The organism is Candidatus Colwellia aromaticivorans, assembly GCF_003333305.1.
In the GTDB taxonomy this organism is placed as follows: domain Bacteria; phylum Pseudomonadota; class Gammaproteobacteria; order Enterobacterales; family Alteromonadaceae; genus Colwellia; species Colwellia aromaticivorans.
On sequence record NZ_QOLD01000101.1, the window covers coordinates 1 to 55249 of the forward strand.

At 38.7% G+C, this 55249-nt stretch carries 40 protein-coding genes; 14 read left to right on the forward strand and 26 right to left on the reverse strand.

Features of this window, described 5'->3' with window-relative positions; genetic code table 11:
- Positions 1–342: 342 nt before the first annotated feature.
- The 5 genes from DWA31_RS16805 to prlC all read right to left on the reverse strand — a co-directional run bounded on the left by DWA31_RS16805 (position 343) and on the right by prlC (position 6395).
- The gene (locus DWA31_RS16805; RefSeq protein WP_114327724.1) at positions 343–1542 is read right to left on the reverse strand and encodes a BaiN/RdsA family NAD(P)/FAD-dependent oxidoreductase; all 1200 of its coding nucleotides are present in this window, start codon (positions 1540–1542) and stop codon (positions 343–345) included.
- A gap of 177 nt (positions 1543–1719) precedes the next feature.
- Entirely contained in the window at positions 1720–2247 is a 528-nt protein-coding gene (gene ftnA, locus DWA31_RS16810; protein WP_114327725.1) for a non-heme ferritin, read from the reverse strand.
- Between the two features lie 554 nt (positions 2248–2801).
- The gene (locus DWA31_RS16820; protein ID WP_245942662.1) at positions 2802–3494 is read right to left on the reverse strand and encodes a class I SAM-dependent methyltransferase; all 693 of its coding nucleotides are present in this window, start codon (positions 3492–3494) and stop codon (positions 2802–2804) included.
- Between the two features lie 107 nt (positions 3495–3601).
- Positions 3602–4345 carry a DNA-3-methyladenine glycosylase I gene (locus DWA31_RS16825; RefSeq protein WP_114327728.1) on the reverse strand — a complete coding sequence of 248 codons (744 nt, stop codon included), beginning with the start codon at positions 4343–4345 and terminating at the stop codon, positions 3602–3604.
- A 4-nt stretch (positions 4346–4349) separates the two neighbouring features.
- Positions 4350–6395 (reverse strand): oligopeptidase A, encoded by a 2046-nt coding sequence (gene prlC, locus DWA31_RS16830; protein WP_114327729.1) that lies wholly within the window; start codon positions 6393–6395, stop codon positions 4350–4352.
- Between the two features lie 526 nt (positions 6396–6921).
- Between prlC and gorA the strand changes: the two genes are divergently transcribed.
- On the forward strand, positions 6922–8277 hold the full coding sequence (gene gorA, locus DWA31_RS16835) for a glutathione-disulfide reductase (protein ID WP_114327730.1): 1356 nt from the start codon (positions 6922–6924) through the stop codon (positions 8275–8277).
- 742 nt (positions 8278–9019) lie between these two features.
- Positions 9020–11824: a DNA polymerase I gene (gene polA / locus DWA31_RS16840; RefSeq protein ID WP_114327762.1), complete on the forward strand. Its 2805-nt coding sequence runs from the start codon at positions 9020–9022 to the stop codon at positions 11822–11824.
- 170 nt (positions 11825–11994) lie between these two features.
- Here the strand turns inward: polA and recG are convergent, their stop codons facing one another.
- The 4 genes from recG to spoT form a co-directional block, all read right to left on the reverse strand.
- Positions 11995–14136 carry an ATP-dependent DNA helicase RecG gene (gene recG, locus DWA31_RS16845; RefSeq protein ID WP_114327731.1) on the reverse strand — a complete coding sequence of 714 codons (2142 nt, stop codon included), beginning with the start codon at positions 14134–14136 and terminating at the stop codon, positions 11995–11997.
- Positions 14137–14168: 32 nt separating this feature from the next.
- The gene (trmH, locus tag DWA31_RS16850) at positions 14169–14876 is read right to left on the reverse strand and encodes a tRNA (guanosine(18)-2'-O)-methyltransferase TrmH (protein ID WP_114327732.1); all 708 of its coding nucleotides are present in this window, start codon (positions 14874–14876) and stop codon (positions 14169–14171) included.
- A 220-nt stretch (positions 14877–15096) separates the two neighbouring features.
- On the reverse strand, positions 15097–15486 hold the full coding sequence (locus tag DWA31_RS16855; RefSeq protein WP_114327733.1) for a RidA family protein: 390 nt from the start codon (positions 15484–15486) through the stop codon (positions 15097–15099).
- A gap of 61 nt (positions 15487–15547) precedes the next feature.
- The gene (spoT, locus tag DWA31_RS16860) at positions 15548–17656 is read right to left on the reverse strand and encodes a bifunctional GTP diphosphokinase/guanosine-3',5'-bis pyrophosphate 3'-pyrophosphohydrolase (protein ID WP_114327734.1); all 2109 of its coding nucleotides are present in this window, start codon (positions 17654–17656) and stop codon (positions 15548–15550) included.
- Between the two features lie 193 nt (positions 17657–17849).
- On the opposite strand from spoT, the gene DWA31_RS16865 reads away from it, so the two are divergent.
- On the forward strand, positions 17850–18020 hold the full coding sequence (locus DWA31_RS16865) for a hypothetical protein (RefSeq protein WP_245942660.1): 171 nt from the start codon (positions 17850–17852) through the stop codon (positions 18018–18020).
- A gap of 122 nt (positions 18021–18142) precedes the next feature.
- Here DWA31_RS16865 and rpoZ read toward each other — a convergent pair whose 3' ends face one another.
- The 4 genes from rpoZ to DWA31_RS16885 all read right to left on the reverse strand — a co-directional run bounded on the left by rpoZ (position 18143) and on the right by DWA31_RS16885 (position 21984).
- Positions 18143–18430: a DNA-directed RNA polymerase subunit omega gene (gene rpoZ, locus DWA31_RS16870; RefSeq protein WP_114327736.1), complete on the reverse strand. Its 288-nt coding sequence runs from the start codon at positions 18428–18430 to the stop codon at positions 18143–18145.
- Positions 18431–18687: 257 nt separating this feature from the next.
- The gene (gmk, locus tag DWA31_RS16875; protein WP_114327737.1) at positions 18688–19311 is read right to left on the reverse strand and encodes a guanylate kinase; all 624 of its coding nucleotides are present in this window, start codon (positions 19309–19311) and stop codon (positions 18688–18690) included.
- Between the two features lie 303 nt (positions 19312–19614).
- A complete protein-coding gene (locus DWA31_RS16880; RefSeq protein WP_114327738.1) occupies positions 19615–20805 on the reverse strand; it encodes an amino acid aminotransferase in 1191 nt (396 codons plus the stop codon).
- Between the two features lie 468 nt (positions 20806–21273).
- A complete protein-coding gene (locus DWA31_RS16885) occupies positions 21274–21984 on the reverse strand; it encodes a DUF445 domain-containing protein (RefSeq protein WP_114327739.1) in 711 nt (236 codons plus the stop codon).
- Between the two features lie 106 nt (positions 21985–22090).
- Here DWA31_RS16885 and DWA31_RS16890 point away from each other — a divergent pair, with 106 nt between their 5' ends.
- Positions 22091–22951 carry a peptidylprolyl isomerase gene (locus DWA31_RS16890; RefSeq protein WP_114327740.1) on the forward strand — a complete coding sequence of 287 codons (861 nt, stop codon included), beginning with the start codon at positions 22091–22093 and terminating at the stop codon, positions 22949–22951.
- A 182-nt stretch (positions 22952–23133) separates the two neighbouring features.
- Complete coding sequence (traF, locus tag DWA31_RS16895) at positions 23134–24534, forward strand: conjugal transfer protein TraF (protein ID WP_114327763.1); 1401 nt, start codon at positions 23134–23136, stop codon at positions 24532–24534.
- 96 nt (positions 24535–24630) lie between these two features.
- On the opposite strand, the gene greB is transcribed toward traF, so the two are convergent.
- Positions 24631–25110 carry a transcription elongation factor GreB gene (gene greB, locus DWA31_RS16900; RefSeq protein ID WP_114327741.1) on the reverse strand — a complete coding sequence of 160 codons (480 nt, stop codon included), beginning with the start codon at positions 25108–25110 and terminating at the stop codon, positions 24631–24633.
- A gap of 186 nt (positions 25111–25296) precedes the next feature.
- Between greB and DWA31_RS16905 the strand changes: the two genes are divergently transcribed.
- The 3 genes from DWA31_RS16905 to DWA31_RS16915 all read left to right on the forward strand — a co-directional run bounded on the left by DWA31_RS16905 (position 25297) and on the right by DWA31_RS16915 (position 29403).
- Complete coding sequence (locus DWA31_RS16905; RefSeq protein WP_114327742.1) at positions 25297–26238, forward strand: extracellular catalytic domain type 1 short-chain-length polyhydroxyalkanoate depolymerase; 942 nt, start codon at positions 25297–25299, stop codon at positions 26236–26238.
- A 162-nt stretch (positions 26239–26400) separates the two neighbouring features.
- Positions 26401–28644 (forward strand): TonB-dependent receptor, encoded by a 2244-nt coding sequence (locus DWA31_RS16910; RefSeq protein ID WP_114327743.1) that lies wholly within the window; start codon positions 26401–26403, stop codon positions 28642–28644.
- A gap of 90 nt (positions 28645–28734) precedes the next feature.
- On the forward strand, positions 28735–29403 hold the full coding sequence (locus tag DWA31_RS16915; protein ID WP_114327744.1) for a response regulator transcription factor: 669 nt from the start codon (positions 28735–28737) through the stop codon (positions 29401–29403).
- Here the strand turns inward: DWA31_RS16915 and DWA31_RS16920 are convergent.
- Entirely contained in the window at positions 29400–32855 is a 3456-nt protein-coding gene (locus DWA31_RS16920; protein WP_114327745.1) for a PAS domain-containing hybrid sensor histidine kinase/response regulator, read from the reverse strand. The genes DWA31_RS16915 and DWA31_RS16920 overlap by 4 nt on opposite strands.
- A 217-nt stretch (positions 32856–33072) precedes the next feature.
- Here DWA31_RS16920 and DWA31_RS16925 point away from each other — a divergent pair, with 217 nt between their 5' ends.
- Positions 33073–34296, forward strand: a complete 1224-nt coding sequence (locus DWA31_RS16925) for an MFS transporter (RefSeq protein ID WP_114327746.1) — start codon at positions 33073–33075, stop codon at positions 34294–34296.
- Entirely contained in the window at positions 34284–35213 is a 930-nt protein-coding gene (locus DWA31_RS16930; RefSeq protein ID WP_114327747.1) for an alpha/beta hydrolase, read from the forward strand. Before DWA31_RS16925 ends, DWA31_RS16930 begins: the two co-directional genes overlap by 13 nt.
- A 122-nt stretch (positions 35214–35335) precedes the next feature.
- Here the strand turns inward: DWA31_RS16930 and DWA31_RS16935 are convergent, their stop codons facing one another.
- Together DWA31_RS16935 and DWA31_RS16940 are read right to left on the reverse strand one after the other, a co-directional pair.
- Positions 35336–35689: a carboxymuconolactone decarboxylase family protein gene (locus DWA31_RS16935; protein ID WP_114327748.1), complete on the reverse strand. Its 354-nt coding sequence runs from the start codon at positions 35687–35689 to the stop codon at positions 35336–35338.
- A gap of 143 nt (positions 35690–35832) precedes the next feature.
- Entirely contained in the window at positions 35833–37203 is a 1371-nt protein-coding gene (locus DWA31_RS16940) for a leucyl aminopeptidase family protein (protein ID WP_114327749.1), read from the reverse strand.
- Positions 37204–37655: 452 nt separating this feature from the next.
- Here DWA31_RS16940 and DWA31_RS16945 point away from each other — a divergent pair, with 452 nt between their 5' ends.
- On the forward strand, positions 37656–40061 hold the full coding sequence (locus DWA31_RS16945) for a Tex family protein (RefSeq protein WP_114327750.1): 2406 nt from the start codon (positions 37656–37658) through the stop codon (positions 40059–40061).
- Positions 40062–40478: 417 nt separating this feature from the next.
- On the opposite strand, the gene DWA31_RS16950 is transcribed toward DWA31_RS16945, so the two are convergent.
- The 5 genes from DWA31_RS16950 to DWA31_RS16970 all read right to left on the reverse strand — a co-directional run bounded on the left by DWA31_RS16950 (position 40479) and on the right by DWA31_RS16970 (position 48239).
- The gene (locus tag DWA31_RS16950; RefSeq protein WP_114327751.1) at positions 40479–42113 is read right to left on the reverse strand and encodes a methyl-accepting chemotaxis protein; all 1635 of its coding nucleotides are present in this window, start codon (positions 42111–42113) and stop codon (positions 40479–40481) included.
- 266 nt (positions 42114–42379) lie between these two features.
- Positions 42380–43438, reverse strand: coding sequence for a DcaP family trimeric outer membrane transporter (locus DWA31_RS16955; protein ID WP_114327752.1), 1059 nt, complete (start codon positions 43436–43438; stop codon positions 42380–42382).
- A gap of 245 nt (positions 43439–43683) precedes the next feature.
- On the reverse strand, positions 43684–45255 hold the full coding sequence (locus DWA31_RS16960) for a methyl-accepting chemotaxis protein (protein ID WP_114327753.1): 1572 nt from the start codon (positions 45253–45255) through the stop codon (positions 43684–43686).
- Between the two features lie 414 nt (positions 45256–45669).
- Positions 45670–46371 (reverse strand): exonuclease domain-containing protein, encoded by a 702-nt coding sequence (locus tag DWA31_RS16965; protein WP_114327754.1) that lies wholly within the window; start codon positions 46369–46371, stop codon positions 45670–45672.
- A complete protein-coding gene (locus tag DWA31_RS16970; protein ID WP_114327755.1) occupies positions 46371–48239 on the reverse strand; it encodes a putative nucleotidyltransferase substrate binding domain-containing protein in 1869 nt (622 codons plus the stop codon). Before DWA31_RS16970 ends, DWA31_RS16965 begins: the two co-directional genes overlap by 1 nt.
- Before the next feature lie 479 nt (positions 48240–48718).
- Between DWA31_RS16970 and DWA31_RS16975 the strand changes: the two genes are divergently transcribed.
- From DWA31_RS16975 to DWA31_RS16985, 3 genes are all read left to right on the forward strand, one after another.
- A complete protein-coding gene (locus DWA31_RS16975; RefSeq protein WP_114327756.1) occupies positions 48719–48970 on the forward strand; it encodes a DUF4212 domain-containing protein in 252 nt (83 codons plus the stop codon).
- Positions 48970–50760: a sodium:solute symporter family protein gene (locus tag DWA31_RS16980; RefSeq protein ID WP_114327757.1), complete on the forward strand. Its 1791-nt coding sequence runs from the start codon at positions 48970–48972 to the stop codon at positions 50758–50760. Before DWA31_RS16975 ends, DWA31_RS16980 begins: the two co-directional genes overlap by 1 nt.
- Before the next feature lie 144 nt (positions 50761–50904).
- On the forward strand, positions 50905–51345 hold the full coding sequence (locus tag DWA31_RS16985; RefSeq protein ID WP_114327758.1) for a hypothetical protein: 441 nt from the start codon (positions 50905–50907) through the stop codon (positions 51343–51345).
- On the opposite strand, the gene DWA31_RS16990 is transcribed toward DWA31_RS16985, so the two are convergent.
- The 4 genes from DWA31_RS16990 to DWA31_RS17005 form a co-directional block, all read right to left on the reverse strand.
- Complete coding sequence (locus DWA31_RS16990; protein WP_114327759.1) at positions 51277–52203, reverse strand: phosphotransferase; 927 nt, start codon at positions 52201–52203, stop codon at positions 51277–51279. The two genes, DWA31_RS16985 and DWA31_RS16990, sit on opposite strands and share 69 nt — an antisense overlap.
- A gap of 5 nt (positions 52204–52208) precedes the next feature.
- Entirely contained in the window at positions 52209–52877 is a 669-nt protein-coding gene (pnuC, locus tag DWA31_RS16995) for a nicotinamide riboside transporter PnuC (RefSeq protein WP_245942661.1), read from the reverse strand.
- Positions 52877–53143 (reverse strand): hypothetical protein, encoded by a 267-nt coding sequence (locus tag DWA31_RS17000; protein WP_114327760.1) that lies wholly within the window; start codon positions 53141–53143, stop codon positions 52877–52879. The genes pnuC and DWA31_RS17000 overlap by 1 nt, the downstream gene beginning before the upstream one ends.
- A gap of 106 nt (positions 53144–53249) precedes the next feature.
- On the reverse strand, positions 53250–55249 hold a 2000-nt coding region (locus DWA31_RS17005), incomplete at its 5' end, for a TonB-dependent receptor (protein WP_114327761.1).

Genomic DNA, 55249 nt, shown 5'->3' on the forward strand with positions numbered 1-55249 from the left:
TGGGATATTCTCCAATCTAAGATGAGGCGACATGCCTCAAAACTTAGTGTAGGAAAAAGTGAATGTGTTATAGGGGGAGACGGTGCTTGCCAAGGTCACCATTACCGCGGAGCGGTTTAGTTCAAAGTGGCAAGAGACGACATTTTAAATATGAACCACTACACTTAAGTTTGTTAAATAGTAAAGAACAACTCTGCCTGAAGCACTGTTATGTCATAATTTAAAGCAGGCTGTGGCCTACAGAGTCCTTGCTCGCTACAATTTCAACTTTTGTAAAAAATAGTTGCTTGTTGTTAAGGGCTGGGAGTCAACATAGTGTTCGCTAAAATTACGTATTGTCAATCAAACCGCTTGTCCGCAAGCCCAACCACTAGACCAACACCATTGAAAATTATAACCGCCAAGCCAGCCGGTAACATCGACTGCTTCACCAATAAAATATAAGCTTTTCGATTTTTTGGCTTCAAAGGTTTTAGAGGAAAGCTCATCGGTATTGATACCTCCCAAAGTTACTTCTGCGGTGCGGTAGCCTTCAGTGCCATTGGGCTTTATTTGCCAAGCGTGGATTTCACCAGCGATATTATCTATCTCGTCATGGTTTAACTGATTGATGGCTTTATCTGCGACTGTTGTCGCAATCGTTTCATCGTTAATTAATGCTTCAACAAAGCGTTTGGGAAATAAGGTGGCTAAGAGGTTTTTTAATGACTTTTGAGGTTGTTGTTCACGCCAGTTATTGATAATTTCGTTGAGATTGCTTTCAGGTAATAAATTGATAGTAACCGCTTCACCTGCTTGCCAAAAAGATGAAATTTGCAATATAGCAGGCCCGGATAGGCCGCGGTGTGTAAAAAGGATGTTTTCACGAAAACTTATACCCTTTTCACTGGTTACCTGACAGTCAATACTAATACCAGACAAACCCTCGAAGCGTTTTTTGTCATGATCATGTAAAGTGAAAGGTACTAAGGCCGCTATAGTGGGTAAAACATTGAGCCCGAATTGTTCTGCAATTTTATAACCAATAGGAGATGCGCCCAGTTTTGGCATGGTAAGCCCACCAGAGGCAATAACCAAAGATTGGCATTGATAATCTTTATCAGAGGTTTTTACAAGATAACCACGTTCTGAATCTTTACGCACTGAAAGTACTTCAGTACGAAGGTTAATAGACACGCCTGCCCAATCACACTCGGTAAGTAAAACATCAACTATGTCTTGAGCACTATCATCGCAAAACAATTGCCCTAAGGTTTTATGATGATAATTAACGCTATGTCTTTCTACGAGTTCAATAAAATCATCGGCAGAGAATCGACTTAAGGCTGATTTAACAAAATGCGGGTTTTGACAAATAAAGTGATTAGGTGTTGTGCCTTGGTTGGTAAAGTTACAACGGCCACCACCACTGATTAATACTTTTCTAGCGGGTTTTTTACCCATATCAACCACAACAACGCTTTTACCGCGATAGCCTGCTTGTGCTGCACACATTAATCCTGCCGCACCGGCACCAATTATTAATACGTCTGTTGTGATCACTGTTACACCTTAAGAATAAAACCCAAACTATAAAACTTATAAGTAAAGCTTCACGAAGAGGGTTGAAAATTTCGAGACTAGTATAATCTTTCTGTAATCATGCTTATACAAAAAAAGGGCTATAAAAGCCCTTTCTTTAGTTTACTAAGTTTAACCGTGTACTGCGCTGTTAAACGTTTATGCTGTTGTTTCTGTCATGATACTGCTTGAACCATTTTTTGCCATTTCTGCTAAATCTTTGTCAACAAAGAATAAAGCATGGCCGTCATGACCCACTAGATTAATTTTATCTAGAACGCTTTTAAATAGTGTTTCTTCTTCATGCTGCTCAGCGACATACCATTGTAGAAAATTAAAGGTTGAGTAGTCTTGGCTACTAAAAGCTTGATGAGCTAATCCGTTAATGTGTTCAGTAATCTCGCATTCATGCTTGTAGGTTTGTTCAAATACATCAGCTAAAGATTTAAATTCATGAGGAGCCGCCTCAATAGCTCCTAGTATAGGTAAAGCACCTGTTTCGCTAACATAGGTAAATAAACGCGTCATGTGATCCATTTCTTCTGCGGCATGTTTACGCATAAATTCAGCGGCGCCAGAAAATCCCTTTTCTTCACACCAAGCACTCATTTGCAAATAAAGATTAGATGAATAAAATTCTCGGTTAATTTGTTGATTTAATTGTTCTACCATTTCGTTTTTTAACATTGAGGTCTCTTTATTTTTGATTATCTATTTAGGATCTTGCCTTGGGTGATGACAATGTTCAAGTGTGCTTTGTTAGCGAGTATAAACGGTATAATTACTAGGGTGTTAGTTAAGTTTAACTGGTTTGCATAAATAACTTTTATCGTGTGTTGCCCGCGCGCAACTTTACATATATACCCAAGTGAATTCAAAGTGCAGGTTTTAGTTGGAATTAGAAACGTCTTTAGGCAAGGCATTGATTGAAGAGAATGGTTGTTCCATTGTTGAAATCAATAACGAAGCATAAAACGTTTCTAAACCAACCCTACGGGGACAACTGAGCAAACCATCTACTTCGTTGCATCCTTTTTTAAGGGAGTAACCATTAATAAAAAGATGCGCCTTGTATATGGCTCGCTCAGTTGTCCTAAAATCCGCTTTTTGAGTTCACTTGGGTATAAACCTAGGCTTACTGACGATATGTACCAACTCATGGATATTATGTTCAATATCTTTTTTTTCCATTTACATAATGCTTTTGCCATAAGTTAGTACCGCTAAAATTAAGTGTAGAGCTAAATTTTAGGAATTGCTTTATTTACATAAACATCAAAACGATTTTTTTTCATCTTGATACTTGTTGTCGGTGTTTGGTTATTTAGCGGAGGAGCATAGCTAGGACGTTTTACTACCACGCGATATTTAGCCAAAGCAAGTGCGGGTGCTAATAACGCATCAGCATCTAAGTCTTCACCCACTAATGATTGAAATACTCGCATTTCTTTTTTTACAGCGGCTGATTTATCACGATGTGGGTACATGGGATCAAGATAGACCACATCTACCTGATCGGTTAAAGCCATATTCTCAATAGATGAACCGTGAACTAACCGCATACGTTGCGCTATTTCACTTACCTCCGCATTGAGTTTAGCGCGTTCTAAGCCATCATCGAGTAGGGCAGCAACTACCGGCATACGTTCCATTAAGGTGACTTGGCAGCCAAGACTCGCTAATACAAAAGCATCACGGCCTAACCCTGCGGTAGCATCTAGTACATGCGGGGCGAAACCATGTTTTAGACCGATGGCTTTGGCAATGTCTTGGCCTCTACCACCACCAAATTTACGACGATGCGCCACTGCGCCGTCAACAAAGTCAACGTTAATACCGCTAAGCTTTGGTTCATCAAGTTTTATTAACTCAAGTACTTGATGGTTTAGTTGCAATAAAAAATCTAATGAGGCATTTTTGCGTGCTGATGCCATATCACCAATATAATTAAGGTGCCATTTTTTCGCGATAAGTTTACAGCGATCAGTGTCAATTGAATCACTATAGGCAACGGCAACATTTTGATGAAGAAGCTTAGTCATTAAACTTCCTCAAGTTGTACATAATTATCACCACTGGCAAAGGCAATTAAACGGCTTAGTTGAGTTAGGCTGTAACCCGACTCTTGCTGGTGTTGATTAAAAAAGGCCTGAATTGCAGTTAAGCTTTTTTTACTTTGTAAACCGCCATCAATTACCTTTTGTGCCCTAATGTAGGCTTCTACATCTGAGCTCAATATAAAGGTATCTTTGCCTAATAGCCTTAACGCGTAAGGCCCAGTATTACCACCAAGACGTTGCCCGTGCTTTTTCAAAAACGCCCATAAACCAATAATGTCACTGCTTGGCCATTCGGCAATAAATTGCGCAAAGCTGGTTTTATGTTCTATTTGATGATCGAACATCATTTGCGCATTTGCTTTAATGGTTTTTACCTTATTATAATTGCGAATAATATCAGGATTAGCTGCTTTTCTTTCAAGCATCTCTTCAGGCATCATTAGCACCTTTTCAATGTTAAAATTGAAAAAGCTTTCTTCAAAGTTAGGCCATTTATTTTCTACAACACGCCAGACAAACCCCGATTTAAAAATTTGTTTGGTAAATGCGGATAATAGGCGATCATCACTTAACGTTGCCACACCTTGTTGTGCAGCTTCATCGTTAAGTAATTTTTTACCGATAATTTTTTTACCAAGCAATAATTCTAATGCCTTTACGCCACCTTTTCGTTTCGCGGCGCGCTGATATAAATCACTAAATTTTTCCGTGGTATTTACAGTCATAAAATTAAGCTTCAATACCACAATGACGAAGTAAGGCTTCTATTTCAGGTGCTCTGCCACGGAAGTTTTTAAATAATTCACTTGGTTCTTCGCTACCGCCTTTCTCTAAAACATTGGTTAAAAAAGACTGACCCGTAGCTTGGTTGAAAATACCTTCTTGTTCAAATAAACCAAAGGCATCGGCTGATAATACTTCGGCCCATTTATAACTATAATAGCCCGCGGCATAACCACCACCAAAAATATGACTAAAACCATGTTGAAAGCGATTAAATTCTGGCGCTTTTACCACGGAATACTGTTCTCTCACTTGGTTTAGTACTTGTTGTATATGGTCTTCTTTGGCTTCTTTGGTATAGCTGGCGTGCATAGTAAAATCAAAAATGCTGAACTCTAATTGACGTAACATTTGCATGGCCGATTGAAAGTTTTTTGCTGCAAGCATTTTATCTAAAAGCGCCTGAGGTAATGATTCACCGGTTTCAAAATGGTTAGAAATAAATGCCAGCGCTTCTGGTTGCCAACACCAGTTTTCTAAAAATTGGCTCGGTAGTTCCACCGCATCCCAAGGAACGCCATTAATCCCAGAAACGGCACTCGCATCTATTTGCGTTAACATGTGGTGTAAGCCGTGACCAAACTCGTGAAATAAGGTGACTACTTCATCATGGGTAAATAGTGCCGGCGTATCGCCAACAGGGCCATTGAAATTACAGGTTAGGTAGGCAACAGGGTGTTGAATTTCACCTGTGCTAAGTTTAGCTCTACCAACACAATCATCCATCCAAGCACCGCCGCGTTTTTTCTCACGGGCGTATAAATCTAAATAGAAGCTGCCACGTAGTTGGCCATCAGCGCCAAAAACGTCATAAAATTTCACGTCATCATGCCAAACATCAACACCATCGCGACAGGTAATAGTTAAGCCAAATAAACGGTTCACAACAGAAAACAACCCTTCAACAACTTTATCTTTGGGGAAGTAAGGACGTAGTTCTTCATCTGAAATGGTATAACGGCTTTGTTTCAGTTTTTCGCTGTAGTAGGCTAAATCCCATGCCTGTAAAGTATCTTGTGAATACTCACTTTTGGCAAAATCGTTTAATTCTTGAAAGTCTTGTTCACCCTGATGTTTGGATTTAATCGCAAGGTTTTCTAAAAATTCCATTACTTCGCTGGTGGAGTTGGCCATTTTAGTGGCGAGAGAATGTTCAGCGTAGTTAGTAAAATCGAGCAATTGGGCTAATTCGTGACGAAGCGCTAAAAGTTCATTCATAATACCGCTATTGTCGAATTCCCCAGCATTTGGTCCTTGATCAGAAGCGCGAGTAACAAAAGCACGATGTAGTTTTTCACGTAATGCTTGATTGTCACAATACATCATTACCGGTAGGTAACTAGGTATGTCTAACGTGAAATTATAACCTTGTTGTTCTTTGCTTTTGGCTAGTGCTTGTGCTGCGGCTAAGGCACTGTCAGGTAAACCTGTTAAATCATTTTTATCGTTAATATTAATGCTAAACGCTTGTGTGGCATCAAGCACATTATTACTAAAGCTTGAGCTTAATTCTGATAAACGACTGACTATTTCTCCGTATCGTTTCTTGCTGTCATCATTTAGAGCGACGCCTGATAATTTGAAATCACGTAAAGCATTGGTAATAACTTTTTGTTGGTCAGTAGCTAAGCTAGAAAATTCACTGCTGTTTTTTAACTGTAGGTAAGCTTGATATAGTCCTTGGTGTTGGCCAACAAACGTGCTGTATTCTGACAGTATAGGTAAGCATGACTCATAAGCATCTCGTAATTCATCACTACTGATTACCGAGTTCATATGGGAAATTGGTGACCAAAGTTTGGATAATATGTCATCAACTTCATCAATAGGCATCACTAGATTTTGCCAAGTAAAAGTACTTTGTTCAGTTAATACTTGTTCAATTGTTTTTTTACAATCTGCGATCATTTGCTCTACTGCTGGTTTTACATGTTCGGGCTTTATTTTTGTGAATTCGGGTAAAGGTGAGTTTAGCAATAAAGGGTTAGTCATAATGGTTCAAATTTAATAAATGATAGTGTAGATGTGATGACAACAAAGGAAATATTCAAGGGTAATTACTTAACAGAGGCATTTTTTTTGCTATTTAATATTTTGTTTGATTTTGTAGCAACGTTATTAAAAACGTAATTATTCACCATACCCAGCGTGCACGTCATTCCGGTTGTGTCTTTGCCTACAGGACGTAGGGTCTAGCTTTGGTCTGGACACCAAAGCTGAAGCCGGAATCTGCCTGTTTTAAACAGTAGACTCCCGATTAAAACATCTCGGGAGTGACGATAGGTGAGTAGTTACTTAAAAATTTACTTAATATAGAAGTAACACAAAACGCATTATTTTCAGGAGTATTTATACAGTAAATCCATTGATGCTAAAACAATCTCGAAAGATCAACAGACCCTAATATTATTGAGTTAAAGGTAAATTAGTTAACGCTTCGCTTGATTGTATGGTTTTTTGTACCCACATAGTAAAGATAAAACTAAAGATAAAAATAGTTAACCCTAAGGATTCTCTAATGACACAACATTTTGATTATTTAGCCATTGGCGCTGGTAGTGGCGGTATTGCTTCGGCAAACAGAGCAGCAAAGCTTGGTAAAAAAGCAGCAGTAATTGAAGCCAAATACCTTGGTGGTACTTGTGTGAATGTTGGCTGTGTTCCCAAAAAAGCCATGTGGTACGCGGGGCAAATTAGCGACGCGCTTAAATATGCACATGACTATGGCTTTAAATTAGAGCAAAAAGGTTTTGACTGGAACCATTTAGTTAACAATCGTGAAGCGTATATAGAAAGAATTCATGGTGCCTATCAACGCGGTTTTGATGCGAACAATGTCACTGTTATTCAAGGGTTTGCTAAATTTATAGATAAAAATACGGTTGAGGTAGGTGGCACCTTATATACCGCAGATCATATTACTATTGCGACTGGTGGGCGTCCTTCTATCCCTGATATTGAAGGTGCTGAATTTGGCATTGACTCAGATGGTTTTTTTGCGCTGACCGAGCAACCTAAGTCAGTTGCTGTTATTGGTGCAGGTTATATTGCGGTAGAGCTAGCAGGTGTATTTTATGGGCTAGGCACACAAACGCATTTGTTGGTTAGAAATGAGAAACCACTCCGCACCTTTGATGATATGTTAAGTACCACATTAGTTGAACAAATGGCAAAGCATGGTCCAACCTTGCATAACCACAGTACGCCTGAACGCATTGAAAAATTAGCAGATGGAAACCTCGTAGTACATTTAACTAATGGTCAGTCGGTTGGCCCAGTTGAAAAATTAGTCTGGGCAATAGGTCGAGAGCCAGCTACTGATAATATTAATCTAGAACTGGCGGGTGTTGAGCTCAATGAACGAGGCTTTATTGTTACAGATAAATATCAAAATACCAATGTAGAGGGTATTTATGCAGTTGGTGACAATACTGGGCGTGCACAGTTAACACCAGTAGCTGTTGCTGCAGGTCGTCGTTTATGTGAACGCTTATTTAACAATAAACCAGATGAACATTTAGATTACTCAGGTATCGCGACAGTTGTCTTTAGCCACCCTGTAATTGGCACGGTAGGATTAACAGAGGGAGAAGCTGTTACGCAATATGGTGAAGACAATATTAGTGTTTATAATTCACAGTTCACGGCCCTTTATCAAGCCATTACTGAAGATTACCGAGATCCAACACGAATGAAGTTAATTTGTGCTGGCGTAGATGAAAAAGTTGTTGGGTTACATAGTATTGGTTTTGGTAGTGACGAACTACTACAAGGTTTTGCCGTTGCGATGAAAATGGGCGCGACGAAAGCTGATTTCGATAATACTATTGCTATTCATCCAACCTCTGCGGAAGAGTTTGTTACTATGACTTGATGGTGTAACAAGGAAATATTAATTCCTCCAGTTACGCCTGAATAAAAATTTTTGGCTAGCAACAAGGCAACTTGTTTCAATATTTATCGAAACAAGTTGCCTTCATTTTTATAACCAGCCTAAAACATCTTTTATACCAATTGAATCAATGCTTTGCCTCTAAGCCTTTTAATTCTCGCTAAATGGTGCGTTCATTAATTCAATTAATGGTATTATTACTACCAACGAGGTTATTTAGCTTTCGAATTTATACCTTAATCAATAACAATTAATTAATTGTAACGTTACTTTAAAATATGTTGAAAGTTATTGTAACTGGTTGACCGTCCGTTAAGGCGCGCCAGTGTTAGCTTATATTTTTTTGTTATTGTGAGCAGAAAAAAAGAGTTAAAAAGTTTTCATAATGTACTAGTAATAACGTGAAATTCTGATAGTCTCTTACCTCGTTATTTTTTGGGCTTTTTTTTTATACAATTAAAAAGTAACGATGATAAAATTTATTTATCCACAAAAATAAAAATAAAAAACATTATGCGACAAAAGTACTGGTTTCTTATTTTTTTCAATTAAATCATTTGTATAGCTTTAATTTTCAGAGTGGCAATGCTTTATATTCTGATTTTTCATTGTGTTTATCAACAAAGTTATCCACATTGTGCTAGTACCAATTGTCATAGTGCAGTAGAGCTAAAGCGTGCTTTGTGGCATGCTTACCCCATCTTATTGTTTAGACTCAATTCTTATGACAACTTTGCCAGAAAAATCTTTGCAAATTTCTTCAAAAATAAACCAACCACTTATTTTAGTTGATGGCTCATCTTATTTATTTCGCGCTTATCATGTGCCTTATCTGCAAGCATTATCTACTGCAAGTGGCCAATCTACTGGCGCAATTACTGGTGTATTGAATATGCTGGGTAGTTTGAAAAAAGACTACCCAAATGGCAATATCATCGCTATTTTCGATGCTAAAGGTAAAACCTTTCGCAATGATATGTATCCAGAATACAAAGCAAATCGTCCACCAATGCCGGATGATTTACGTACTCAAATTGCACCTTTACACGATATTATTAGTGCGATGGGTTTACCGCTTTTAGTTATTCCTGGGGTTGAGGCCGATGATGTTATTGGCACATTGGCAAAACAAGCAGATGAGCTTGGGATTGAAACGGTCATTTCTACCGGCGATAAAGACATGGCGCAGCTAGTAACGCCTCATGTTCGTTTGATTAATACCATGACAGATGTAGAGATGGACGTTGCGGGTGTTAGTGAAAAATTTGGTGTTCGACCTGATCAAATCATCGATTACCTTGCCTTGATGGGCGACAAAGTGGATAACATTCCAGGCGTAGTGAAGTGTGGCCCCAAAACAGCGGTTAAATGGTTAGCAGAACATGGCACATTAGATGAAGTGATTGCCAACGCGGACAAAGTGAAAGGAAAAATTGGTGAAAACCTACGTGATGCATTAGCACAATTACCGCTGTCTTATCAATTGGCGACCATTAAATGTGATGTTGAATTAGCGCAAACTGCGGCAGAATTAGCGCCCAATGAACCAGACACTGATGCATTAAGATTGCTTTATCAAGAGTTTGAACTGAAACGTTTGTTAGCTGGTTTAGATAAAGGTAGCAGCGGTGAACAAACAACGAGTACGTCTAAGGTAAAAGCGAAGGTTAGTGTAGCTGAATCGATGGGTATTGAGGTTGCTACAGTAGAAGTCGCTGAAAGTGAATACGATATAATATTCGACAAAGAAGTGTTTACTAACTGGTTAGATAAATTAAAAACCAGTGATGCTTTTGCCTTTGATACTGAAACTACGAGTATCAATTATATGAAAGCCGAACTTGTCGGTTTATCATTTGCCGTAGAAGTGGGCAAGGCTGCTTATGTACCGCTGACTCATGATTACGTCGGCGCACCCGAGCAACTCGACCGAGACTGGGTATTGGCACAATTAAAGCCATTATTAGAAAGTACTAGTATTAAAAAAGTTGGCCAAAATTTAAAGTACGATGCCAATGTATTAAGTCATTATGATATTAAATTGCAAGGTGTTGCTTTTGATACCATGATTGAATCTTATTGTTATAACAGTGTTGCTACGCGCCATAATATGGATGCGTTAGCGCTTAAATATCTTGATTATAAAACGGTTCATTTTGAGGATATTGCCGGTAAAGGGGCAAAGCAATTAACCTTTAATCAAATAGAGATTGAAAAGGCAGGTCAATACGCCGCAGAAGATGCAGATATAACCCTACGTTTACACCAAGCTATTTTTCCTGCACTTGAGCAGTTACCTGAGCAGCTTAGTGTTTATAACGATATTGAAATACCGTTAATGCCAGTATTGGCACAAATGGAGCAAACAGGGGTGTTGATTGATTGCGATATACTCGATCAGCAAAGCCAAAGTATCGGCCAGCGATTAGACGAATTAGAAATTGAAGCCCATAATATTGCCGGAAAAAGTTTTAACCTTAGCTCTCCTAAACAATTACAACAAATATTGTTTGAAGAGTTAAAAATTCCTGTTATTAAAAAAACCCCCAAAGGTGCCCCTTCTACTGCCGAAGAAGTGTTACAAGAGCTGGCGCTTGATTATCCATTGCCAAAAGTGATTCTAGAAAACCGCGGTTTGAGTAAGTTAAAATCAACCTATACAGATAAATTACCTTTAATGGTTAGCCCTAAAACAGGACGAGTACATACTTCTTATCATCAGGCAGTAACCGCGACCGGGCGTTTATCATCAACCGATCCAAACTTACAAAATATTCCAATTCGTTCTGAGCAAGGCCGTAAAATACGCCGCGCTTTTATCGCCCCTAAAGATCATAAAATTGTAGCCATTGATTACTCACAAATAGAATTGCGGATCATGGCGCACTTATCTAATGATAAAGGTTTAGTGACAGCGTTTAGTGAGGGTAAAGATGTTCATCGTGCTACAGCCGCTGAAATTTTTGCCGTTGAACTGGATGAAGTAACTACAGATCAACGACGTAGCGCTAAAGCGATTAACTTTGGGTTGATCTACGGCATGTCAGCATTCGGTCTAGCTAAGCAATTGAATATTGGTCGTCATCAAGCACAAGAGTATCAAGATAAATACTTTGAACGCTACCCTGGCGTATTAACGTATATGGAAGAGACTCGCCAACAAGCGAGTGAACAAGGTTTTGTAGAAACGTTATATGGTCGTCGATTATATTTACCAGACATTAATGCTAAAAATGGACTGCGTAAAAAAGCAGCAGAACGTGCCGCTATTAATGCTCCTATGCAAGGTACAGCGGCAGATATCATTAAAAAAGCTATGTTAGCCGTTGCGGCTTGGTTATCTGAACAAAATGATGATCGCATTAAAATGACCATGCAAGTACACGATGAATTAATTTTTGAAATCCATCAAGATATTGTGGAAGAAACTACGGCTAAATTAGTTGAGCTGATGAATAATGCGGTTGAATTAAGTGTGCCGTTAATTGCTGAAGCAGGGATAGGGGATAACTGGGAAGAAGCGCATTAGGTTTTAAGTTAGGCTTTAATTTGAAAGTTTATAGTGCAAAGTAAGTTCTTATCTATTACACAGTAACTATTCCTATTGTGTTGTGTGTTCCATGTTTTTACTGCCAACCTGTTTCAGGTTGGCAGATTTTTTGTTTTTATAACTTTGAAAATAAAACTATAAGCATGAAGCTATGCGTTTGAGTAGCGCTCTTTATTACCAAGCCAACGTTGAATAAGTGCTTGAGCGCATTCAGGGTTTTGGCGTGATAATAAATAAGCTTTTTGTTTAATGTCAGGAATAAGGTAACCATCGCGGACTAAATCGGCAATTTTCAATTCTGCTAAACCCGTTTGACGGGTACCGAGTAATTCGCCGGGGCCTCTGATTTCTAAATCTTTTTCAGCAATAACAAAACCGTCATTACTTTCTCTCAATACCGCTAAACGCTTAGTGGCAGTTTTTGACAGTGGCGCTTTGTATAATAATACACAATGTGACGCGACTGAGCCTCTACCCACACGGCCGCGTAATTGATGTAGTTGCGCTAAGCCTAAACGTTCAGGATTTTCTATTACCATTAAGCTGGCATTGGGTACATCAACGCCCACTTCAATCACGGTGGTTGCAATAAGCAGGTGGATTTCACCCGCTTTAAAGCGAGTCATAATCTCTTGTTTTTCTGCCGCTTTCATTCGTCCATGAACAAGGCCTATTTTTAGCTCAGGTAGTTGTGCTTGCAAATGTAATGCAGTGTCTTCTGCTGCTTGGCATTGTAATACTTCCGACTCTTCAATTAACGTGCAAACCCAATACGCTTGACGGTTGTCATTGGTACAACCTTCTCTAATACGCTCAATAACATTTTCGCGACGAGCATCGGGTAGGGCAACCGTATTGATTGGTGTTCGTCCGGGCGGTAGTTCATCAATAACCGAAGTGTCTAAATCAGCATATGCGGTCATGGCTAAAGTGCGAGGAATAGGCGTGGCAGTCATAATTAATTGATGTGGGTAATTATCATCAAAAACGCCTTTTTCTCGTAGTGATAGCCGTTGATGAACACCAAATTTGTGTTGCTCATCAATAATAACTAAAACTAACTTGTTAAATTCAACATCAGCTTGAAACAATGCATGGGTACCGACAACCATTTGCATTTCGCCACTGGCCATTTTTTCGAGTGCTAAACGACGCGCTTTGGCTTTGGTTTTTCCGGCGAGCCAACCAACGCTTATATTAAGTGGAGTAAACCAATTAGCAAAATTAATGGCGTGTTGTTCGGCTAATATTTCTGTTGGCGCCATTAGCGCCACTTGATAACCTTGACTGATGGCTGTTAATGCAGCTAGGGCTGCTACGAGGGTTTTACCTGAGCCAACATCACCTTGGACTAAGCGCATCATGGGTTGAGATTTAGCTAAGTCAGTTTTTATTTCTTTTACTACGCGCGCTTGTGCTTTAGTAGGCGAAAAAGGTAGCGCGTTTAAAAAGGAGCCTTCAGCGGAATAAGAGCCTTCAGCGGAATAAGAGTCTTTAGTGGAATAAGAGCCCTCAATTGCTTGTTCAAGGGTTAATGAAACAGCATGATGAACATCACTACTTTGTCTGAGTTTAAGCATACTTAAATTATGAGCAATTAACTCTTCTTTGATCAAACGTAATTGCGCAGGGTGTTTACCAAGCTCAAGTTGACTAGTCGAAGCATCGGGCGGAGGCCTATGAATTATTGCTAATGCTTGTGCTAGTGAATAATGCTCGTCGAATAAATGGCTAGGTAATAACTCTTCCACTTGTCCACGTTGAAGTCGAATAAGTGCTTGATCGGTTAGGTTACGCAGTGAAATTTGTTTTAAACCATCAGTAGTGGGGTAAACCGGTGTTAAGGTTTCTTCCATTGGCGTCAAAGCACGATCATCGTCTAAAGAACGGTATTCAGGGTGCACTATTTGAAAGCCGTTTGGACCGCGTTTTATTTCGCCATAACAACGAATAGTTTGTCCGACACTTAAGCTGTTTTTTTGACTAGCCGAGAAGCTGAAAAAACATAATTGTACATTGCCAGTACCATCATTTACGTTGACTACCATCATCCGGCGTTTACCATGGGTAAGCTGATTGCTGGTTATTTCGCCGATGATATTAGTATGTGTACCCACAAGGCAGTCTCGAATAGTGGATACGCGGGTTCTGTCTTCATAGCGAAGTGGTAAATGAAATAATAAATCTTGCACAGACAATAAACTCAATTTTTCTAGTCTTTTTGCCATACTTGGGCCAACACCTTTGAGTGTTGTTAGGGCGACTTGAGAGAGTTTGGTCAATGCTTCCATGATGATTTTTGGTTTAAAACCGTTCTTGGTAATTAATCATCAAGGTGCTGCCAAGCTTTTTTATTCATTTGCATTTTTTGCCACCATATTTCTTCAGCAACAATTTGTCCTTCTTCATCTATAATCGGATAAGGTAAGCCCTTGCGCTGACAAGCTTCGGCAAAAATAGGATGACCACCCTCAAATAAAACACGCTGTCGGCGTTCGTGACTCAGCTTGGGTTTATCATACATACCGGCTAATTGTCGTTGGCGCTGTGCTTCGTATAACACCACTGAACAGGCAACTGAAACATTAAGCGATTGCACCATGCCAACCATAGGAACAACAATATCTTGATCTGCTAATGCTAAGGCAACATCGGAAGTGCCAAATTTCTCTTGTCCCAAGATAATAGCCGTGGGCTTAGTGTAATCAATTTCACGAAAGTCGACAGCAGTATCAGATAAGTTCGTCACCAATATTTGCATGCCTTGCGCTTTCATGGCGGCAATTGCATCAGCCGTTTTATGATAATTATGAACATCAATCCAGTTTTGGCTTCCTGCAGCGCTACCGCCACGGACTTCTGCTTCTTCACTTTTCCATACGGCATGTACATCACTAACGCCAATAGCATCACAAGTGCGCACTACTGCAGCTAAATTATGGCTTTTATGTAAACCTTCCATACACACGGTAAGATCTGGCTGGCGCTTATCAAGCATGGTATTGATGCGTTTTAGTCTTTTTGGAGTCATAGTTTTGTTATTAGTAAAGTTAATATTTTAGTAACTATTCACCTATCGTCACTCCCGAGGTCTTTAAATCGGGAGTCTAGACTTTTAAACACTGAGATTCCAGCTTCAGCTTTGGTGTCCAGACCAAAGCTAGACCCTACGTCCTGTAGACAAAGACACAACTGGAATGACGGAAATACTAGGTATGGTGAATAGTTACATATTTTAAATGAATAATATGCTAGTTGACGTTGGGTAATTCCATAACCCCATCAATTTCAATATCAACATCTTTTGGTAGCTTAGATATTTGAATTGCGGCACGCGCAGGATAAGGTTGTTGAAAATATTTCGCCATAATTTCATTAACCGTGGCAAAGTTACTTAGGTCAGTCATAAAAATGTTCACTTTCACCATGTCATTGATACTACCACCTGCTGCTTCACATACGGCAGAAAGGTTTTTAAATACTTGTTCGGTTTGCTCAGCGAAACCACCATCGACTACTGCCATCGTTTCAGGAATAAGTGGGATTTGTCCAGATAAATAAACCGTATTATTTACTTTGACGGCTTGGCTATAGGTACCGATAGCACTAGGTGCTTGATCTGTAGAGATGATGCTTTTCATTTTATTTCCTGCTAATTTATTTTTGTGTTTTCGTCACGAGTAACTCGCTACTTGTCACTTTTTATTTATTACGGATGACGCGTTGAACATCAACCATTACCTTAATTTTTCTTATAATATCAGCTAAATGAATACGGTCACGACAGGTTATTTCCATATCGATAATATAAAGACCCGCTTCTTTTTCGCCCGAATTTAAACTATGTACATTGGAGCCACACTTGGCTATTACGTTAGTTAGCTGTGCTAATGCACCTTGATGGTTGATTATTTCTATTCTAAGTTTAGCAATAAACTCTTTATCGATATCACTATCCCATTTTACTGGGAATAAAGCGCCAGACTCATAGCCTTTAATGTTTGTACAGCCTTGTTGGTGCACCATCAAGCCCTTTCCTGGACTTAAATAGGCTAAAATTGTATCCCCTGGAATAGGGCGGCAACACTTTCCATAATTAACTAACATTCCCTCGGTACCCTTAATAGGCATTTTGGCTTTGCTGTTTGTTGGGGTTAATTCACTGTCTTCAGTAAATTCATCGGTAAGTCGTCTGGCTATACCAATACTTAACGCATTACCTAAGCCAATATTAGTCAATAAGCCATCTAAATCCTTATTACCATTTTGCTGTATAACCGCGTCAATTTTATCTTCGGGTATATCGTCAAGTGATATGTTGCCTAAAGCATGATTTAATAAGCGTAACCCTAGTGCTTTTGATTCTGTTTTTTCTCGACTGCGTAAATAAGTTCTTATTTGCAAACGAGCCTTTGCCGTTACTACAAAGTTGAGCCAGGTAGCGTTAGGTCTAGCTGCAGCAGACGTGATTACTTCAATAGTTTGTCCGGAATATAATGCTCGGCTCATAGGGTAAGGTTTGCGATCAACTTTTACGCCTACGCATGAATTACCAACGTCTGTGTGCACCGCATAAGCAAAATCAACTGCGGTAGCGCCCATCGGTAATTCAATAATACGCCCTTCTGGGGTAAACACGTAAATTTCTTCTGGAAATAGGTCGGATTTTACATTTTCGATAAATTCAAAAGAACTACCGGCGCTTTGTTGTAATTCTAGTAAGCTTTGCATCCAACGACGAGCTTTCATTTGTGCAGTAGTGTCGGCGTTACCACCACCTTCTTTATATAACCAATGAGCGGCAACGCCCCTATCAGCCATTTGTTCCATGCCTTTGGTTCTGATTTGTATTTCAACAGGGATCCCATGAGGGCCAATGAGCGAAGTATGTAACGAACGATAACCATTAGTTTTAGGAATGGCGATATAATCTTTAAAGCGACCGTCAATGGGTTTAAATAAGTTATGCATAGCGCCTAATGCGCGATAACAATCGTCGATTTTATCGCCAACAATCACGCGAAAGGCGTAAATATCCATGACCTCATTGAACATCAGCTCTTTATTAAGCATTTTACGATAAATAGAGTATAGGTGCTTTTCTCTACCGATAATTTCAGCGTCAATATCGCTCTCAGATAAGCGTGCTGATATTTCTTCTTGGATATTATTAATAATGGCTTTTCGATTACCGCGAGCGCTACTTACTGCTGACTTCAGTGCTCTAGAACGCATAGGGTAAAGCGCCTGAAAGCCGAGTAATTCCAATTCATTTTTAATATCATGAATACCAAGACGGTTAGCGATGGGGGCATAAATTTCAAGCGTTTCACGGGCTATACGACGGCGTTTATCGGGGCGTAAAGCTCCAAGAGTACGCATGTTATGGGTTCTGTCAGCTAATTTAATTAAAATAACACGTATATCTTGCACCATGGCCAAAACCATTTTACGGAAGTTTTCTGCTTGCATTTCTTCTTTATTATCGAACTTTAGCTTATCGAGTTTACTCACCCCCTCAACGAGTTCTGCAACCGTATGACCAAATAATTCTGCGAGCTCATCTTTAGTAACCGGGGTGTCTTCTATAACGTCATGCAGTAGTGCTGCCATTAAGGTTTCATGATCTAGATTCATTTGGGCTAGATTAACTGCTACGGCAACCGGATGAGTAATATAAGGGTCACCGCTTGAACGCATTTGACCATCGTGTGCATCTCTTGCTACAAGATAGGCATCTTTGAGCAGGTCTACTTGCACTTTTGATAGGTAAGTAGAGCTTAATTCTTTTAATGGTTCAAATAGATACACCTATCACTCCCAATTGATGGTAAATGACTAGAATACGTGGCTTTGCGTCAAATGCAAAGTAAATTGTGAAGTCATCTGTATACCCGCTCCACTTGAATATACTCGTTTCAGGAAGTCTTAGCGATTCATAATCAAGGCACATTTTTTTATTAAGGGTCATTCCCTTAAAAAGAAATGTAACGCAGAGTATTATTTGCTCAGCCTTCCCCAAAGGGCTGGTTTAGAAACGCTTTATACTGCGTTATTGATTTTGAGAATGGCGCTACATGGATGTAGCTTACTAGATAATGCAGGAGCACATTATCCTGAACAACCATTCTCTTCAATCAATGCCTTGCCTAAAGGCGTTTCTAATTCCAGCTGAAATCGGCATATTCAAGTGGAACGGGTATGGTACAATAAGCAATAAAAAACGCGTAACTTATTTTCTATTAGTAATAGAGAAAAGTTACGCGTTTACAAGGAAAAGTAAGCGTGGTTGCTTGTTTAACCTAATTCTTGTGTTTGACTACCAACAATTGCCGCAACGGCATCTAATTCAGCACTGTCTTGCTGAATTTGTGCTTGGCGATCTGATGTATCCATTAAAGCATCGGTAATTAAACCTGCTTCAATTTCACGTAAAGCCAATACGGTTGGTTTGTCATTTTCGACTTCAACCAAAGGGTCTTTACCGCCCGTTGCAATTTGACGAGCACGACGTGATGCAACTAACACCAAATCAAAACGATTACCGACTTTTTCTACGGCATCTTCAACAGTTACGCGAGCCATTTGGTCACTCCAACTAAATTTATAAAATAGCGCTGCATTTTACTGATCGATAGGTCATTTAGCAAGTAAAAGACTTTGTTCGGGCATAAATTGTAGTACATTAATTTTTTTGTTATCTGAATTTTCTACTTTAGCGGCTAAATAGCCTTTAACACCGCTTTGCATAAAGTCGTATTTATCAATGTGATGTTGAACTAATAAGTAGGTAACTCTCTTACGTGTTTATCGCCAGCACGATAAATAAAGATCAACAGCCCCTAACAAATTAGTTCATCTAATAAAACTTTATGCTGTGCCACTTGTTGGGTACGCTTGAGTCGTTGATTATTAACTATGGTGGTTAAGTCAGCTAGGGCCTGTTTAAAATCATCATTAATAATAATGTAATCGAATTCTTGAAAATGCGAACATTCATTCTGCGCTTTCGCCATTCTGCTTGTGATAATTTCCTCACTGTCTTGTCCTCTGCCTCGTAAACGACTTTCTAATTCTTTTTTTGAGGGGGGGCTAATAAATACAGTTGTTACGGAAGGCTTTTTCATACGTACTTGTTGAGCACCCTGCCAGTCGATATCAAGAAAAACATCGACGCCTTGAGCAAGCTGAGCATCTATTGCGGCTTCAGAGGTGCCGTAACAATTATCAAAAACTTCAGCATATTCGTAAAAAGCATTGTTTTTAATGAGCTTTTTAAACGTAGCAATGGAAACAAAGTGATAATGTTCGCCGTTATTTTCACCGGGACGAGGATCTCGTGTAGTGTGAGATACCGATACTTGCATGGGTCTACTTGATTTTTGTTCTAGTAATGCATTGATCAGGCTAGATTTTCCAGCACCACTAGGCGCAGAAAGAATAAATAAATTACCGGGGGCTGTCACAATGTTTCCCTTCCTTTGATTATGAGTAAACTAAGACGAAAAAAGCTAAGTTTCACTTTACTCTATTAGAATAAAAAAAGCCTAGCCTTGATGATAAATAAGCATGAATACTTATTATTTTTTGTAATTATTCACCATACCCAGCGTGCACGTCATTCCGGTTGTGTCTTTGCCTACGGGACGTAGGGTCTAGCTTTGGTCTGGACACCAAAGCTGAAGCCGGAATCTGCCTATTTTAAACATTAGACTCCCGATTAAAACATCTCGGGAGTGACGATAGGTGAGTAGTTACTATTTTTTTATCTATAATATTTTGGCAATAGATTGCGCTAAGTAATCTACATTACTGTTAGCAATACCGGCAATACTTACTCGGCTTGAGTCAACCATGTAAATGCTGTACTCATCTTGTAGTTGTTGAACTTGCTCAGGAGTGATACCTAAGAAAGAGAACATACCTGTTTGACGAGTAATAAAGCTAAAGTCACGAGTTACACCATTTTCAACTAGCTTATTGGCGATTAGCTGGCGATTACCATTAATGCGATTTCGCATTTCAGCCAATTCACTATACCATTCGTTGCGTAATTCGTCTGAAGATAAAATGGTTTCAACAAGTGCCGCACCGTGTGCTGGCGGCATCGAGTAAATACCCCTTATTACTGATAATAATACAGAAGTGGCAATATCAGCCTGCAAGCTTGATTTGCCAATAAGAGTACAAGCACCTATACGTTCACGGTATAAGCCGAAATTTTTCGAACATGAACTACAAACAATCATTTCGTTTACTGATTCTGCCATAAGACGTAAGCCATATGCATCTTCGTCTAAACCTTGGCCGAACCCTTGATATGCCATATCTATAACAGGAGTAAAGCCAACCGACTTAGCTACTTCAACAACTTGTTGCCATTGCTCTTGGTTTAAATCCATACCACTTGGGTTATGACAACAAGCGTGTAATAACACAGCATCATCAGACGATATTTGTTTAAGTGCAGCTAACATACCGTCAAAGTCTAAGTCTTTATTATCGTAATCATAATAAGGGTAGGTTTTTACCGTTAAACCTGCAGCTTCAAATAAAGCTGTGTGATTAGCCCATGTTGGATTGCTGACCCAAATGGTGTCACCAGCTTTGCATGATCTAATAAATTCAGCCGCTACACGAAGTGCACCAGTACCACCAGGAGTAGACACAGTGCGAGCACGGTTTTCGTTTAACACCTTGTGGTCTGAGCCAAAAATAAGGTTGGCCATTTCATCATTAAAAAGGCTTGAACCTGTTGGACCAATATAAACCTTACTGGTTTCAGTATCAGTGCGGTAACGCTCGGCTTTTTTTACACAATTAAGCACGGTAGTTTCACCGGCTTCATTTTTGTATACGCCAACACCCAAATCAATTTTTTTGGGGTTAGTATCTTCTCGATACTTAGACAAAAGGCCTAAAATAGGATCGGCAGGCAAAGCTTTTAAACTAGCAAACATGGTTGGAATTTACCTTATATTTTAACGGGTATAATTTAATGAATTAAACCCTTTATACCAATTGATGTAATGAATAGATCATTCAGCGAGAATTAAAAGGTGTAGAGGCAAGGCATTGATTGAAGAGAATGGTTATTCCCTTGTCAAAATCAATAACGCCGCATATATACCTTTTAAACTCGCCCTTGGGAGCTTGTCAGGAAAGTGATAACGTCACAAATTTGTTTGATATAGAATGACTATATATGCACAAATTTTGCTTGTTCTATCTTCCCTGAACCCCTCTGAATTATTTCATTCATTATTTCATTCATTATTTCATTCATTATTTCATTCATTATTTCATTTGGTATTAATTGAAAGAAATAGTTAAAAACAAGAATAGCTCAAAAGTGCGTCAAAATTAAGATATTTAAGATAAAAATTGAGACTAATTTTTCTAGTTTGTGATTGGGTTTTGGATAAGCACTAAAAATTATTAGTTAGCGCGGCAATCAAACCAATCAGGCCACCAAAAATACCGCCCCAAACCACTAACCAACCTAAGTGTTTTTTTATCATCGCTTGAATGATTTCTTTCACTAACTGTGGTGTTAATTCATTAAGGCGCTTTTCAATAATGTCGCTAACTTTATCCTGCATACTCGCAATCATATTGGGCTGTTCTAATTCGTCACGTAATAGCGTACTAAACTGTTCACTTTGGGTGATGTCTTGAATAGAAACCTTCATCTTTTCAATAAAGGGCTCTTTCATTGGTTGTAATGCTTCAGTGCCACCCACCATCGCTAGCATGGGTGCAAATGATGAGGTTTCTATCACTGATACTAAACTGTCAAAAGCGGGTGATAAGTCTACTTTTTCTATTATAGGGCTCAAATCAATAGATGCGGCACTACCAGAGTTACTTGATAAAAAGCGGTCGATATTTTCTTTGGTAAAAAATTGCTCCATCATTAACTGACGAATGGCTAATTTAAAATCCTCAAATCGTGCAGGAATAACACCTGAGCCGTATAACCCTGGTACTTTTTCAAAAAGCATGTGGATCGCTAGCCAATTAGTGATAGCACCTGATAATGCAAATAAACCAACAGTAAAAATGAGATGCTGCTCCGAAATGTAGCCTACAAGTGTTGCAATAAAGGCTATTAAGTTGGTGATGATACTTTTATTCACTAAAGATTCCGTCGTTTGAATTCGCTTGGCTATAAACGCTATGATAGCATTGAATTTACTTCGCTAAAATGATGTTCATATTTATCCGAATTGAGGGATTTATTCAATGTTTAAAAAATTAGTTGTTCTATTTTCCTTTGTTTTCATGAGTGCCTGTGGCGCAGACAACTCTACAAGTGAGCAATGGCGTGTGCTAGATATTAATAATACCGTATTGCTTACATTACCTCATGGTAAAGTGGTGATTGAGTTAGCACCGCAATTTTCGCCTAAGCATGTTGAACAATTTTCAGCGTTAGTAAAAAAATCATTTTACGATGGTACTAAGTTTTACCGTGTGATTGACGGTTTTGTCGCTCAAGCGGGTCCTAAAGAGGGGGGTGATAAAGATAAATCAGTTTCAGTATTGGCAATGGAGGGGCAATTTTTAACAGGGAATGATTACTCTTTTACTCAAGTGCAAAACAACGACTTATTTGCCGCAATAACAGGATTTAAAGACGGCTTTGCTTTGGCAAGTGATAACAATAAAAGTGCCTGGTTAACCCATTGCCCTGGTACATTAGCAATGGCAAGAAGCAATGAGGCAGACTCTGCATCGAGTCATTTTTATTTTGTTATTGGACAAGCCCCACGGTATTTAGATAAAATAATGACTATATTTGGTCGAGTGGTTTATGGCATGGAGCACATTCAAGCAATAAAGCGCACTTCGGTTATTGCAGGAGAATATGCGGTAGACAGCCGAGATCATACTCCTATTGTTAGTATGAAATTAATGGTGGATATTCCCTTAAAAGACCGTATTATTATTGAAATTGAAAATACAGAATCAGCAGTTTTTTCTGAGCGACTAATCAAACGTCGTGCCAGAGAAAGTGACTTTTTCTATAAAAAACCACCATCAGTATTAGATATTTGCCAAGTGCCAATTCAAAGTAGGCTCGTAAAAAAAGGCAAGCTTTAAAATGTTATTGATTGGTAAATGACCATTATTTTGCATTGAAATATTAGTAAAATGTTTTATTGTCCCTATGAACTTTTATATCACGAGAAAATATTTTGTTCTTCTTTTTTATTCGACAACTTGCATCGCAGCACTGCTACCTAAAAAAAGTTATTAGTCTTACATTTGGTGTTGTTTTAGTGATGCCTTTTACTACCGCAATGGCAGACATTCAGCCGCGTAGTGCTAGCTTAAACTACTCACAAAAATCATTGTCTAACGTAGGAAATCCCGCGGCGGCAGCGTTAATTTTTAAGCGTAAAGATCCCCATGTAATAACAGGGGGATTAATTGAATTTGGAGTAGGGATTGAATATGGTGATTTAAACGAGCTATTTGCGAAGTTTGATGAATTGTCAAATGACTTTAAGCCACCTAATGAACCTGTAGATCCTACTCTGCCGCCAACCCCAGAAAACCCAATAAGAGATTCTACTTGGGACGATCTTTTTAACGAATATCCTGAATTAGAAGATCGCCTCGATGCGGTTAAAGATAAAGTGTCGGTAACGGCAGGTTTGTTAGCACTTATTGCTGCTGAAGGTTATGCTAAAGCTGAAGCTACAGGAGAAATGACCTTTGTTTTAAATGATACCCTTTATGGTGGCACGTTAATGATTGGTGCTTCTTATAAAGGAAATGCCAAAGCCATTGGTATTCTTGAGCCCATTACGTTTGATAGTGAATTTGCCAAAACACAGTTAAGTACTATTCCCAATTTTGAAGAAACAGACCCCATTCAAGACATCGATTTAAGTGGTGGTATTACGCTTTTTTATAATCCCGCTAATAACAAAGTAAAGCTAACCGTTGATAATGATAGTTTGCTATTAGTGAAAGCGACTAAAATCAGTCAATTTTCATTGTCTTATAGCCGCCAAATGCAATCGTTTGATTCTGGTGATTTATATTGGGGAATTAAACCCACTTTTTATCGCGTTGGGTTGACGAATGTTAGTTCTAGAATAGGTGATATTACTGATTCAGAAGCCTTGTTTGATGATATAAAAGATGCAAATTATGTCTATGAAAATGGCTTTGATCTTGATTTAGGGCTTGTATGGGCTGCGCCGCATTATCAATTGGGCGCATCAATAACGAGTTTGTTCGAACATACTTATGAGTTTCCTGAAATCGATCGTAGACGCTTTAGTTCGAAGAACATCTTAACGAAGCTAGATTATCATGAAGAATTTACCATGCAGCGTCAGGTGAAGCTTGAGGCGGGCATTTATACAGAGCAACGTCATTGGAGCTTAAACGCGGAATTGGATGCTAATTCGGTAGAAGATCCAATGAGAGACCAATATCAATGGTTAACGGTAACCGCAGGTTATGCTGCTGATAATTGGTGGTTACCTAGTGCAAGAGTTGGTTTTAGTCGAAATTTAGCGGGTACTAAATTAGCGTATTTAAATGCGGGCGTTACGGTAATGAAGTTTATTAATATTGATCTTGCTACCACCTTAGATACTGTAACACTTGATGGCGATGAAATTAGACGTGGGGTAAATATTCGAGTAGGCGTACAGTTTGATTATTAATGAATAAGGTTATCAAATTGAAATGTCTACCTAACTGAGCAGCATACACCGTAATAGGTTGAAAGAGATGAGTATTGTGATGTAGCAGCCCCCGTGTTATTTTTTTTCATATGTGATTGAATTAATGCACCACTCTTTCTCGCCTTCAGGCGTCATTACACCAATGTCATCATCAACTTCTTTTTTGATCAGCGCCCGTGCCATTGGTGAGTCTATTGAAATATAGCCTTTAGCATCACCATAAATTTCTTCTGGGCCTACAATTCTAAATTTTTTAATGTCTCCGGTTTCATTTTCTATTTCTACCCAAGCACCAAAGAAAACTTTACCTTCTTGTTGAGGCGAGTAATCAACAATTTTTAGCTCGGGCAGCAGTTTTCGCAAAAACCTCACTCTGCTGTCTATTTGACGTAACACGCGTTTGTTAAAGTGGTAATCGGCATTTTCTGAGCGGTCGCCCAAGCTTGCAGCCCAAGAGACAATTTTTGTTATTTCTGGGCGCTTAACCTTCCATAGGTAATCATGTTCTTTTTGCAGTTTTTCGTAACCAACGCGGGTAATTAATTTAGTCTTCACAACATTAACTCGTTATTAGAAGGTTGTTATATAAAATGAAGTAATGAGTGCTCTATTCATTACTTCAATTGGTATTAATTTAGAGATGGATCATGATACACCCAGATGCCATTACACTAAAGTGCCATTGAAAAGTTCATTGAAAGTCAGTCATGATAACAAAAAATCTATTCGAGTAAACACCATATGCGGAGACTAAAACCACTTGTTATTTTATTGCTAACCATAGGGGTTAGCTTATCTGCTCAAGCTGATTTTCTTAAACTGGAAAAATTTGGTGAAAATCCGGGTGATCTTGAAGCCAGTTACTTTACGCCTAATATTGAAAATCCTGCTTTGGTAGTACTGTTACATGGTTGTGCTCAGCAGGGTGATGAACTTGCACTGCAGAGTGGTTTATTCGGTTTGGCAAAAAAACATAATTTTGCTTTATTACTACCACAACAAGGCTTGAGTAATAATATTAAACGTTGTTTTAATTGGTATTCAGCGGATGATTTCACTAGAGACTTAGGTGAAACCTTATCAATAAAAAATATGATAAATCGTTTTAAAGCGAAATTGGGTAGTGAAGATGTATACATTATTGGCTTATCAGGTGGCGGTGCGATGGCAAGTGGTATGTTAGCTAATTACCCCACATTGTTTACTGGTGGGGCCGTGGTGGCAGGTATCCCTTTTCCTTGCGCCGATGGTTTAATCACTGGTATTTCGTGTATGAGAAATGGTCCTTCACAAACTGCCGATGAACTGGCTACACTAGTCAAAAACATCAATCCGCAACAAACAAATTGGCCTAAACTGTCCGTTTGGACAGGAGAAAACGATAGTATTGTTAACCCATTGAACTCATCTGTGTTTGCCCAGCAATGGGCTAACTTATCTACATTAGAGAATAAACCAATTATTAATAAAAAATCAGGATATACCATTACTCGCTGGCAAAATTCAGCTAAAGAAGCACGAGTAGAGTTAATTGAAGTGAGCAATCTTGGCCACGGCATTATGGTCAATCCGCAAGTTGAAAATGGTGGAGAGGTGTCGGATTATTTATTAGCCTCGCCAGTCAGTACTGTAAAACATGTCATTGACTTTTGGCAGTTATCTTTATCAATAAGCCATGAGTAATAAAATCCACATTTAAAACAATAGCTTGCTTATGGCACTATAGTGCTAATTATTTTTTGAAATTTATCAGATAGAGTGTTATTAGTTGGCAAAAAAGCTTCACTAACAAAATAAAAACACATTAACTAAAAACATAAAATAATTATTAATAAGGGTTCCTTCATGAAACATCACAACAGAAATAGAAGTTATCTCGCCTTGGCTATTACCGCGGCATTAACCAGTAACTTAGCACTTGCACAAGAAACAACGGACGCATCTCCTGCGGCTAATGATTCTGGTCTTGAACGGATTGAGGTTACTGCGCGTAAATCTTTAGAGACGTTGCAAAATGTACCAGTAGCCGTAACTTCGGTTGGTGCTGAGCAGCTGGCTCAAGGTGGCATAAGTGTCATGACTGAAATTCAGCAATTTTCGCCAAATACTACTTTACAAAATAGCCGTGGTACTAACTCAACGCTCACTGCTTTTATTCGTGGTGTTGGTCAAGAGGATCCACTTTGGGGTTATGAACCAGGTGTGGGGATTTATGTTGATGATGTTTATATAGCTCGTCCACAAGGTGCAGTACTTGATATTATTGATGTGGAACGTATTGAGGTATTACGTGGTCCTCAAGGTAGTTTATACGGTAAGAACACCATTGGCGGTGCTATTAAATATGTCACTAAGAAAATGTCGGGTGATATGGAATTTGATTTGAAAGCAACGCTTGGTAACTATGGTCGTCAAGATTATAAAGTTGCCGGTAAAATGCCAGTAATAGATGATAAATTGTATGTTGGTTTTGCTCTTGCAAGTTTAACGCGTGATGGTTATGGCGATTTTCTTGGAACGACTTTAGATGGTCAAGATTCAGAAAACTATAATAAAGATATTTTTGCTGGCAGAGTAACGGTTGAATTTATCCCTACTGATGATTTATTCTTCCGTTTTAACTACGATCAAACGAATGATGATTCAAACTCAAAAGGTGGTCATCGTTTACTCGCTAGTGATATTTCACCTGAAGATAACCCTGCTATTGGTGATAGTGGCGCCGTACAAGATGATATTTACAATTCTTATAGCAGTTTACCTACTTGGAATACAGTTGAAAGTGAAGGATGGAGCTTAACGGCGGAATATTACATTAATGATTTTTGGTCAATAAAATCAGTTACTGCCGCACGTGAAAATGCTTCAGTTACCAATATAGATTTTGATAATACTTTAGTACAAACTTTTGATGTACCTGCTCTATATAGTGATGAACAGGTTAGTCAAGAATTTCAGTTAAACTATAGCGATGATAATTTAACTCTAGTATCAGGTTTGTATTACTTTGACGGTGAGTCATGTGGTCAGTATGACGCTATCTATAAAGCATTTTTAACCTTTGAAGTAAGTGGTTGTAATAATTCTGAAAGCTATGCAGCCTATGCACAAGGTTCATATAATTTCACTGATAAATTCTCAATGACTTTAGGCGCTCGTTATACGGAAGAAGAAAAAACAGCATGGGTGTTCAATGATAATTTTGGCGGAATAGTCTACCCTTATTCAGATTGGATTCCTGATTATGTTCGTCCTGATTTAGAAAAAACTAAAGTGTTAGATGGTAATGAAACGTGGTCTCGATTTACACCTAAAGTAGGTGTTGAGTATCAAGTTAATGACGACATGATGGTTTTTGCTAGTTATTCCCAAGGCTTTAAATCAGGCACTTTTAACCCGCGTGCATCAAGTAATGAGCCTGCGGTTAACCCTGAAATTGTTGATTCAATTGAGTTAGGTATTAAAAGTGAATGGTTCGATCAATTACGTGTTAATGCAACAATTTTCGCACTTGAACATTCAGATCGTCAATATAAAAGTATTGTTCAAACCCCAGAAAACCCTGCAGGAGAATCACGTTTAGGTAATATTGGTGCATCTGAAGCGATTGGTATAGAGCTTGATGTAGAATATGCGGCAACAGATAACTTAAACTTTAATTTTGCCTTAGGTTATATTGATAGTGAATTTACTGAAATACTTGAGTATGATGGCGATGGTGGTTATAACGATATTTCAGATAGTTATGTAATTGCTAATACGCCTGATTTAACAGCTAACGTTGGTGTTACTTACGATATTGAAACAAATTTTGGCTCTTTTATTGTTAATGGTAATTACTACTATCGTGGTGAATATCAATTAGTAGAAGTTAGAGACACGTTGATTCAAGACGGTTATGGCTTACTTAACTTAGGCGTTAACTGGTACAGCCCAGAAGGCGATTGGACGGCAGCACTACATTGGAAAAATGTTACCGATGAAGAATATGCTGTTGGTGCTTATCCGTATGGCCATATTGACAACGGCCTAATTGCTTATTACGGTGATCCTAGCACTGTTGCATTAACTGTTGGTTATAGTTTCTAAAAATCATTCTATATTGAAAAAGAAACAGAGCTGGTTTTTACCGGCTCTTTTTTTGATAATAAGCAAATTGTTTTTCTAAAAGGAATTATTATGAATCAAGCTAAAGTAGTTATTGCTGATGATCATCCGTTATTTCGTACTGCATTAAAACAAGCGGTAGTTGACTGTATGCCTGATGCAGATATTAAAGAGGCATCAAGCTTTGATGATTTACTGGTTGAAATTGATAAGTCACCTGAGTTAGAAATTATCTTTTTAGATTTACATATGCCGGGTAATGATGGTTTTACTGGCTTGACCCAATTGCAAAACAACCATCCTGATTTAATCGTTATTATGGTGTCTTCAGATGAAAATCCAGACATTATGCAAAAAGCGATTAATTTTGGCGCAGCTGCTTTTATTCCTAAGTCAGTTGACTTAACAACCATTGCACAAGCGATTAATACCGTACTGGCGGGCAACACTTGGCTGCCGGTTAATATGCCGGTTAATAATGATGCTAAGTTAGCCCAAGAGCATAAAAAATTAGCGCAGCAGTTGGCGCAACTGACGCCTCAACAGTATACCGTTTTATCTTTGGTTGCCGATGGGCAGTTAAATAAGCAGATTGCAGGGATTTTAGATATTAAAGAAAATACGGTAAAAAAACATGTGTCGGCAATTTTACTGCAACTGGGCGTTTATAACCGTACTCAAGCGGGTTTAGTGTATCAGCAATTAATGCTAGCACCGCAAGAAAATGCCTCTATAAACTAGCTCATCAATAACTGCTTCATTAGTTTTTTCAATGCTAAGGCCTTTATTGGTTTGCGCATAAAATAAAATTGCGCACTATTGGTGTGCTCTCGTACTTGCTCTGATGGATCAGCTGAGCAAATAATACAAGGTACTTGCCAAGCTTGCTTCGACAGTGTTCTTTGTATTAAATCTACGCCATTTTCGTCGTTGTCTAAATGATAGTCAGAAATAATTATCGTTGGGATAAAGTCTTGTTTAGTGAGTGAGGTTGTTAGGTTTTTTTCATCCTTAACCGCGAGTACTTTACAGCCCCATTCTTGTAGTTGTGACTGTATGGCTTTGAGCATGATGGCTTCATTATCAACTAATAAAATGGGTAGGTCGATAAATTCACTTGCCGTTTTATTTTGTGTACTAGTCTCTACAGCGGGCATTGGTGTTAGCTTTACCGTGCTTCGAGGTAAGGTGACACTAAAGCAGGTACCTTTTCCTAGGGTTGATTTTACCGCTATATCAACGTTTAGTAATTTTGCAATACGCTCACAAATCGCTAGCCCTAAGCCTAAGCCAGATTTATCTTGTGTTTGTTTTAAACGCTCGAATTCTTTGAAAATTGTTTGCTGATCCGCTAAACCGATACCTGGGCCATTATCCCATACTTCAATAACTAGTTTATTTTTCTGGTGTTTAACGCCAAGTAGTACTTTTCCTTGGCTATTCTTTTGAGGACAGTAATTTAGAGCATTTGATAAAAAATTTTGTACTATACGGCGCAGTAGTCTTTGATCGGTTTCAACGATACATGTTGATTTTACATAGTTAAATTGTAAGCCTGCTTGTTGAGACATTAAGGAAAACTCTTTACCTAATGGCTCGAGTAAGTCGTTAATTGAAAAACAGTGAATATCAATTTTTTGCGAGCTATTATCAAGTCTAGATATTTCAACCAAATCAGCTAGTAAACTTTCTGCTGCGCTTAATGAATATTGTATGTTAGTTGCTAATTCTGCTAAGTCACTCCCTTGTACTTTTTTGTTAAGCATATTGGTAAATAGCGATAACGCATTGAAAGGTTGCATTAGATCATGACTAGCAGCAGCTAAAAACTTACTTTTACTGGTATTGGCAGCTTCGGCTTCGGCTTTTGCTTTGGTTAGTTCTATTGTGCGTTCGGTGACTCTTTGTTCTAAATTCTCATTGGCTTGTTGTAACGCTTTTGTCGCTTCAATATGGGAGGTTATATCTGAAAAAGTACTAACAAAACCACCGCCTGGCATTGCTTGTCCACGAATTTCTAACACAATCCCGCTAGGCATTTCACGTTGAAAATGGTGACTATTGCCTTGGCGCATATGCTCAATACGACGACTGATAAAGTCATCCTCGTTTTCTTTAGTATTTACATTGTTCTTACGGGTGATAATAATGCCGCGCTCTGCGTTAAAGCTAATAAGCTCTGCAACGGGCTTGCCAACCTTCACTATCTCAGCGGGGTAGCCAAGTAACTCAATATAGCGTTTATTCCAAGCAACGATACGCATATCCGCATCAATAACACTAATACCCTGCTCAATATTTTCAACGCCAGCGTGTAATAACTCTCGATTAAAGTGAAAGAGTTTATTGGCCTCATCAACAATATTCACTACATCTTGTAGTGGCATTGTTTGTTGTGTGGTCACAGCTTTCATTACCATACGGGTAGAAGCAGAGCCGAGTACACTGGAGAGTTGTAAACGGGTATAGTCAATTAATTTCTCGGAGGCCTTAGTACTTGTTAATTGCTTGGCATAATCATGAAGAAAGGTTTCAGCGGCATGGTTATTAATAAACCGTTGTAACAAATGATATAAATCTTTACTGGATAGGTTCTGCTCAAAAGCGCCTTGTTGCTTGTAAACGAACAACTCTGTTTGTAGCTTTTCTGACACGCTACGATGACTTAGTAAGGAAATTATAATGAAGCATAAGCTGTTGGCTAATAAACTAAAAAGTAGCCCGTGGCTAATGTGATCAAGTGAGTTGAAGCCAAATAATGCGTAAGGTTTGAGCCAGTTAATGCCAAAGATACCAGTGTTTAACCAGAGCGATTCCGTCAGTAAACTAGGTAATAACAAGGTGTAAAGCCAGATTATGCTACCAACAGTTAAGCCAGCTAACGCTGCTTTTTTGGTCGCTTTACGCCAATATAAAGCGCCAATAACCAAAGGCGCTAACTGCGATAATAAAACAAAAGAGAGTAAACCAATGGTGGCTAGATGATTCTGTTGATTAATTATACGCTCAAAAGTAAAGGCTAAAAGTAGCAGTAACGCAATAGCTACCCTACGTATGTTGAGTAACATATGTGACAGTTGAGTTTTTTGTTTGCTGACAAAGCTATTGTAATGCAGTAATAACGGGGTAACTATTTCTGTAGTTACCATGGTGCTTAATACAATAGTGGCAACAATGACCATGCTCGTTGCCGCAGCTAAACCGCCAATATAGGCGAGCCCACCTAACCAAGCTTGTTGGAAAAATAATGGGATGGTGATGACATAGGTATCAGCGTTAACATTTCCACCGGGAAATAAGTTTTGACCAGCAAGGGCAATAGGTAGCACAAAGATATTAATAGCAATTAAATATAATGGGTATAGATAGCGAGCACTTTTTAGTTCATTTTCCTGATGATTTTCTATCATCATCATATGATATTGCTGTGGCAGAATGAAGATGGTTATCATGCCTAGTATGGCTTGAGATATGGCAAAGTAACTGTTGCTTGTTGGCTGACTATCTACTACGTGTTGAGATTGTGCAAATAAGTCGGCAACACCATCAAAAACAAAAAAAGTGGCAAAAATTCCAACCGCAGTAAGTGCGAATAATTTTATGACAGAACTAAACGCGATTGCTAACACTAAGCCTTGGCTTTGTTTGTTTATTGCTGCTTGTCTTGCGCCAAACAAAATACTAAAAATAATTAATACCAGTGTCATGATAAACGTAGTACTGATGCCTGATTGATACGAGCCTGTGAGTAAGTCAAAACTTTTACTAATAGCGCGTAGCTGTAAAGCTATATAGGGGATAGTGCCTAATAAGGCAACTAAGGTGACCGTTGCGGCAATAGCGGGAGAACGGTCATATCGACAAGCGATAAAATCAGCAATAGAGGTTAAGTTTTGTTGTTTGGTAATGCGAAGTATTCTGAGCAGCATTGGCCAGGCGAGTACAAAAGATAAAATAGTACCAATATAGACTGGCGCTAACCAAGCACCCGTTGTTGCGGCTTGACCCACTGTGCCGTAAAAAGCCCAAGAAGTACAACTAACACCTAACGATAAACTATATATCCAAGGACGAGAAAGCCATTTTTTACTGGTTTCTTTTTGTCCCCAATAGGCGACCACAAAAAGTAGTAATAAATAGCTAATAGAGAGTAAAGATATCAGCCAAGTATCTAGAGAGAGCCAAACTAACAAAGATTATTCCTTAGATATAATCGCTCCGCTTGAAGATGTTGAATAATGTATCTTCAAGTGGAACGGGTATAAATATTGCTGTAATAACGCGAGTAAATGATTACTAATACAATAACATGCGTTGAGAAAAAACACAGCGAACGAAGGTAGTACATAATTATGTTGTCTATTTAGTTAAGCTGATTAAAAGTGATAATGTAGAGTTGAAATATTTTTAATGAACCTACCTAAAATAAACAACAAATACTTAGTGGCAATGCTTGTTTTCGTTAGTTATACCTTATTTGCTATGGCTTGGGTTGGCGGAACGGCGAGCATGGGCCAAATAATGGCAAGTATGCAAGTTGACAGTTTAGCTTCAGCTAGCTTTATTAGTGGCGCGGTTACCTTAGCTAAAATAGTTGGTACTTTTATAGCGGCTTGGTTGGCTATAAAAGTAGGCGTAAAAAAAGCTTTTTTTATCTCCGGCATTTTAATTTCTATAGGACTATTAACGCCATTGGCGCCAAATTATGAGTTACTGCTCGTTAGTCGGTTTTTGATGGGGCTTGGTGGCGCATTTATGATTGTTTACTTTAATCCCATTGTAATGGCGTGGTTTACACCAGAGGAACGACCCACAATCAATGGTATTAACGCGGTAGCCTTTAATGTGGGTACGGGTATTATTCTATGGCAGATGAGTAATTTTAATTCACTAACAGGTAGCTGGAAAAATACCTTATTGATGTTTTCTTTAGTGAGTATTTTGTTAAGTATTGCTTGGTTATTAGTGAAAGATAAAGAGTCTAATACAGCGGCTAAACAAGACGAGGAAGCGCCAGTAAGATACTCCTATATAGATGGTTTGAAAGATAAATTTAACTGGATTTATGCGTTAACCTATTCAGGAATTCTAGCCTTTTACATCTGTTTATTTACCTTTTACCCTAAAGCCGGTATTAGTCAAAGTGCGCTCGTTATTGGTTCGGGCATTATTGGTACCTTGGCAGGAATTGTTTATAGTAAAAAGTTTACCGCACGTGTTCCGGTTATACGTTGGTCAGGCTTAGTCATTATTTTAACTGTGCTAGGTTTGTCTTTTGGCAACGCTGAATGGCTGCAAACTGTTTGTGCCATGGCGCTAGGCTTCTTTATCTTTTTTCCTGTTACTGCACTAGTCACTATCCCTCACGAATTGCCTAATATGACAGGGGAAAGAATCACAGTCGTATTCAGTTTGTTTTATTCAATCAGTTATTTAATAGCGACGATAGTGCTATGGAACTTTGGTCGACTGGTTGATATCAACCAAGGTGACTTTACTCGCGCTTTTACCTTAATCACAGTTGTGAGTAGTACATTTTTTATTGGTAGCTTCTTTTTGCCAGAAACGGCAAACTATAAGAAATTAGAAGTTAAACAAGCACCTGAAAAAAAGGAGTCCTCATGCGAGGCATAATATCAGATAAACTTATTGGATTGATGGAACAAGCAAATATTGCTGCTCAAGTATTTAAAGAAAGTGGTATACAACTTACTCCTAGCTTAGTACGTGAAAATCTTGAAAAATTAAATGTATTTATTGGGGAAGGGCCTGAATTGGCTTTTGTACAAGAAAGTGCTTTTGTTACCTCTACGCACATTATTCCCGTTAGAGTCTATAGCCCTGATCCTGAACAAGCTTTACCTGTGGTTTTGCATTACCACGGTGGTGGTCATATGTGTGGCAGTATTGAGTTATACGATACTATTAGCCGAAAAATTGCGAAAGCTGGAAAGTGTGTTGTTATAGCGGTGGAATATCGCCTAGCACCTGAATATCCATACCCAGCAGGTGTTGAAGATAGCCAGTACGCATTAGCTAATTATCAAGACGTTTTATCAGACGTGAATTTTACTCAGCAATTAATCATTGTTGGAGACAGTGCTGGAGGTGCTATTTGTACGACATTAGTAAGCGATAATATCGGTAATTCAGCGATTAAAATTGATAAACAGATCCTTATTTATCCCAGTGTTGATTACACGATGAGCTGTGCTTCTACAGAAGAAAATGGCACAGGATTTTTATTAGAAAAAGAGAAAATGATTTGGTACTTTAATCAATACTTGCAAGACAAAGAACAGAGTGAACAGGCATCACCCTTATTTATGCCAATGGCGAAAAGTATGCCACAAACCCTTATTTTTACCGCCGGTTGTGATCCCCTTAGAGATGAAAGCATTGCTTATGCTCAGGCTTTAGAAAAAGTAGGAGTGAAAGTAGAACAAGTTACTTTTGATGGGATGATCCATGCTTACATGTTGCTTGATAGCATTGTTAAAAGTGAATGTGATGAAACTTATCGGTTGATAGGTGAGTTTATTCAGTCATAGGGTTATGAAATATATTTAATCTGACTATGTGTATAGTGGCGTTGGCAGTAGGTGGGTGCTCACATACTGCCAGTTTTTTTGTGAAAGTTTCTTATCACGGTTAACGCTTTATATTGGCTGAACTAAAGAACCTCTTTGGCGGCTCTAAACGCTTCTTGTGCTGCAGGGGCACCACAATAAACGGCACTGTGCAAAAGCACTTCACGAATTTCTTCTTTTGTTGCGCCATTATTGAGTGCGCCGCGAATGTGGCCTTTTAGTTCTTGTGGCGCTTTTAATGCGGCTAACATAGCAATAGTTACTAAACTACGCGTTTTGCGATCTAAACCTTCTCTTTGCCATGTTGATCCCCAGCCGTGGTCGTTGATGTAATCTTGCATTGGTTGGGTGAAATCATCAGTATTATTTAAAGCGCGATCAACAAATTCATCGCCCATTACTTGTCGGCGAATTTGTTCACCTGATGTCTTAGTCATATCATTTTCCTAGTAAAAATAAAGCCTCGGATTATTGTAACGTGAGGCTTTCATTTGCTGTTCATTTTATTTTAAAATTTTGAATATGTATTCAGGCACATCGCCTTTAAAGCTGCTCATAATTGGGTGCAATTCGTTATCATTTACTTATATTTCGCTTGTAAATAATCAAATACCGCACGTATACCGAAAGCTTCGCCACCTAAAGGACGACCAGATAAGGTACGAACATTAAAAGCCATCACATCAAAATGCACCCAGTTAGTTTCTTTACGCACAAACTTTTGCAAATAAAGTGCGGCAGTAATCGCGCCACCAAAAGGTGTTGAAGAGCAGTTAGTCATATCGGCAATAGTACTTTTAAATAAGTCGGTATAAGGTTGATATAGCGGCATACGCCAAACGGGATCACTAATTTTGCCGCCGGCGTTGGTTATACCTGTGGCGATGTCATCACAGGTGGAAAAAAAGCCGGGTAATTCAGTTCCTAAAGCAACGCGCATGGCACCTGTTAATGTTGCAAAGTCGATAATTAACTCGGGCGATTCTTGATCTGCTTCGGTTAACGCATCACATAAAACCAAGCGACCTTCAGCATCGGTATTGTCTATTTCTACCGTCAAGCCACTGCGTGTTGTTAGCACATCGCCGGGGCGCATGGCATTGTTTGATACCGCGTTTTCAACCGCAGGAATTAATACTCTTAAATTGATAGGTAAATTATGCGACATAATTAACTGTGCTAAACCAAGCACATGAGCTGAGCCACCCATGTCTTTTTTCATATTACGCATGCCAGCGGAAGGTTTTAAATCTAAGCCGCCGCTGTCAAAACATACGCCTTTACCAACTAAAGTTACTTTTGGGTGATTTTTGTTACCCCAAGATAAATCAATTAAGCGCGGCTGGTGAATACTGGCACGCCCAACAGCATGAATAGTAGGGTAGTTATCGTTAAGTAAATCATCACCGATAATTTGTTTGAGCTTGCCGCCAAAATTATCAGCAAGCGTTTGTGCACTTTCACCTAAATTTTTTGGCATCATATCAGCCGCAGGTGTATTGATTAAATCGCGAACTAAAGCGGTTGCCTCAGCATACTTTATAGCGCTATCTACTAGTGTTTGATCGTTGACTGCTAATATAGGTAAAGGCTGCTTGTTTGGGCTTTTAGTTACATAACGGGTATACGTATACGCACCAATTAGCCAGGCAAAACAAATAGCTTGCTGATGCTTAGCGTCGGCATGCAGTAAATATTGTCCTGTAGGAAGTTTTTTAATTAAATCGCCACAAGCAAAAAAGTCACTGGCATCATCAACAATAAAAATAGCCTGAGCTAATTCGCCTTGTTCATTGGGGATCAGCGCTAAACCGTTACCTGAAAAGCTTATTTGTTTAAGCCAGTTTTGACTAAATGGTGTCTGTTTTGATAACCAAGACTCGAAAGGTTGTTTTTGTTCAAAGACAAACAGAGGGGTGCCTTCATGTTGTGCAGTTAATAACGACTTCATTTGATTCCTTGGGATTATTACAATCGTTTGATAATTATATTCTAACCCAAGTAAATTAAAGATGGAGTGTTGCAGCTATTTACTTTTCAATTAAAGTTCAATATCCGCTTAAGTGAGTTTCTGGTATGATCAACAACATTAAAAAATTCGTATCTATTCAACTGGCTATTTTATGCGTTGCCGTTTGTGCTCCCTTCGACAGGCTTCCTTCGACAGGCTCAGGACAAACGGGGTAGTATACCGTTCACCCTGAGCGTGAGGAACGAACAGTCGAAGGGCGACAGGCTTCCTTCGACAGGCTTCCTTCGACAGGCTTCCTTCGACAGGCTCAGGACAAACGGGGTAGTATACCGTTCACCCTGAGCGTGAGGAACGAGCAGTCGAAGGGCGACAGGATCAGAGTCAGTAAATAATTACCAGAAATCTAATACTAAAACCGGAACTGTAAATTAATGTCAGCCATTGCCGAACAAATAGCTCAAGAACTTAACGTCAAAACTAGTCAAATCAATATTGCCATCACGTTGCTAGATGGGGGTGACACGGTGCCATTTATTGCTCGATATAGAAAAGAGGCAACGCAAGGGTTAGACGATAATCATCTACGTCATTTAGCACAACGGTTGAGTTATTTACGTGATTTAGATGCTCGTCGTCAGGTGATACTAACAAGTATCAAGCAGCAAGATAAATTAACGGCTGAGTTAGCAAAGCAAATTGCTAATGCGGATAACAAAACCCGCTTAGAAGATTTATATTTACCTTTTAAACCCAAGCGCCGTACCAAAGGGCAAATGGCTATCGAAGCAGGGATTGAGCCACTGGCTAATAGTTTATTTAACAACTGGCAGCTGAAACCAGAACAAGAAGCGTTGTCATTTTTGAATAAGTCAGCGGGCTTTGATGATGTTAAGGCTGTGTTAGATGGCGCTAGTTCTATTTTAGCGGAACGTTTTAGTGAGGATGCTAACTTATTGCAAAAATTGCGTAATCACATTTTAAAACAAGCGCATTTAACGGCTAAATTAATTAAAGGGCAAGAACAAGCCGCGACAAAGTTTCGTGATTATTTTGATCACAGTGAAAAATTGAAAACGGTGCCATCACATCGACTATTAGCGATGTTACGAGGGCGAAATGAAGGTTTTTTACAATTAAAGATTGATGTCGACCCTGGTCAAGAAAGCACGAGTGTTTCCAGTGCAGAGCAAATCATCAGTGAACATTTAACCTTACGATGTGTTTCACAAGGTAAAGCACAAGGTAAGGCGCAAGCGGCGGCTAGTTTTTTAACAAATACCGTGCGCATGGCATGGAAAACTAAGTTAAGTGTTAGTTTAAGTAATGAGTTGTTAAGCCATCAGCGTGAGCAAGCTGAACAGCAAGCCATTAAAGTATTTGCGACAAACTTAACTGATTTATTAATGGCAGCACCAGCGGGCCCAAAAGTGACCTTAGGTTTAGATCCCGGTTTACGTACCGGTTGTAAAATTGCCATTGTTGATAGCACAGGTAAGTTATTACATACCACCACTATTTTTCCTCATGCACCACAAAATCATTGGGATAAGTCAGTACGCACCTTAGTGAATATTTGTCGCCAATATAAAGTTGAGCTAATTGCTATTGGTAACGGTACAGGTTCACGTGAAAGCGATAAATTAGTCAGTGACGTTATCAGTCAATTTGAGCCTCAAAAACTCAAAAAAATGGTTGTTTCCGAAGCAGGTGCATCCATTTATTCTGCGTCAGAGTTTGCCGCGAATGAATTTCCTGATTTAGACGTGTCACTACGTGGCGCGGTTTCTATTGCCAGACGCTTGCAAGATCCATTGGCTGAGTTAGTGAAAATAGATCCAAAAGCCATTGGCGTAGGCCAATATCAACATGATGTTAGTCAAAGCCAATTAAGTCAAAGCCTTGATGATGTGGTGGAAGATTGTGTAAATGCTGTTGGGGTTGACCTGAATAGCGCGTCAGCGGCATTATTAACGCGTGTGGCAGGTTTAAATAAAACCATGGCCAATAACATTGTCAGTTTTCGAGATGAGCAGGGTGCTTTTACCAACCGTAAACAATTGAAAAAAGTTGCGCGTTTAGGGCCAAAAGCGTTTGAACAATCAGCAGGGTTTTTACGTATTAGTGGTGGCGATAATCCGCTGGATCAATGTGCAGTTCACCCTGAAACCTACCCTATTGTTGAAAAAATCATTGAACAACTGAGCCTTGATAGTGCTAGTTTATTAAATAATAACGAGCAATTAAAACAGGTGAATATTAGTGAGTTAGCGACAGAGCAATTTGGCGAAGTGACGATAAAAGATATCATTAGTGAATTAGCTAAACCCAGTCGTGATCCAAGACCTGAATTTAAAACTGCTACTTTTGCCGACGGCATTAATAAAATGTCAGACTTAAAGGTTGGTATGGTACTAGAAGGTATTATTTCTAACGTGGCTAATTTCGGCGCTTTTGTCGATATTGGCGTGCATCAAGATGGTTTAGTACATATTTCATCGATCACGGATAAATTTATTAAAGATCCTAGTGAGTTTGTAAAAGCAGGTGAAATTGTCAAAGTAAAAGTGGTAGAAGTGGATGTTGCGCGTAAACGCATCAGTTTAACGATGCGTCTAAATGATAACGTTAGTGAGCAGAGTTCAAAAGTTAAACCACACGCGACAAGTCAAAAGCATCAAAGTACTAAGCAAAGTTATGAGCAAAGTAATAAGCAAACTTCAAATGCTAAATCACCAGAGCCTAACCAAAGAAAGCAGCATAAACCTAAAGCTAAACCAATCGATAATGCCGCTATGGGTAACGCCTTTGCTGATGCATTTGCCAAGCTAAAGAAATAATTATAAAGTAAAATTAACCACAGAGCACACTGAGGGACTGCGTCCTCCACTGAGATAAAACTGAGTAATTATAGATTATTTCTCTGTATAGTGCGAAGCGTGTCTCTGTGCTCTCTGTGCTCTCGGTGGTAGCATATGCTAACTGCAGTTAATAAATAGCATGCCTTGCACATAACTCAGGGACGTCATTCCAGTTGTGTCTTTGCCTACAGGAGGTAGGTACTTAGCTTTGGTCTGGAACTACAAAGCTGAAGCTGGAATCTCAGTGTTTAAAATTCTAGACTCCAGATTTAAAGACCTCGGGAGTGACGATAGGTGAATAGTTACAAATTTTGATGGTTTAGCCAGTGCTATTTTTCCTCGACAGAAATAGTTCACTGGCTTTTTTATGCGCTCTTAAAACTTAAAACTTAAAACTTAAAACTTAAAACGATTAACCACTTCAGACATATTATTACTGCTCGATTTTAGTTGTAAACTTGCATCACTCAACTGCGCTGAAGTAGCTAATGATTCATCGGTCATGCCGGCTAGATCATTAATACGCAAGTTCACCTCATCAGCTGCTTGGGTTTGTTGTTCGGTAGCGCGAGCGATCTGGGTGTTCATTTCAGAAATCACTTCCATTAATCTATCAATTTCAGATAATGAATCATCGGCTTTACTCGTTTGTTCTACAGCTTGACTTGAAATATCTTGACTAACTTTTACTGCGGAAACAGCATCTTGAGCACCTGATTGTAATTTTTGAATCATTTGTTGAATTTCATTGGTACTTTGTTCTGTACGGTTGGCTAAGGTGCGAACTTCATCGGCAACTACAGCAAAACCTCTCCCTTGCTCACCTGCTCTGGCAGCCTCAATAGCGGCATTGAGTGCCAGTAGGTTTGTTTGCTCAGCAATGCCACGAATTACATCAAGTACAGAGCCTATATTATCGCTTTCGGTAGCAAGACTAGCAATAACTTGTGATACCTCGTCAATATTACTTGATAAAGACTGCATTTGATCAATGGTACTGGACACAATGTCTTTACCTGCGGTGGTATTGACTCTAGCATCGTTAGCCGCCTGCTCGGCAGAATTAGCATTATTGCTAACATCACGAATTTGTGAAGTCATTTGTTCCATCGCGGTAGCAACTTGCGCAGTAATATCATTTTGATTTTGTGTTAGCGACTGAGCACTGTGACTGGCATTGGCAACAGAGTCAGCATGTTCTAATACTTGGTCAGAGTTTTTTGAAATATCGGTTAAAGAGGCCCGCATTTTAGTGGTAAACTCATTAAAATAATGGGCTAAGCGTGACACTTCATCGCGCCCGTTACTGTCCAAAGTATGAGTTAAATCACCGTTGCCTTGGGCAATATCCTTCATTAAATTAGAAGCAGCATGGGTTGGAATAATAATACTTTTACCAATAAAGTATCCTAGTATGGCAATAATGATAACTATGACGAGGGCGTAGGAAAGCAAAGTGTTCCGTTGTGAGGAGAAAACATCGTCTATATCATCAATATAAGTACCAGAGCCAATAATCCATTGCCATGGCGTAAAACCTTTAACAAAAGATATTTTTTCAACAGGGTCATCAACACCCGGTTTTGGCCATTTGTACGGTACAAAACCTTGACCTTTCGCTCGAACGATATTTACCATTTGGATAAAGATGTTGGTACCATCAACATCTTTGAGATCAGCCACATTTCTACCAATTAATGCTGGCTTAATGGGATGCATAATAATTGTTGGTGAAAAATCATTTATCCAAAAATAATTAGTTTTATCATATCTAAGGCTTTTAAATACATCAATAGCTTGTTTCTTAGCTTGTTCTTCAGTTAAAACACCATCATTTTGCTGTTGATAAAAGTGCTCTACCACACTATAAGCCGTTTCAACGACTTGCTGATTAGCACTGTACTTTTGCTGTAATATAGACTGATATGCTTTTGATAAACTAATTGAACTTAAAATGATCAATCCAGCTATTACCAGTGCCAAAAGTAATATTAAACGTTGTTGAATAGTGTATCTACGTAAAAAACTCATAAATTCCCTTTAAAAATGAAAATGAAAATGAAAATGAAAATGATTAAGTTTAGTTGTCTTTACAAAAAAGTGTCGGTTAATTAATGTGATAAAAGATGAAAGGCGTGATTGTTTTTTGATTGTGATGCCTAGGAATGTCACTAGAAATAACTATCAGGGCAAATAATTGATACATTTTTGTTAAAAAAAGGGAAGCAAAAGCTTCCCCATAAAATAACCTCGGTTGGAGGTTAACTAACGCAAGGTAGTTAAGTTTTAGCTAAAGACTATAAAACGTATTTAGCTGAGAATTGTAAGTAGTTAGAGTCTTTACTTATTTCATCCATTTCAAAGTTACCTATTTCAACACCAAAAGATAGTTGTTTGGTGTAGTTTTTAAATAGGTTAATAGCTACATGGTTACGCTTTGTATCGGCTTCGTCAGCGTCTGTGCTACCATAAAATACAGTTGAGCGTGTGTCATCATTCCAAAAATGACGGTAAGCTACCATGTATGAGGTTGTTTCTTCAACTTCTTCACCCACTAAATCTCTCGCGGCAACTACACCCACATAACGACCCGTCTCACCACCGTGCAGTTGAAAGCGGATATCATCTTTACCGACTGTTTTAATGCGACCAGCAATGCCGTAACCAATAGCTGTTTCTTCTTCTCCACCAACAGTGTTTAACTGACGAGCTAAACCTGAAACTGAAACATTACCCCAATCACCTTTGAAGGTGTATTTAGCAATAAAATCAGGAATTGAATCTTCCGAAGCATCACCTTCGTCTGAAAATGGATTTTCTAAAGAAAGTTGTAAGCCGCCGTTTGTGTAGCGGATTTGCCCTTGTCTAATAAACGAAGACGCATTTAATGGACCACCAAAATCAGCCGCTTCCGCAAGTGCGCTAGTGTTCATAAATGTAGTCCAAGTTTGACCCACTAAGACATTTTTATATTTGATAAAAGCGTGGCGTAATCTTGGATTTGATGAATTAGAGATGATTTGATTACCACCACCACCTAAAAAATCTAATTCAATAAAACCAGTAACATCGCCATGAACGTATTTAGCATTAAAACGAGTTTCATTGACTGAAAATTTGGTTGTTGAAAGGTCATCAGTATTAGCACCGTGACCAATCCAGTAATCATTATTGGTTATTGGTGAGCTAACATCACCATCAATTGTACGTACGTCTGCTTTGATGTAACCACCAAAGGTGATTGAATCATTATCAGTTAAGTCGAAAGTATAACCAGCATTAGCTGCGCCAGCCATTGTTAATAAACCTGTGGCCAGTAGTAGTTTACTCTTATTAAAAAGTGAGTTCTTAAGCATTATGTATTCCCATTTTATTGTTGTGTTTCATTTGTAAAGCGGAGCTCTTGGTCTCTTTCGCTTCAGTTTTGTTACATCATTTTTTCAATATTTTTTTCAAGGTAATGTAAAAGTGATGTTCAATTATTATTCTGTTAATAAGGTAGGATTAATTGTCTTTAAAGGAAATTAGACCTAAGTCTAAAATGTCATTTTTTAGCTTAGACTTTAGTCGAAAAGTGAAGATTTTCTCGTTATACAATAGGTTAGTTGGCCTTGAAACCAATTCTGAAACCGCCCCAATGTTTTCCCTGCACAAAAATTGGCGCAGAAACATCATGCATAATTTCGCCTGTATCGCGCTTATAAGTTTGTAATAAAAACTTGTCAGTGTGTTGGCCGCAGCGTATACCTGTTGCATCATTAAACATACGTTTAGTACGGCTATTCATCATGTCTACATCAACATTTCCGGTTAGTGGCTTAGAAAAGCATTTATTATGGGTAGGAAAATACCCATTAAAATCGACGGCTCCGGCATAAATCATTTCAGAGAAGTTTTGTAGTAATGGCTCTTGAATGCTTGGTAAATTTCTATCGGTAAACTGATCAAAGCTAGTGGTAAATTTTGGTGGCTTTGTATTGCCTAGCTCTTGGTAATTGAAGTCAAATAGTTGCTGTAGTGATATTTTATTATTGGTTACGCTTTGTTCAAATAACTCACTCACATGCTTTGCTGCTAACTCTGCTTGGCTACACATTCTATTAACTAAAGTATCCCCCTCAAATTCAGACAGATGAATAAAAATAGATTCGGTACCATTAGAAAGTGTTTGTGCCTGCTTAGATACTGCTTGAGTTTCTTTACTTTTATCAATAAGAAAATCATGCAAATTGACCACGGAAGATGATATTTCAGCAGCCGCTAAATCTTGCTCTTGTAAAGCATGACTGATGTGATCACTGGCAGCGGATGAGTCGGCCATCAATTGGTCAATGTCAGCGAACGATTGTGATAGATCGGTCATGGTATTAACAACACTATCGGTTTGCTGAACAATAGTGGTCATTACCGTAGTTGTTTCATTTGTTTCATTACTAATCTGATTTAACATATCGCCAATTTGTTTGGTAGCAGCAGCTGTTTTTGCGGCTAAAGCCCTTACTTCATCAGCTACCACAGCAAAACCCCGACCTTGTTCGCCAGCCCTAGCTGCTTCAATGGCAGCATTTAATGCTAATAAGTTGGTTTGAGAAGATATGCCATCAATTACATCCGTTATGCTTTGTATTTCAGCTGCTTTTTGCTCCAGTGATTTTATTTTTTCAGAAGCATTATTCACTGATTCATTCAGTTGGTTAACGACAGTTATATTCTCGGTTAATTGTTTGTAACTCTCGCTGCTAGCGTTCATTGCTTGGCTCGTTTGTTGTGAGGCTAAACCAGCATTGTCATTTATTTGGTTGCTATTAACAGACATTTGTTCTGCTGCAGTAGCAAGGCGATCAACATCTTCACTCGACTTTTCAATTGCGGTACTTAATTGCGCTAAAAAAAAGCTAATCTCCGCTGAATTTATCGCCAACTCACTAGCCTTTATGCCAATTTCTTCGCCAATTTTTGTAAACGGTTGCGTCGATTCTTCTTCTGGTTCACTATCTGAGGTAATTTGGTTATGTTTTGCAGTGAAAAAAATTAATAGAAAACTTAAAGTCGCGAGCCCAAATGCAGTATGTAAAGGTGAGTTAAAAAGATTAGCACCATAATAATGAAAGAGTGCAATGAGTATTGCGCTAATAAGCGCATAAAAAATGATAGGAGTTGTTTGATTATTCATGTAATTACCTTTACCGCATAGAGTTTCATGCCTATGTAGTTCACTCAGGATTTAATTATTGACGTCATCTTTGAGGTGTTTTAATCGAAGATCTCGTCACTTTAGACTAAGATTCCCGCTTAAGACACCACGGGAATGACGTTCCTGAGCTATGTGCATAGGCTTGTAGAGTTTTTAACTTTCCAACCTTAGCATACGAGGATAGCTAAATGGAACCATTAGACTTTAGTTCGTTTTTTGGTAATTATTCACCATACCCAGCGTGCACGTCATTCCGGTTGTGTCTTAAGCCGGAATCTGCCTGTTTTAAACAGTAGACTCCCGATTCAGCTTTGGTGTCCAGACCAAAGCTAGACCCTACATCCATGTAGGCAAAGAAATCTCGGGAGTGACGATAGGTGAGTAGTTACCAATTTATAAAATAATATCTTTGAGTATTACGTTGTCAGAATCGGCTCTGTTTGCCATTTGAGCGAGTAATAATTCTGCTGTGGCGACAGCATCATTTAACGCATCATGGCCATGGTGATCGGGTAGTTTAAATTGATGCCGTAAATTTGACAAACGTAATTCCGAGGGATCGTAAGAGACATCTCGTTTATCAAGCTGTCGCTTAGCAACAACTAAGGTATCAATCATAGGGAAATCAGGCCTAAAACCATAAAGCTCAAGGCAAGCTTGTTGTAAAAACTGTCGTTCAATTCGGGCAAAATGAACTAACATTACTTTGCCGGCTAACGCTTTTAATAGTTTTTCTACGACGACGCCTAGTGGTTGCCCTTGTTCTTTTTGAGCATCGGTAATTTGATGGATAATTACGTTACTTTCTTCAAGTAGTGTTTTAGCTTTAATTATTTGATGGTAACTGGTGTTTAGTTTTATTTGCTCTTGATCTATTGAAGCAAAACCGACACTGAGCAACTTATCGACTTTGGCATCAAGGCCTGTAGTTTCAAAATCTACTGCTAATATAGGCAGTTTATCTATAGGGGTGTCCAGTGCAGGAAAAGGTACAGACAAAAAGTCGTGCAAAGGACCCTTTGGCACTTTCTTTAAGAGTTTTTTTCGTTTGGTTTCATAGCCGACTAAGTAGTTAATTAATGATTTAATTGCCATTAGAAGCTTGCCTGCCTTGAATCTTGCAGTGTTTTAATAACCTTAAAGGCATCTTTCAAATGCTCTCGTTCTAATTTTGACAATTCTGTGGGAGATAGATAATTGTCTGGCTCAAGCCCTAGCATCAACTTATTTGCTTGGTGTGTTACCCGTAAAATCCCTAAAAACTCGTAAGCATCTATCAGGTTTTCTGCTGATGCTTTGGTAATAGCAGCAGTGCCAGCGGCTTGCTTAATACGTTCAATAGTATTAACCGCGCTAATCCCCTGAGAAAGTGCATAAATACGGGCAAGATCAACAATAGGAGCAATGCCATTATGTTTAAGGTCTAACGTGTCTTTGTGGTCACCGTTTTGCTTTAAAACAAAATCACGGAAAAAACCAAGCGGAGGGCGTAAGCCTAAGGCATTTTTGGATAAATGCGCGATAAACAAACTACTTTTTGTCGTTTTTTTAAGTAAATTTGTCCGAACAGTCTCAAGTAAACTGCGATCACCACAAATGGTATCTAAATCAAAAAACACACTAGAGTTCAATAATGCTTGTGGGGTTGGTGTATCAACCCATACATCAAAGTACTTTTGCCAAACTTTTTCAGGCTGACGCCATTTGGGGTTTGTTGCCATTATATCGCCGGGACAATAAATAAACCCACAGTCTGCTAAACCATCACAAACAAAATGCGCTAAACTTTCAAACCAAGCATCATCGTATGGTTTCATAGAATTACAAATGATTATGCCATTGTCTTGATCTGAATGAGCTAATTGCTCTTGTCTTGCTTGTGAGCCTGCTGCAAGCCATGCATAAGGAACCGGTGCTGGACCATATTTTTCTTCGGCCATTTCAATTAAACGTTTGGTAAATGCCATGGTAATAGCACTAATGCTTTTCCCTATATGATCAGAACTAGTACCTAATTTAGCTAAGCGAACTTGTAGTTTTGGTAGTAACTTGCTGATTTTTGTTAATTCGTCTATATTTTTTGCTTTTTTAATAATACTGGAAAAATTGACGGCATTTTGACCTTCATTATTCATTAAATCAGTGGTGGTAACCATGCCAACCACTTCGCCCTGTTTTGTGACAAGTAAGTGATGTATGCGCTTGGCGGTCATGGTCATCAATGCATCATAAGCACTATCTTTTATATCAATAGTACAGATGTTTTGAGTCATTATGTCGCTAACACGGGTAGTAAAAGGTAAGCCTTCAGCGACGAAACGACGGCGAATATCTTTGTCAGTAACAATGCCAATTGACGTGGTGTTATCAAACACGACTAAACAAGAATAGCCTTTTTCGGTCATTTTTATTGCTGCTTGTTGAATACTTTGGGTAGCGTCGATGCCTACGACAGGGGAGTGATAAAAATCACTTACCGAGGTGTTCATTAAAGAAGACGAAATGACAGCATCTTCATTAGCTTTAGACATTTTTTGTTTGAGTCGTTGAGCTGAGTTATAACTGAAATAGTCATTAATACTTGGGAATTGCTCAGCAAGATCGCGTATCACTTCGTAATGAACGCTATAGACTAAGCAGTCTTCGTCACTTTGTATTTGTCGTGGCGCTCTTTGTTCAATATCGTTTGGTATGTGTAAGATTTGTTTGCAAAACTCGGTACATAAATCGCCTTCCCCTAAACGAGAAATAAGCTCGTCATCGCTAGACATACAACTGAGTGCGCCTTTACGAACAATATATAAACGTGGATCATTGATGCCCTTGGGAGGTAAGGTTTCGCCTTTACGTACGTAGTTAATACTTAACTCTCGTATTAGTCTTGCAAGTGCAGGTTTTGGTAAAGTGTCAAAGGGAGGAATGCTTTGTATAAAGCTTGAGATTTCAGAGAGTTCAATATCCATGGTTAGTGTCTGCTTGCATCGAGAGGAGCCTGCAGGTAGCATTTGAGCCCTCAAGGCGAATCCATACCCACGTTTAATACCCTTAGTATTAAACATTAATCTAGAGTGGTATCTGTTTACAGTCAACCACTGAGATAGTAATTTAGACTAAAGTTGCACTTGAAATACGTTAAGTGCTAAAAAGTCCATTATTTCAGGTTGTTTGGTGACGTTTACTCCTATAAAAATCCAATATAGTCAGTGTTCTAGACTAAAGTGTAATACCCGCAAAAAACAAAGCTTGGTAAATTAGCAACAGTAAAAGTTGAATATGGATTTCTGTCTCTGTCTTATTGTTATGGGGTGATTGAAAGTAATCTATATCCACACTTTTCTAAAATTATTACATGGTAAGTGCTTTTCATTAATATTGGCGTAACAATAATATTAAAACGCTGATTTCGTAATAACAATTAAAATAACGTCGCTAGGAGACTATTGTGGAAAATAAAGAAACATATTGGTCGGAAAATATCCGTATCATCTTGATCTGCCTTGCAATCTGGTTTGTAGTTTCATTTGGTTTTGGCTTGCTACTTGTAGAGCCGCTAAATGCAATTAGTTTAGGTGGGTACAAACTTGGTTTTTGGTTTGCGCAGCAAGGTGCTATTTATGCATTTCTTGGCTTAATTTTTTGGTATGGCCACAAAATGAATAAGCTTGATATAAAATATGATACGGAGAGTAAATAATGGATGAGTTAAAACTCTATACTTACATCGCAGTATTTAGCACATTCGCTTTATACTTCGCAATTGCTTGGTGGGCTCGTGCGGGTTCAACCAGTGATTTTTACGTAGCGGGCGGTGGTATCACCCCATTACAAAATGGTATGGCAATTGGTGCCGATTGGATGAGTGCTGCGTCATTTATCTCAATGGCTGGTTTAATTGCTTTCTTAGGTTACGGTGGCTCAGTTTTCTTAATGGGTTGGACAGGTGGTTATGTATTATTAGCCATGCTACTTGCACCTTACATGCGTAAGCATGGTAAGTTCACAGTACCTGAATTCATTTTTGATAGATATTACTCAAAAACTGCACGTATTGTTGCGGTTGCTTGTTTAATCATTGCATCATTAACTTACATCATCGGTCAAATGAAAGGTGTGGGTGTAGCTTTCTCTCGCTTCTTAGAAGTTGATTACGGTTTAGGCTTAGGCATCGGTATGTTCGTTGTTTGGGTATACGCTGTACTAGGTGGTATGAAAGGTATTACTTACACGCAAATCGCTCAGTATGTAGTAATGATTTTTGCTTATACCATTCCTGCAATCTTTATTTCATTCCAACTAACGGGTAACCCAATTCCACAACTAGGCTTAGGTAGTACTTTAGCTGACGGTAGTGGTGTTTACTTACTTGATAAGTTAGATATGGTTGTTACTGACTTAGGCTTTAAAGAGTATACAACAAGTAACTTAGGCGGAACATTGAATATGTTCGCTTACACTATCTCTCTTATGATTGGTACTGCGGGTCTTCCTCATGTAATTATGCGCTTCTTTACTGTTCCTTCAGTACAAGCGGCACGTCAATCAGCAGGTTATGCGCTTGTTTTCATCGGTTTACTTTACACAGTTGCTCCAGCAGTTGGCGCAATGGCTCGTCTTAACTTGATGAATACCATTGAACCTACAGCAGGTGAGAACCTTGTTTATGACGAACGTCCACAATGGTTCAAAGACTGGGAAAAAACTGGTTTATTGAAATTTGAAGATAAAAATGGCGATGGCAAAATTCAGTATACATCTAATACAACAGATGAAACTATCACCAAAACAAATTCAATGACTGGGGAAGAGATAGTATTACTTCCAAATGAAATGGTTAAAGTTGACCGTGACATTATGGTACTAGCTAACCCTGCGATTGCTAATTTACCTAACTGGGTAATTGCTTTAGTTGCTGCCGGTGGTCTAGCGGCTGCGTTATCTACTGCTGCGGGCTTATTGTTAGCAATATCTTCATCTATCTCACATGATTTAATGAAGGGCGTATTAACACCTGATTTATCAGAGAAAAATGAGTTACTTGCGGGTCGTATCGTTATGACTATAGCAATATTGATCTCTGGTTACCTTGGGTTACATCCTCCAGGATTTGCTGCAGGTACGGTTGCACTAGCCTTTGGTTTAGCGGCATCAAGTATCTTCCCAGCATTAATGATGGGTATATTCTCTAAGAAAATGAGTGGTACAGCAGCAATTGCAGGTATGTGTGCTGGTATCGGTATAACTATGCTTTATGTGTTCCAACATAAAGGCATTATGTTTATTCCAGGTACTGCATTCCTAGGTGACATGGGTCCTAACTGGTTCATGGGTATTTCTCCTAACGCATTTGGTGCGGTTGGTGCACTAGTTAACTTTGCAGTAGCGTTCGCGGTACTTCAAGTAACTGGTCCAGCTCCAGCTCATATTCAAGAGATGGTAGACAACATGCGTGCACCAGGTGATTGTGCAGCAGCGCACGACCACTAAGATATAAGCTCAACATTTAATTATTGAATATTGAGTAAAATCTAAAAAATAAAAGCTAGACGACAATTTTTATAAAGAGTCGTCTAGCTTTTTCTGTTAAATTACCCTCCTGTTATAATAAATAGAAATTAAATAGAAAATAATATGAATAGACATCTTAAAGCCGCTTTTATGGTTGCTCCTTTTCTTGCGATATTAGGTTATGTTGGCGCTGATTACTACGGTGAGAGTGTTGCTGCTAGAGCAAAAATCATTCAATTAGCACCAGAAGGGCATTGCGATATAATTAATAAAAGTTGTGTACTTAAATCAGGTGAATTTAAAGTAAATATTTCTGATGAAGCTGGTGTTACAGAGGTTAACTCTACTTTTCCATTAGATACCGCAACGCTATTTTTAGTGGATAAACACGACAAAGTAACAGCTTACCCATTAGGTATGAAAAAAAGCCCTTATTATTGGCGTAGTAAGACGCAATTACGTAGTTTAGTTAGTAATAAAGGCGATAGTTATAAATTACGTTTGATTATTAAGATCAAGGGCGGGCAATATATTAGTGAGTTTTATACTCAAACCACTAAGTAGCGGAGAATCATCAATCTTTAGTGATGAATGAAGCGCGTACCACTGTTTTTGGGCGTGTTTTAATAGTGCTTTATTATGTTCAGTACTAGTACTTTGAGAATTAGACTCTTCAGATCGTATTTTTTCTTGATAAGCATTGAAATACCACAAGGTATTAATAAAGTAACAAAACAATAGATAGTGATTGAGTAATCGCGGATCAACGTATACAGACGATTGATATTCGTATTGCTCAATAATTATTGAAACTTCATCGCTAGCCAGACCATTCACCGCGATAAACATAGCTAAATCATATTCAATCGGTGCAGTACAAGCGCATTCATAATCGACTAACCAAGTGCGTTGCTTTAGGTTTATTAACACATTACTAAAATTCAAATCCCCATGACAACAAACAATATTTCTACTGATGTTCAGTGGCGGTGAAATCAAGTCAGCAAGTTGACATAGTTCGGTTTGTTGTAGCGCAGAATAAGCTAAGTTGTTGACGAGTGAGTTAATAATATCTTTTACGACTAATTCAGCAGGTTCTACCTTCAACTGATGACATTGCACCATCAACTTAATTGCATGATTTATTTTTTCATCGGACACTATTGTACTAAGCGCCAGATTGTTAGCGTTGATAAAGTTACTGATGAGCCAATGTTGATCATGATAAACAACGTTTGGACTAAGGCCTGATTCACCGGCGGATAACGCCATAGACACTTCTGTGTTGTCGCTGATGGTTTTAGCAAAATAGACCTTGTTATCAGCATTGACTTTAAAGCAATGTTGACTTAATCCAGGTGCTATTATTGAAATATTTTCCACCTGAGTAAAACAAGATAAAGCGCTAAGTGCATCTTTCACAATAGTTAACCCGCAACTATGTCAGATAAATTGATTTGATTTGCTTTAGATTCTCTATAAATTGCTTGCCACTTGAAGTAACCATAAGCGGCAAAAATGACATAAATGATAAATAATACCGTGGTAGGTATTAACCCTTTTTCTATATATAGATAAATTGAAGCCGCATCAATAACTATCCAATATAACCAGTTTTCTAATACTTTTTGAGTGACTAAATATGTTGCGAAGACAGCGAAAACGGTGGTAAAAGTATCAAGGTAAGGGAAAGAAGCAGGGGTGTAATTGGCAATTATATAACCTAGTATCAAGGAAATAATCGTTAAGGTAAGGCAAATTTTTAAATGCTTGTTAGCTGACCACGAAATTATAGCTAACGGAGTAGTTTTGGTCGGATGATTTTGAATGGCGTCTACGGAAGTGCTTTTCTGCCAAGTCCAATAACCATAAACCGCCATTACCAAGTAATAAACATTGAGTGCGCTGTCCATTAAAAGCAGCACATCATAAAAAACAACTGTGTATAACGCAGTACTAATAAAGGCAGCAGGCCAACACCACAGTGAACCTTGTGCGGCTAGAATTATATAGGCAAGGGCGAGCAGCATGGCAACAAGTTCAAGCCCAGCTAGATTTGATAGGTATTCACTCAAGCTAACAAGTAAATCAGTCACTAGCTTTCTGCTTCTACTTGTGAGCGATCACCATTAATAAATTTACAGACAAATACGGCGGCATTTGTCGTGCTATGAACCTGTTTAATTTCGTGCATTACATTAGTTACTGCTAGGTCATAATCACCAAATACTTGCGTGCTCATACCATTTGTTACCACGTTTAAACCATCAACTTGACGAAGGCGCTTGATGAAGGCCCAGATTTCATCTTTAAAATTATCCATGGCTAATGGGTATAAGCTTAACTCGATTGATATTTTCATAAAAACTCCTTAATTGCCCTGATTTTCTATATTACTCTAGCTTACGCTCCAGAAAAACAAAAGTTATTTGCCTGTCTGAGCGTGTAGATAAGGCTAAAATTTTCGGTTAAAACTGATAATCTAGTGTCACACCAAAAATGAGTGGTTCAGATAATAACGTATATTGTTTTGGAACATAGCCGTCACGTGGATCGTTAGGGAAGTAAAATCCACGGTTTGCATAGTCTTTGTCGGTCAAGTTACGACCCCAAAGTTTTACTTGCCAATCATCTGCTAGATAAGAAATTGAGGCGTTGAGTAATACCGTAGCTTTTGATTTTACATCCTGTTCAGGGATAGCCTCATCAAGTTCTACAGATTCATTACCATTATAATCATAATATCTTGTATCAGAGAAATAGAATTCATCTTTACCGTCCAGTGATATATTGAATAGCCAAGCATCGGTTGGTTGATAATTAACACCAATGTTAAATTGATAATTTGGCGCGTGAGCTTGTTCTTCACCACTTAATGACTGACCGTCGGCGGTAATGAAGTCATTGAATTCAGTATCGAGTAAGCCTAAAGAGCCGTAAAGGTTGATGGTGTCGGTTACCTGCCATGCAGATTCTATTTCTAGACCATAGTTATTACCTGAGGCCGCATTACCTAAGTATTCAGTAAAATCTGCACTATGATCGTCACTCAAAATGATTTGAGAGCTTTTCACTTGCATGTCGGTTCTGTCCATATAAAATATGGCCGTTCGCACATAAGCATCGTTATTAAGAAGTGAAACTTTATAACCGATTTCATAATTGGTTAAATACTCTGGGTCAAAGGTACGTAGCTCATCAGGTAGGGTACCATCGGTATTTACACCACCTGCTTTATAGCCGCGATTGATTGAACCATACCAAAAACTACTATCATTTTGTTGGTAACTAAGCACTAACTTACCACCAATCATAGTATCATCAAGGTTATCAGTAAATCCGTCTGATTTATCATAATCGGCACTACGTTGTTCAAGGCGAAGCCCTGTAATCAATGACCATTGATTATTTAATTGACTATCAAGTTGTCCATAAACAGCAATAGATCGCGTATCAAAACTTGAAGTGAAACTCTTGGCTGGCTTAGTATGTAGTCGTTGTAAATCTTCATCATCTTGTTTGAAATATACACCAGTCACCCAAGACGTTGTGCCATTAAAAAGCTCGTTACCCACGTCTGATAGTGCTCTTAGTTCGATAGTTTGTACTGATTTTTCACGGAAATAATGATCTTTAGAAGTATATTCCCAGTAAGCGTAATCTTGATTTTCAATATTTTCAGGATAAGAGATACCCGCATAGGCCCAGTCTTCATCGTAGCCGTAAGCAAGATCAGAATCAGCAGTGCTCAATATCGATACTAAAGTAAAAGCATCAAAGCCTTGATAGGTGAATTTTGCAGCTAAGGCTTTAGTTTCTTGATCATCAAAGCCAGGCTCATCCGAGTAGGTTGTTCTGGTGTTATCTAATGAAAAGGCATCGTATCCATTGTTGAAATCAAAATAAAAACCAGTAAGATCTATGGTTAAGTCGTTAGTGGCTGCAATTGATAATTTGGCGCGAATGTTTAACTCATCTCGGTTGTTGGTGTCATCCATGTTGAGGTAGACGTTTTCCATATAACCATCGCTAACATGTTTATTTATCGTAAAACGATAATTAACATCATTACTAGCCGGCCCTGAAAGTGCTAAACCTAGACCGTAGCTGTCATAATTACCAGCATCTACTTTAATCGCGCCTTCAAACTCTTCTGCTGGTGCATTCGTAGTAATATTAATCATACCTGCTAAGGCATTTGCACCAAAACGAGTGCCTTGTGGTCCGCGAAAAATTTCAACTTGGCTAGTATCAAATAAATTAGCAATACTGCCAATACCGGTAAAGTCTACCTCGTCAATGATCATGCCAACAGAAGGGTTAATTGGTTCTTTAAACTGGCTACGTTCACCAATGCCGCGGATTTGATAATAACGAGCACGTTGTGAGCCACTGGCAAAATTAACGTTGGGACTAGCCGCTATTAATTCCTCAAGGTGTTGGGCATTGCGTTGTTTAATTTCAATAT

Coding starts and splice junctions, on each gene's coding strand:
- DWA31_RS16940 (WP_114327749.1), bottom strand. CDS start 37,203: ATGAAGTCGTTATTAACTGCACAACATGAAGGCACCCCTCTGTTTGTC.
- recG (WP_114327731.1), bottom strand. CDS start 14,136: ATGGAAGCATTGACCAAACTCTCTCAAGTCGCCCTAACAACACTCAAA.
- prlC (WP_114327729.1), bottom strand. CDS start 6,395: ATGACTAACCCTTTATTGCTAAACTCACCTTTACCCGAATTCACAAAA.
- DWA31_RS16955 (WP_114327752.1), bottom strand. CDS start 43,438: ATGCTTAAGAACTCACTTTTTAATAAGAGTAAACTACTACTGGCCACA.
- DWA31_RS16965 (WP_114327754.1), bottom strand. CDS start 46,371: ATGGCAATTAAATCATTAATTAACTACTTAGTCGGCTATGAAACCAAA.
- DWA31_RS16945 (WP_114327750.1), top strand. CDS start 37,656: ATGTCAGCCATTGCCGAACAAATAGCTCAAGAACTTAACGTCAAAACT.
- DWA31_RS17000 (WP_114327760.1), bottom strand. CDS start 53,143: ATGAAAATATCAATCGAGTTAAGCTTATACCCATTAGCCATGGATAAT.
- DWA31_RS16905 (WP_114327742.1), top strand. CDS start 25,297: ATGCGGAGACTAAAACCACTTGTTATTTTATTGCTAACCATAGGGGTT.
- polA (WP_114327762.1), top strand. CDS start 9,020: ATGACAACTTTGCCAGAAAAATCTTTGCAAATTTCTTCAAAAATAAAC.
- DWA31_RS16915 (WP_114327744.1), top strand. CDS start 28,735: ATGAATCAAGCTAAAGTAGTTATTGCTGATGATCATCCGTTATTTCGT.
- DWA31_RS16960 (WP_114327753.1), bottom strand. CDS start 45,255: ATGAATAATCAAACAACTCCTATCATTTTTTATGCGCTTATTAGCGCA.
- DWA31_RS16935 (WP_114327748.1), bottom strand. CDS start 35,689: ATGACTAAGACATCAGGTGAACAAATTCGCCGACAAGTAATGGGCGAT.
- traF (WP_114327763.1), top strand. CDS start 23,134: ATGCCTTTTACTACCGCAATGGCAGACATTCAGCCGCGTAGTGCTAGC.
- DWA31_RS16880 (WP_114327738.1), bottom strand. CDS start 20,805: ATGTTTGCTAGTTTAAAAGCTTTGCCTGCCGATCCTATTTTAGGCCTT.
- DWA31_RS16985 (WP_114327758.1), top strand. CDS start 50,905: ATGAATAGACATCTTAAAGCCGCTTTTATGGTTGCTCCTTTTCTTGCG.
- DWA31_RS16925 (WP_114327746.1), top strand. CDS start 33,073: ATGAACCTACCTAAAATAAACAACAAATACTTAGTGGCAATGCTTGTT.
- trmH (WP_114327732.1), bottom strand. CDS start 14,876: ATGACTCCAAAAAGACTAAAACGCATCAATACCATGCTTGATAAGCGC.
- DWA31_RS16890 (WP_114327740.1), top strand. CDS start 22,091: ATGTTTAAAAAATTAGTTGTTCTATTTTCCTTTGTTTTCATGAGTGCC.
- rpoZ (WP_114327736.1), bottom strand. CDS start 18,430: ATGGCTCGCGTAACTGTTGAAGATGCCGTAGAAAAAGTCGGTAATCGT.
- DWA31_RS16820 (WP_245942662.1), bottom strand. CDS start 3,494: ATGGCATCAGCACGCAAAAATGCCTCATTAGATTTTTTATTGCAACTA.
- DWA31_RS16950 (WP_114327751.1), bottom strand. CDS start 42,113: ATGAGTTTTTTACGTAGATACACTATTCAACAACGTTTAATATTACTT.
- DWA31_RS16970 (WP_114327755.1), bottom strand. CDS start 48,239: ATGGATATTGAACTCTCTGAAATCTCAAGCTTTATACAAAGCATTCCT.
- ftnA (WP_114327725.1), bottom strand. CDS start 2,247: ATGTTAAAAAACGAAATGGTAGAACAATTAAATCAACAAATTAACCGA.
- DWA31_RS16910 (WP_114327743.1), top strand. CDS start 26,401: ATGAAACATCACAACAGAAATAGAAGTTATCTCGCCTTGGCTATTACC.
- DWA31_RS16855 (WP_114327733.1), bottom strand. CDS start 15,486: ATGAAAAGCATCATCTCTACAGATCAAGCACCTAGTGCTATCGGTACC.
- DWA31_RS16825 (WP_114327728.1), bottom strand. CDS start 4,345: ATGACTGTAAATACCACGGAAAAATTTAGTGATTTATATCAGCGCGCC.
- DWA31_RS16980 (WP_114327757.1), top strand. CDS start 48,970: ATGGATGAGTTAAAACTCTATACTTACATCGCAGTATTTAGCACATTC.
- gorA (WP_114327730.1), top strand. CDS start 6,922: ATGACACAACATTTTGATTATTTAGCCATTGGCGCTGGTAGTGGCGGT.
- DWA31_RS16930 (WP_114327747.1), top strand. CDS start 34,284: ATGCGAGGCATAATATCAGATAAACTTATTGGATTGATGGAACAAGCA.